We start from the raw sequence: 43191 nt of genomic DNA on the forward strand, positions 1-43191 counted from the left end.
TAGCCTCGATATTTCATGGGGTTCTGGCGTGTCTTCGGGTGCCGTGTTTTAGGTGGGTTTGACGGTTGGTGGCGTGGGTTTGGCCCGGCTGTCGCGTCGGGTGTGCGGGGGTCCGATGTCCTTGGGTGGTAGGGATGTGGGCCAGGGTTAGGTGGCTGGCCAGGGTGCGGTGCGGAGTCGGTCGAATGCGGCGGCGAGGTTGGGGGCCCAGGGCCAGTCGGTGTCGAGTCTGAGGTGCCGGCCGCGGGCGGTGCGGACGAGGACTGCGGCGGTGTGGAGGATCTGGTAGCGGAAGGTGGCTGGTTCGGTGCGGGCGAGGGTGTGGGTGAAGCAGACGGCCTGGGACCAGGTGATGAGGTCGGCGGCGGCCAGCGCGAGTTCGAGCCAGCAGGCGTTGGCTGTGTAGGCGTAGAACGGAAGGTTGCGCAGGCCGGTGTCTTTCCCGGTGCGGATCCGGTCCTCGACCCGGGCGTGGGCGCGGTGTTCCATCTCCAGGTCGGGGAGTTGACCACCGGGTGTGTCGGTGAGGAACGCGGTGAACCGGTGGCCGTCGATGTCGGTGAAGGTGAGCTGGGCGCCGGGGTGGGGGCGTTCTTTACGGACGATGACGCGGGACCCGGTTGGCCAGTTGTCGAGGTTGAGCAGGTCGGTGAGTTCGGCGACCCAGGCGCCGCGGCGGGGCTCACCGTCGGCGTTGTAGGCCTGTTGCCAGGCGTGTTTCGGGGTGGCCAGGATCGCTTGCTGCAGGTTCTCGTCGACGGAGAACCCGAGCGAGAACCCGATCCCGTGTTTGCGGAGCGCGGCGGCGAACACGTGGGTCGCACCGGCCGAATCAGCGCTGGCCATCACCTTGGGCGCGTCGACCGCCCCGGGCCGGGGCCGGACGTTCTCGGGCAGCGCGGCGATCGCCAGGTCCAGCACTGTCACGTGGTCGGCGGCGGTATTACTGCCGGCGTTGCCCGGCCGCAGCAGCCCGGCCAGCGCCTCTCCACCCGACATGTCGGGCCGGTCCAGGTAACACAGCAACGGGTGGAAGCCGTATCCCTTCTTCCAGGTGGGTGCGGCGTTCTCCTTGTCCGAGTGCGCGGTCAGCAGGGTCGCGTCGAAGAGCAGCCACAACTGCTCGGACAGGTCCGGGCCGGCACCGGCCGCCCAGGCCCGCTCCCGGGCTGTTGCGCGCGCGGCCCGCAACAGGTCCAGTTTGACCTCATCGACCTTGTCAACCACTCGCCACGCGGTCGGGTCGGATGCGACCGGCCCGAACAGTTTCGGCTGGTCCCGCAGTGTCCGCAGGTGCCGTAGCGCGTCGCCGCCGTCGGCGATCGTCACCGCCAAGTCCACCAGCACCTGGCCCGGTGCATGCAGCGGCGGCAACCGGTAGGTGTCGATCAGCGCTTCGGTCCACCCCTTCACCAGCCCGGTCTCGGCCGCCAACTCCCGCAACAGCGCGGTTCCGGCATGCGACACGATCCCCTTACCATCCGCCGACACCTTGAACCGACGCGCCGCCTTGCTAACCTTCACCTGAGAGTGCCTTCCTGCTCGGGATCCTTGGACCTTCGACAAGCCCAATTTTCCCTTACAGACAAGGCACTCTCGCCTTTTCAGCTCACGTGTCGCACCAATTTCTGTGAAACGCCGAGGTTAGTGGCGTCTGGCTTTGTTGGCTGCTTTGGCTCTGGCTCGGAGGGCTTTGGGGCGGCGGAGGAACAGGGCCAGCAGGAGGAACGGCGGGGCGGCGTACGCCCAGACCGGGACCTTGTAGACCGTCGACTGAACGATGGCGGTTGCGACCAGCGCGGCTCGGTTGCGCCGGGGTGGCAGGGCAGAGGCCTTCTTGGAGGTGTTCGGTCCGTTGCCCTCGGCGGTCTTGGGGCGAGCAGCGGCGACCGGCTTGACCAGCGTGCCCACCGGCGTCAGGGCGTCGTACGACTTGAAGGTCCAGTCGAGCAGGTTGGTGGCGTCCTCGGTGATGCCGTGCGGTGAGTTCATCAGCGTGACCACCAGCGTGTGCCCGTTGCGCCGGGCCGCTCCGATGAACGTGTTGCGGGCCAGCGTCGTGTAGCCGGTCTTCACGCCGAGCGCGCCGTCGTAGTTGAACAGCAGCTTGTTCTGGTTGGCGACCTGGTAGCTGCCCTTCTTCGCCAACGGGAAGTTCGTGTACTTCGTCGACGCGTACTTCGCGAAGTCCGGCCGCGCCAGCCCTGCCTGGGCGAACAACGCCAGGTCATACGCGCTGGAGTACTGCCCGTCCGCGTCCAGCCCGGTCGGGTCGGTCACGTTGGTGTCGCGCGCACCGAGTTCGCCCGCCAGCTTGTTCATCCGCTGGATGGTCGCCGGTACGCCGCCCTTGTCGTGCACCGCGAGTGCATGCACCGCATCGTTGCCAGACGCGAGGAACATCCCCTGGAACAGCAGGTCGACCGAGTACCGCAGCCCCGGGTACACCCCGACCTTGCTGCCCTCGATGCCCGCGTCCTGGTTGGTACCGATCACCTGGTCGGCCTTGTTGAGCCGCGGCAGCAGTACCAGCGCAGTGAGCGTCTTGAGCGTGCTGGCCGGCCGCAGCTTGGCATGCGGCGCCTTGGCCGCCAGTATGTCGCCCGTGTCGACGTCAGCCACCACGTACGCCGACGCCTGCACCGCCGGCGGCGTCGCCCCAGCGGCGACAACCGTCGACTCCGTGGTCAGCTGTGCGCCGCCGACCGGGGTACTAGCACCCTGGCTGGCGGCGGTCGCTGCAAGAGGACCGGTCACCACGAGAGCCGTGGAGGCTACCGCGGTGGCGCAGACCGTCAGGAGGACACGCATCGCGCCGACTCTAGACGGCCCACGGTCCACTAGTCACGCGCGGTAGGCCGTCCACATGTTGCTGATCCGGGTGCTCTGGCCAGGGGTGAACTGGTTGTAGCAGGAGTCGTACGAGTAGTCCATGTAGTTGTGGATCGGGTCCAGGCCGGGCAGCGAGCAGGAGTTGCGGCCGGTCGGGCAGCCGGAGCTGGCACTGCCTTGCGCCGGGGTGTCGGAGACGGAGTCGTTCGTGCTCGTGCAGCCACCCTGGAACGTGTGGTAGAGCCCGAACCAGTGGCCGGCCTCGTGCGTAGCGGTCTTGCCGAGGTTGAAGTTCGTGGCCGAACCGCCCGGCAGCGAGGTGTACTGCACGCGGATCCCGTCGATCTTCGGGTTGCTCGAGTAGTCCCACGGGAAGGTCGCGATCCCGAGGTACGAGAAGTTGACCAGCCAGATGTTGAGCGCGTTCTTGCCACCCTTGCGGGTCTGCGACCGGTACGTCGTACTCTGGCCGTCCGTGTGCCAGGTGCTGTTGTTGTACCGGTAGGTGCCGGCCAGGGTGAACGTGAAGCCGGTGTTCGCCGCGGACGACGACTCGCCACCGGCGAAGTTCTGGTTCAGCTCGGCGATCTGCTGGTTGATCTGGGTCGCGGTCACGTCGCCGGCGCCGGAACTGCTGCGCATGACGTGGATGTAGACCGGCACGTTGGCAGCGGCGAGCTTGCCGGGTGCAGGCGCGAGCCCACGGGCCTTCTTCGCGGCCAGCAACTGAGCGGTCTTGGCATCGATCGCCTTCTGCTCGGCCACCGACAGCTCACGATGGTCGGCACCGTGCCCACCACGCGCGGACGGCCCTTCGGCCGGGGCGAAACACGGGTTCACCTGGTCCACCGGCAACTGCGCGGTGGCCTGACCACTCAACGGACTGAAAGCAAGCGCCGAACCGGCCACCAGAACGGCCAGGGCGCGGGGGCGGGTGAAGAGAGATCGCATAAAGCGCTCCTCGAATCAATGGCCGCGGGGCGGGCGACCGGATCAGCCGATTTTGAGCGCCATCCCGCCAACTTCAAAGCCGTTCCCTGTCCGATACGTGCCACGGCAGTACTGCGCCGGAACCTGCCGGATCTCCAGGCCATCAAAGTCGGCCCGCGCTCGGTATCGGGCGGCGGAGGCGAGCGCGGCAGGCCGCTGGACCGGGAGGATTGATGGCGTGCGTGTCCGCGCACATTGACATCCGCGCTCGGGCTTGCGTCAATGGACTGACTGCAGACCAATAGAATTCGGGAGTGACCGTGGACTCTGGCACCGGCAAGCTGAGCGTGCAGGCCTTGCGTGACCTCGTCGGGTCCGGGCGGATCGACACCGTGCTGGTGGCGATCACCGACATGCAGGGGCGCTTGCAGGGTAAACGGTGTGGGGCGAGGTACTTCCTGGAGGAGGTACTGCGGCATGGCAGCGAAGGGTGCAACTACCTGCTCGCCGTCGACGTCGACATGAACACCGTCGAGGGCTACGAGATGTCCTCCTGGGAGCGCGGGTACGGCGATCTGCTGATGGCCCCCGACCTCGACACCCTGCGCCTGCTGCCCTGGCTCGAGGGCACCGCGCTCGTGCTCTGCGACGTCCAGTGGCTCGACGGTACGCCGATGCCCGTCTCGCCGCGGCAGGTGCTGAAGCGCCAGCTCGACCGGCTGGCCGAGCGTGGGCTGAAAGCGTACGTCGGTACCGAGCTCGAGTTCATCGTCTTCAACGACACATTCGAGTCCGCCTGGAGCAAGGCGTACAAGGATCTCGACCCGGCCAACCAGTACAACGTCGACTACTCGCTCCTCGGCACCGCCAGGATCGAGCCGCTGCTGCGTGACATCCGCAACTCGATGGAAGGCGCCGGCCTGTACGTCGAGTCCGCCAAGGGCGAGTGCAACCTCGGTCAGCACGAGATCGCTTTCCGGTACGACGAGGCGCTCGCGACCTGCGACAACCACTCGATCTACAAGACCGGGGCCAAGGAGATCGCCGTCAGGCACGGCAAGAGCCTGACCTTCATGGCCAAGTACGACGAACGCGAGGGCAACTCGTGTCACATCCACCTGAGCTTCCGGTCCGAGACCGGCGAGCCGGTGCTCGCGGGCGATCGCGAGCACGGCTTCTCCGAGCTGATGGAGCAGTTCATCGCCGGGCAGCTGGCCTGTCTGGAGGAGTTCACCTACCTGCTCGCGCCGAACATCAACTCCTACAAGCGATTCGTACCGGGCAGCTTCGCGCCGACTGCCGTTGCCTGGGGCATCGATAATCGCACCTGCTCGCTGCGCGTGGTGGGCCATGGCGAGTCCCTCCGGGTGGAGAACCGCCTGCCGGGTGGCGACGTGAACCCCTACCTCGCCGTCGCCGCGCTGATCGCGTCCGGCCTGCACGGCATCGAGAACGAGCTGGAGATGGAGCCGATGCTGGAAGGCAACGCCTACACCTCCGACAAGCCGCACGTCCCCACCACGTTGCGCGAGGCCGCCGCCTTCTTCGGTGGGTCGAAGATCGCCCGCGAAGCCTTCGGCGACGATGTCGTCGAGCACTACGTCAACGCGGCCCGCGTCGAGCTGGATGCCTACGACGCCGCCGTCACCGACTGGGAGCTGACCCGTGGCTTCGAGCGCCTCTAAACCCCGAATCGGCATCACCACGTACCTCGAACCGACGATCTGGGGAGTCTGGCAGCGCGAAGCCGCCATCCTGCCGCGCGTCTACCTCGACTCGGTGGTCGCGGCAGGCGGAGTACCGCTGCTGCTCCCACCCGTTGGCACTGACGCCTCAGTACTCGAGCTGCTCGACGGCCTGATCATCGCCGGCGGGTGCGATGTCGACCCCGGATCGTACGACGCCGCGCCACACCCCGAGACGGTCGACACCCGGCCGGGCCGTGACGAGCACGAGTCCATCCTGATCAAGGCAGCTCTCCAAAACGATCTCCCGCTGCTCGCGATCTGCCGGGGACTGCAGATGCTCAACGTCACGCTCGGCGGCACGCTGCAGCAGCACCTGCCCGACGCCGTCGCTCACGACGAACACCGCCCCAGCCCCGCCGTCTTCGGGCGAACCGAGGTGAAGATCGAGCCGGACACCCTGGCAGCCCGGCTGTTCGGCGAACAGACCAGCGTCCACTGCTATCACCACCAGGCGATCGACCTCGTCGCCGGCGAACTGCGGGTGACCGCACGCGCCGGCGACGGCACCGTGGAGGCCGCCGAGGTCGACGGCAAGCAGTTCGCCCTCGGTGTGCAGTGGCATCCCGAAGAGAACCCCGAAGACCTGCGGCTGTTCGCCGCACTCGTTGCTGAAGGCAAGAAGAGGAGCGCGCGCCGGTGACGCACGACGTGATCAACCCCGCGACCGAAAAGGTTGTCCGCAGCATCGAACTGGCCTCGGTCGAGGACACCGACGCCGCGATCGCCCGGGCCGCCGAGGCGTTCAAGACCTGGCGGGCGGTGGCGCCCGCCGATCGCGGCCGGCTGCTGCGCCGGTTCGCCGACGCGGTCGACGCGGACCTGGACAACCTGGCCCAGCTGGAAGTCGAGAACGCCGGGCACACGATCGGCAACGCCCGCTGGGAAGCCGGCAACGTGCGTGATGTGCTCACCTACTACTCGGCGGCGCCGGAGCGGTTGTTCGGCAGGCAGATACCAGTTGCCGGAGGCATCGATCTGACCTTCGCCGAGCCGCTCGGCGTGGTCGGCATCATCGTGCCCTGGAACTTCCCGATGCCGATCGCCGGCTGGGGTTTCGCGCCCGCGCTGGCAGCGGGCAACACCGTCGTACTGAAGCCGGCCGAGCTGACGCCGTTGACCGCGATCCGGTTGGGCGAGCTGGCGCTGGAGGCCGGGTTGCCGCCAGGCGTACTGGAGATCGTGCCCGGCGCGGGGACCGTGGTGGGACAGCGGTTCGTCACGCATCCGGCCGTGCGGAAGGTGGTCTTCACCGGGTCGACCGGGGTCGGCAAGCAGATCATGGCGGGCTGCGCGGACCAGGTGAAACGCGTGACGCTCGAGCTCGGCGGCAAGTCGGCGAACATCGTCTTCGCCGACTCCGATCTCGCCAAGGCGGCCGCGCAGGCGCCGTACGGGGTGTTCGACAACGCGGGGCAGGACTGTTGCGCGCGGTCGCGGATCCTGGTCGAGCGGTCGGCGTACGGGAAGTTCCTGGAGCTGCTGGAGCCGGCGGTGAAGGCGTTCAAGGTCGGCGACCCGAGCGATCCCGCGACTGAGATGGGTCCGCTGATCTCAGCGCAGCAGCGCGAGCGGGTGGCCGCCTACACGCAGCAGGACGTCGCATTCACCGGTACTGCGCCCGAAGGCCCCGGCTACTGGTTCCCGCCGACCGTGCTCACTCCGGCGCCTGACTCGGCTGCTCTCAAGGACGAGATCTTCGGCCCGGTGGTGGCCGTGGTCCCGTTCGAGGACGAGGCCGATGCGCTGCGGATCGCCAACGACTCGGAGTACGGGCTGTCCGGGTCGATCTGGACCCGGGACGTCGGCCGCGCGCTGCGGGTCGGCAGGGGTGTCGAGGCGGGCAACCTGTCGATCAACTCGCACTCGTCGGTGCGGTACTCGACGCCGTTCGGCGGCTACAAGCAATCCGGGCTCGGCCGCGAGCTCGGGCCGGACGCGCTGGACGCGTTCACCGAAACCAAGAACATCTTCATCTCCACGGAGGACTGATCAAATGACAGACGTGCAGGCGACAAGGCTGGTCGGACGAGTCGCCGTCGTCACCGGCGGTGCCAGCGGGATCGGTCTCGCCTCCGTACGGCGACTCGCGGCCGAGGGCGCCAAGGTGGTCATCGGCGACGTCGACCCGGCGGCCGGCAAGGCGACGGCCGACGAGGTCGGCGGCTTGTTCGTGCAGACCGACGTGACCAGCGACGCGGATGTCGCGAACCTGTTCAAGCAGGCCCACGACACCTTCGGCAGCGTCGACATCGCCTTCAACAACGCCGGGATCTCACCGCCCGAGGACGGCTCGATCCTGGAGACCGGCCTGGAGGCGTGGCGCAAGGTGCAGGAGGTCAACCTGACTTCTGTGTACCTGTGCTGCAAGCACGTCATCCCCTACATGCAGCGTCAGGGCAAGGGCTCCATCATCAACACCGCCTCCTTCGTCGCCGTGATGGGCGCCGCGACCTCACAGATCTCGTACTCCGCCTCGAAGGGCGGCGTACTCGCGATGAGCCGGGAGCTGGGCGTCGAGTTCGCCCGGCAAGGCATCCGGGTCAACGCGTTGTGCCCGGGACCGGTCAACACTCCGCTGCTGAAGGAGCTCTTCGCCGCGGACGCCGAGCGCGCCCAGCGCCGCCTGGTGCACGTGCCGATGGGCCGCTTCGGTGAACCCGAGGAGATCGCCGCCGCCGTCGCCTTCCTGGCCAGCGACGACTCGTCCTTCATCACCGCGAACACCTTCCTCGTCGACGGCGGCATCTCCGGGGCGTACGTCACCCCGGTGTAGCTACCCTGAGCCGAACCAACGGGGAAAGAGGGTGCCAGGGTGGCAGGTGCGGACGACGCGGTGTTCCGGCCGGTGCGGGCCGGCAACCCGTTCGAGGAGACGGTCGAACGGTTGCTGCAGGCAATCAAGCTCGGCGTGGTCGGGCCGGGTGAGCGGCTGCCCGCCGAACGCGACCTGGCCGCCCGGCTGAACGTCAGCCGGGTCACCCTGCGCGAGGCGATCCGGGCGCTCACCGACTCCGGGTACGTCGAGTCCCGCCGCGGCCGGTATGGCGGGACCTTCGTCAACGAGCGCCTGCCCAAGCCCCGGCGTACCAGCGCGAAGCAGCTCACCCGCGAGCTGGGCGCGGGAGTCGACGACGCCCTCGTACTCCGGTCCGCGCTGGAGACCGGAGCAGCCGAGGCCGCGGCGGCACGCGTGCTGACCGAGGCCGAGGTCGAGCACCTTCGGCGCTGCCTGGCCGAGACGTCGACGGCCAAGCTGGGCGACTATCGCAGGATGGACTCCCGCCTGCACCTGGCGATCGCAGAGGTCAGCGGCTCGCCGTCGCTGACCTCGGCCACGGCCGACGTCCGGATGCGGCTGAACGAGCTGCTCGACGCGATTCCCTTGCTGGCGGTCAATCTGGAGCACTCCAACGACCAGCACGACGCCATCGTCACCGCGATCCTGGCCGGCGATTCGGTCGCGGCCCGGCAGGCGATGCAGGAACACCTGTCCGGTACTGCCGCGTTGCTGCGGGGCTTCCTGACCTGATTCCTTGACAGCGGGTGTGGCAGATGTCTCAATGGTCCGCAAAGGTCTGTAGGAAGACCATTGGGAGGCATTCCGTGAGCACCGAACTGAGCGACGACGAAAAGCGGCTGCACCAGCTGGGCTACGCGCAGGAACTGTCCAGAACGATGTCGGGGTTCTCGAACTTCGCCGTCTCCTTCACCATCATCTCGATCCTGTCCGGCTGCCTGACCCTGTACGGCTTCGGGATGAACACCGGCGGACCGGTGATGATCGTCTGGGGCTGGCCGATCGTCGGCCTGATGACGCTGCTGGTCGGACTCGCGATGGCCGAGGTCTGCTCGAGCTTCCCGACCGCCGGCGGCCTGTACTACTGGTCGGCCAAGCTCGCGCCGTCGCACGGCCCGGCCTGGTCCTGGTTCACCGGCTGGTTCAACTTCCTCGGCCAGGTCGCCGTCACCGCCGGCATCGACTTCGGTGCCGCCTTCTTCCTGAACGCGCTGCTGGACCTGCAGTTCGGCTTCAGCGCGACGCCCGGGCACACGATCTTGCTGTTCGGGATCATCCTGCTCGTCCACGCGCTGCTGAACTCGGTCGGCGTCAAGCTGGTCGCGCGGCTCAACGACATCAGCGTCTGGTGGCACATCGTCGGCGTCGTCTTCATCGTCGCGATGCTGGCCTTCGTGCCCGACCGGCACCAGTCGGCCGACTTCGTCTTCACGGAGTTCGTCAACAACACCGGCTGGGGCTCGACCTTCTACGTCGCGCTGCTCGGCCTGCTGCTGGCGCAGTACACCTTCACCGGGTACGACGCGTCGGCGCACATGACCGAGGAGACCCACGACGCGGCCCGCTCGGGACCGCGCGGCATCGTGATGTCGATCCTGGTCTCGCTGGTGGCCGGCTGGGTGCTGCTGATCGGCCTGACCTTCGCGATCCAGAGCTACGACGGCGCGCTCGGCAGTGATACCGGCGTACCGCCCGCGCAGATCTTCATCGACGCGGTCGGGGTCTCGCTCGGCAAGGTGCTGCTGCTCGTGGTCGTCGGCGCCCAGCTGTTCTGCGGGATGTCGTCGATGACCGCCAACTCGCGGATGATCTACGCCTTCTCCCGCGACGGCGCGCTGCCGGCGTCGAAGTTCTGGCACAAGATCAACTCCAAGACCCGGACGCCCACCAACGCTATCTGGCTGGCCGGCGGCGGCGCCTTCCTGCTCGGCCTGCCGTACCTGTGGAACGCGACGGCGTACGCCGCGGTGACCTCGATCGCGGTCATCGGGCTCTACATCGCCTACGTGATGCCGACCTTCCTGCGGCTGCTGCAGGGCGACAAGTTCCAGCGCGGACCGTGGCACCTGGGCCGGTGGAGCCGGCCGATCGGCGTGATCGCGGTCATCTGGGTGCTCTTCATCACCGTGCTGTTCATGCTGCCGCAGGTCAGCCCGGTCGGGCCGAAGACCTTCAACTACACCCCGATCGCGGTCCTCGCCGTCCTCGGCTTCGCCGGCCTGTGGTGGCTCATCTCGGCCCGCCACTGGTTCACCGGCCCCAAGGTCCAGGGCTCCGAGGAGGAACTAGCCGCCATCGAACGCGACCTCGAATCCATCTGACCCCTGCGAGCCCACTTCTGATGGGCTTGAACACCAAACGGCGGGCTTGAACAGGGCAGACCCTGTCCCAGCCCGCCGCTTGCTGGCCAAGCCCACCACTGGTGGGCTTGGCACGTCGCAGCCGGGGGCGGGCGGGATTGGCGGGCTTGGGTGTCACAGGCGGGTCAGTGCGGTGTCGGGGCACTGGTGTGCCAGGGGAGGTTTTCGGCGAGTTTTGCCCGACACGCCGGGAGAATGCGCAATCGTGGGCTAACCGCCCGTTTGAACGGCTAGATGACGAGGTAGTGGCCAGGCGATCTCCATATGTGACACTCGCCGTGTCCATTGGCACTCGACTGTGATGTCGGCGAATGTAATCCTTCGGGGAGAATGTGGATCGATGACTGACGACGAGCTGGTCGGGCGCGCCGGACTGGTCGAGCGTGCCAAGAAGCAGCTCGAGACCAGCGGCAGCGTGCTGCTCTACGGCCCGACCGGGATCGGCAAGTCCGCCACCGGCCGGGCACTGGTCGCTGAACGCGCCCGGGCCGGGTGTCGCGTACTGAGCGCCGCACCCTCCCAGAGCGAGGCCGGCCTCCCGTATGTCACCCTCCTCGATCTCCTCTCCAACCAGCTCGAGCTCGCCTGGCAGGTGCTGCCCGACCACCTCCGCCAGCCTCTGGAAGTGGCACTGCTCAAAGCGAGCGCCCCCGACACCGTGCGCGACGAGCTGGCCGTGCGACTCGCAGTTCTGCACGTACTGCGTCGCCTGGCCGCCTCCGGCCCGGTGCTGCTGGTTGTGGACGACATCCAGTGGGTCGACCCGTCCAGTCTCGAAGTGCTGACCTTCTGTGCGCGGCGGCTGACCGAGGGTGTCCACATGCTCGCCACCGAGCAGGTAGCCGACGGCGACCTTCCGGTGATGGCTGAGGCCTGCCCGGAGCCGGTGCTGCAGCTGGAAGTGCCGCCGCTCACCGAGCCCGACGTACTGGCTCTACTCCGCAACAGACTCTCCAGCCCACTCCCGGTCCGTACTGCGCGCCGCATCTTCACCGCGAGCGCCGGCAACCCATTCATGGCGCTGGAGCTGGGCCGGGCCATCCTGCGTCACCCGCAGGGTGTCTCGCCGAACGACCCGCTGCCGGTGTCCAGCCGCCTGAAGACCCTGCTGGGAGACAGGCTCGCCGACGTCACCCCAGCGACGTACGAGCTGCTGTTGCACGCGGCCACCTCGCCGCGCCCGACGACCAACCAGCTGTCCCAGGCGCTCAAGCGACCCATCGATGCCGAGCTGGCCGAGGCGGAGGGGCTCGGGCTGGTCGACGTGTCGTCCGAGCGGCTGCGGTTCTCCCACCCGCTGCTCAGAGAGTTCGTGTACGCCGAAGCGACCTCTGCGGCCCGGCGTCAGGCGCACGCCCAGTTGGCGGCAGTGGTCGACGAGCCGGTGGAGAACGCCACACACAGAGCACTGGCGACGCAGGAGGCCAACACGGATCTCGCCGCGACGATAGAAGCCGCTGCGGTGGTGGCGGGCGGCCGTGGTGCACTCGGGGCGGCCGCGACCCTGTGGCGACTCGCTGCAGAGCGCACACCCGCTGGCGAGCAGGATGACCGGGCCAGGCGGCTGTCCAGCGCAGCAGACGCCGCAGCCGCGGCCGGGCACCTAGTGGAATCCGCTGAGATGGCGCGGCTCGCAGTACAGGCTGCTACTCGTCCAGACACCAAGGTGGCTGCTCTGCTGCTTCTGGTGGATGCGGCGTGGCCCGAGCGCGAGCAGCGGATCACCCTGCTGGCCGAGGCCTTCGAGGCGGCGGTCGGTAACCCGCAGCTCGAAGCACGGGTTCGGATCTTGCGCAGCAACAGCGCGTACTTCGATCGTCGGCTCGACGATGCCCAGGAGGACGCGCAGGTCGCCGAGAGGCTCGCACGCGAGTGCGGTGACGTCGAGGCGCTAGTCGATGCTCTGAGCGCGGCCAGCAGCGTGCAGATCGCCCGTGGCGGCGAGCAGACCTCCGACGGGCTGCTGGAGCAGGCTGCCGAGCTGTCGCGTGGCTTGCCGCTCACCAAGGCCGTGGTGGGTGCCCGGCAGATGGCGGCAATGCGTGAGCTGTTCCGCGGCCGGACAGGCGAGGCGATCGAGCAGATCAGCGCGCTGGTCGACGAAGTACGGGCTGGCGGCGCAGTCCGCTGGCTGGCGTCGGTCCTGGTCTCCGCGACGGCGATCTACGAGCGCAGCGGCCGCGGTGCCGATGCGCTTGCCGCAGGCCACGAGTGCTACCAGCTGATGCAGGACCTGGGCGACGAGCCAGAGGTCGGGCTGGTCGTCGCCTGTCGCGCGGAGTGGGCCGGCGGCACGGCGACGATGGGGCGCGAGCTGGCAGAGGCGGCGCTGGAAGGCTGCCGGCTGGTCGGCAACGAGGAGTGGACCGGCCCGGCGCTCACGGGCGTGGGCATGATCGGCGTACTGACCGGCGACCCGCAACGCGCAGTGGAGGCTTTCGACGCGATCGCCGAGTCTGGCGAGGCCGCGATGCCGTACGACCCGGCCGTGATCCCGTGGCACGCGGACTACGCGGAGGCGCTGGTCGCCGCCGGGCGGTTGGATGACGCCGCGGCCCTGATCGCCGAGATCCGGGGGCGGGCCGAGACGCTGGACAGGTCCGTCGTGATGGTCGGGCTGGCGCGATCCGAGGCGCTGCTGATCGCCAAGCAAGGCGACCCGGCCACGGCGCTGGAGCTGCTGGAGAAGACGATCAGTACCGCGGGGGATCGCATCTACCCGATGGATCTGGCCCGCTGCGAGCTGACTCGCGGCCGGGTGGCCCGGCAGGCTCGTCGCAGGTCGGTCGCACGGACTGCCTTCCTGGACGCGATCGAACAGTTCGAGGCGTACGCCGCGCCCGCGTGGCGCGAGGTGGCCGAGACGGAGCTCGCGCGTCTCGACGTACCGAGTCGCAGCCGGCAGCCGTCCGAGCTGACCGACAACGAGCTGCAGATCGTCGCGATGGTCCGCGACGGCTCCACCAACCGGGAGATCGCGGCGGCGCTCTACCTGAGCGTCAAGGCGGTCGAATCGCAGCTGACCAGGCTGTACCGCCGCTTCGGCGTCGCCAACCGCACCCAGTTGCTAAGAACGGTCGATCGCGGCCCATCTTGACACCCGGCCAAAGGTTAACCCTTGGTTTTACCCGCCAGTAGCCACAAAGGGTTGCCCGGTGGTTACTGACTGGACCAGCCTCGTACTCACGTAGAGAGCTCGCCCCTCGCTCGGGGCGGCCGAGTGAGGCGCGGCCGCCCCGCTACGCAAGACTGGTCGGGTGAAGCTAGAACGCAAGCATGCTCTCGTCCTGATCGGTATCGCCGTCTGGAACGTCGTCACCTACGTGACCTTCATCAAGAACCTGGCCGGCACCGAAGGCCGCCCGACCGGGTACTACGTGGCGCACACGGTCCTGATCGTCGTGAACCTGCTGATCGCCGTCCTGCTCGGCACCTGGGGCTACCGCGCCCTCAAGGCTGCACGAAACGCGACGGACTGACCCCGAGCATCCTGCGGAAGTGCCGGGTCAGATGCGACTGGTCGAAGAACCCGGCCAGTACTGCGACCTCCGCCGCCGGCCGGCCCTCGAGTAGATAGCGCCGGGCCAGGTCGATCCTGCGGCCGGTCAGATAGCGATGCGGCGGCATCCCGAACTCGCGGCTGAAGGCGCGAACCAGATGAGCCGGATGCGCATGCACCAACTCAGCGGCCTGGTTCAGCGTCAAGCCGGCTGGTAGATGGCCGTCGAGAACCTCCCGAAGTTTCACGGCCACCCCGGCGTCACGGCGATCCGGCGGAGCGACGACCTGCTTGCTCAGGTGCTGCTGGAGCCGCTCCTCGATCAGCGTGAGCCGGCTTTGCGCTTCGAGGTCTTCCCGGCCGTCGAGCAGCACGCCATGCAGTTGGTGCAGGCGGTGGCGCAGTACGGGGTCGACGTACTCCGGGTGGTCGACCGCCGCGCCGACCAGGCCTTCGCCGCCCAGGCGATCCGGCTCGAGGTAGAGCACCCGCTTGCGGAAGCCTTCGGGGTGGACCGACCGGCCGTCGTGCGGGACGTTCGGGGGGAGCAGCGACACCTGCGCCTGGGACAGGCCGTGCTCGCGGTGGTCCAGGTCGTAGCGGACCGCGCCCTCGTCCACGATCAGCACGGTCCACGCGTCGTGCGTGTGGCTCGGGTAGGCGTGCGACGGGAAGTGCGCGTGCAGCACCTCGACGACACCGTCCATCGCCGGCCGCCAGGCTCTCACCTGCGCGTCACTGCTCATAGCTCAGAACATACCCTCGGAGGACGACGATCCCGAGAGAGGCAGCGGCTTGAAGGTCTACATCAGCGCGGACATGGAAGGCATCACCGGACTGGTCGACGCGGAGGACGTCCAGCCGCCTGGGCGCGACTACGAGCGCGGCCGGGTGATGATGACCGAGGACGTCAACGCGGCCGTCCGCGGGGCCTTCGGGGGCGGGGCGTCGACGGTCCTGGTCAACGACGCCCATGGCCCGATGCGCAATCTGCTCCCCGATCTGCTCGACCCGCGGGTCACGCTGATCAAGGGCCGCCCGAAGCCGATGGGCATGATCGAGGGACTGACCCCGGAGTACGACGCGGTCGTCTGCGTCGGCTTCCACGCCCGCGCGGGCATCCTCGGCGTGCTCAGCCACAGCTTCATGGGCCACGAGATCGAGGACATCTGGCTCGACGACCGCCCGGTCGGCGAGATCGGGCTCCTGCACGCGACGGCCGCGGCGTACGGCGTACCGGTGGCTCTGCTCACCGGCGATGACACCGCCTGCGCCGAGATGACCGCGTGGGACTCGTCGGTCGCGACCGTCCCGGTCAAGTTCGCCAAGGACCGCTTCGCCGCCCAGCTCGTCCCGATCGCCGAAGCCCGCAGCGCCATCGAGACCACCACTCAGACAGCTCTGCGCGAACCAAGAGCAACCCCGACCGTGAGCCGAACCTCCCACCGCCTCACCGTCCGCTGGCAGAACGCCTCCGTCGCCTCCCACCTCCCAGCCATCCCCGGCGTCACCCGCACCGACGACCGCACCGTCATCGTCGACGCCCCGATGCCCGACCTCTACCGCCTCTTCTGCCTCTTCCTCCGAGTAGCCACCGCCATCACCAGCAACCACCCGTACTGCTGATCGCTACCGGTTGAGCAGCAGACGTACGGCCGAAGGCAGCGCGAGACCGAGGGCGAGGTGGTTCCAGGCTCTCTGGAAGTTGCCCTGGGTCTGGTTCGGGGCGGGGAAGTGAGTGCGCAGGCGGAACGCCAGGGACGTGATGACCGCCTGGCCGACGGCGAACAACACGACGCCGACGGTCATCGATGCCCCCGAGCCGCTGGTGGCCTGGTTGTACAACACCACGATGAGGCCGGCCAACCACAGCAGGAATCCCACCACGTACGCCGTCACGAGCAGGCGCGCCTTCGGTTCTGTCGACCAGTCCATGCGCGTCAGTATGAGGGCGATCGGTAGTTGTTAAGAACGTACAAGCCGGGGCGGCGTTTCAGCGGGCAGATTTGAGCCTGTGGACAACGTGACTGAGCCGGTTCGGTTCGATACCAAGATCGCTGTGTTGCTGCGGGAGGATCTGGTGAGTTGGCAGCGGCTGAACGTGACGGCGTTTCTGGTGAGTGGGATCGCGGGGACGAATCCGGAGCTGGTGGGCGAACCGTACGAGGACGCCGACGGGACGCAGTACCTGCCGATGTTCCGTCAGCCCGTGCTGGTGTTCGAGGGCGCCAAAGAGTTCATGGCGCTCGCCCATCAGCGCGCCCTCGGTCGCGGGCTCACGGTCTCCGTCTTCACCCAGGAACTCTTCACCACCGGGAACGACCGCGACAACCGCGCGGCCGTGAGAGCAGTCCAGCAGAGCCAGCTCGACCTGGTCGGGCTGGCCTTGCACGGACCGAAGAACGCCGTGGACAAGATCCTCAAGGGCGCGAGGATGCACCCTTAGCGGGGTTCGAAGTACTTCCAGGTGCGGCCGCGGTCGGTGCTGGTGAGAGCCTGGGTGTTCTTGCCGTCCACCGGATACCTGGACGCGTAGAGGATGCCGCCGACGCTGTCCAGGTCGTTCAGATCGACTGGTGGTGTGAAGACAGTCCCGGTCCCCAGCCGGAAGAGCTCGCGCTGCGAGCCGCGCTGGAGCAGCAGCGCCGTTCCGTCGGTTGCATCGCGCAACCCTCCGACTTTGGGCACCCGGCAGTCACCTACTCGCGAGTAGGACGACTGCCGGGTGCCCAAAGTGGAAGAGGTGACCGGACGTCGGCGGGGAGGGCGGGGGCGGGCGGGGAGGGCGGAGGGTCAGACGCGGCGGAAGATCAGCGCGCGCTTGACCTCCTGGATCGCCTTGGTGACCTCGATACCGCGGGGGCAGGCGTCGGTGCAGTTGAAGGTGGTCCGGCAGCGCCAGACGCCTTCCTTGTCGTTCAGGATCTCCAGCCGCTGCTCGGTACCCTCGTCGCGGCTGTCGAAGATGAACCGGTGCGCGCCGACGATCGCCTGCGGGCCGAAGTACTGGCCGTCGGACCAGAAGACCGGGCAGGACGTCGTACAGGCGGCGCAGAGGATGCACTTGGTGGTGTCGTCGAAGCGCTCCCGGTCGGCCTGCGACTGGATCCGCTCGCGGGTCGGCTCGTGGCCGCTGGTGACCAGGAACGGCATGATCGCGCGGTACGCGTCGAAGAACGGCTCCATGTCGACGACCAGGTCCTTGAGCACCGGCAGGCCCTTGATGGGCTCGACGGTGATCTCCTTGTCCGGGTTCAGGTCCTTGATCAGCGTCTTGCAGGCCAGCCGGTTGCGGCCGTTGATCCGCATCGCGTCCGAACCGCAGACGCCGTGCGCGCAGGACCGGCGGAACGTCAGCGTGCCGTCCTGCTCCCACTTGATCTTGTGCAGCGCGTCCAGCACCCGGTCGCCGGGCAGCAGGGTGACCGAGTACGTCTTCCACTCGGCCTCGTCGAGGACCTCGGGGTTGTACCGAAGGATCTTGACCTTGACGTCCATCAGTACTTCCGCTCCATCGGCTTGTAGCGGGTCTGCACGACCGGCTTGTAGTCCAGTCGGATGTTGACGTTGCCCTCGGCATCGATCGACCGGTAGGCCATCGTGTGCCGCATGAAGTTCACGTCGTCACGCTTGTCGTAGTCCTCGCGGAAGTGCCCGCCCCGCGACTCCTTGCGGGCCAGCGCGGAGACCACCAGTACTTCGGCCAGGTCGAGCAGGAAGCCCAGCTCGACGGCCTCCAGCAGGTCGGTGTTGAACCGCTTGCCCTTGTCCTGGACGGCGACGTTCGCGAAGCGGAGCTTGAGTGCCTCGATGTCGGTCAGCGCCTGCTTCAGCGAGCCCTCGGTCCGGTACACCTGCGCGTTGATGTCCATCGTGGCCTGCAGGTCGGCCCGGATCGCGGCTACCCGCTCCTCGCCGGTGGCGGTGCGCATGCCCTCGATCAGGTCGACCACGAAGGTCTCCGGCGCATCCGGCAACTCCTCGAAGTCCGCGGTCTCCGCGTACTCCGCGGCGGCGATCCCGGCCCGCCGGCCGAACACGTTGATGTCCAGCAACGAGTTCGTCCCGAGCCGGTTGGCGCCGTGGACGGAGACGCACGCGACCTCGCCCGCGGCGTACAGGCCGGGGATGACGTCGGTGTTGTTGGCCAGCGCCTCGCCCCGGATGTTGGTCGGGATGCCGCCCATCGCGTAGTGCGCGGTCGGGAACACCGGGATCTGCTCGGTGTACGGCTCGACGCCGAGATAGGTCCGGGCGAACTCGGTGATGTCCGGCAGCTTCGCGTCGATGTGCGCGGGCTCCAGGTGGGTCAGGTCGAGCATCACGTACGCGCCGTCCGGCCCACAACCACGGCCTTCCCGTACTTCGTTCGCCATCGCCCGGGCCACCATGTCGCGCGGCGCGAGGTCCTTCACGGTCGGCGCGTACCGCTCCATGAAGCGCTCGTTGTCCTTGTTCCGCAGGATTCCGCCCTCACCGCGGGCGGCCTCCGACAGCAGGACGCCGAGGCCGGCCAGGCCGGTCGGGTGGAACTGGAAGAACTCCATGTCTTCCAGCGGCAGGCCCTTACGCCAGACGATGCCCATCCCGTCGCCGGTCAGCGTGTGCGCGTTCGAGGTGGTCCGGAAGACCTTGCCGAAGCCGCCGGAGGCGAACACGATCGACTTGGCCGAGAAGATGTGCAGCTCGCCGGTGGCCAGTTCGTAGGCGACCACGCCGGTCGCCTTGCCGGCCACCATCAGCAGGTCGAGCACGTAGAACTCGTTGAAGAACTCGACGTTCTGCTTGATGCACTGCTGGTAGAGCGTCTGCAGGATCATGTGGCCGGTCCGGTCCGCGGCGAAGCAGGAACGGCGGACGACGGCCTCGCCGTGGTTGCGGGTGTGGCCGCCGAAGAAGCGCTGGTCGATCTTGCCCTCGGCCGTCCGGTTGAACGGCAGGCCCATCTTCTCCAGGTCGAGTACCGCGTCGACGGCCTCGCGGCACATCACCTCGGCCGCGTCCTGGTCGACCAGGAAGTCACCACCCTTGACCGTGTCGAAGGTGTGCCACTCCCAGTTGTCCTCCTCGACGTTGGCCAGCGCGGCGCACATGCCGCCCTGGGCCGCGCCGGTGTGCGACCGGGTCGGGTAGAGCTTGGTGAGCACCGCGGTCCGGGTCCGCTTGCTGGACTCCAGGGCCGCGCGCATACCCGCTCCACCCGCACCGACGATCACGACGTCGTACTGGTGCCGCTGCATCTGAAACTGTCCTTTACTTGCAGACCGACAGCGTGGAGCTGGGGTCGAGGCAGGGGTCGAAGGTGAAGATGACCAGGGTGCCGAGCACGACGATCACGATCGAGGCGGTGATCAGCAGGCTCTTCAGCCAGAACCTGGTCTGGTCCTTCTCGGCGTAGTCGTTGATGATCGTGCGCATCCCGTTGGTGCCGTGCAGCATCGCCAGCCACAGCATCAGCAGGTCCCAGACCTGCCACAGCGGGTTGGCCCACTTGCCGGCCACGAAGGCGAAGTCCAGCGCGGTGATGCCGCCGCCGAGCATCAGGTTGACGAACAGGTGGCCGAGCACGAGGACCACCAGGGCGAGCCCGGACAGCCGCATGAACAGCCAGCTGTAGAGCTCGAAGTTGGTCTGGCCGGACCGGTTCCGGCCGCCGCCCTTGAGCGAGCGGGACCGGGTGGACGAGCGCGGGGCTGCGATCTCGGACATGCTCACTCCCCGCCGAAGACGTGCATCAGGTGCCGGATCACGAACGGCACGAACAAGACGATCCAGACCACCCCGACGCCGATCATCAGCTTGCGCTGGTTGCGCGGGCCCTTGGCCCAGAAGTCCACCAGGATCAGCCGGATGCCGTTGAACGCGTGGAACAGGATGGCGCCGACCAGACCGACCTCCATCAGCCCGACGATCGGGTTCTTGTAGGTGCCGATCACCTCGTTGTAGGCCTCGGGGGAGACCCGGACCAGCGCGGTGTCGAGCACGTGCACGAGGAGGAAGAAGAAGATCCCGACGCCGGTGATCCTGTGCGCCACCCACGACCACATGCCCTCGTGACCGCGGTACAGCGTGCCGACTGGCTTGCTGGGCAAACCGATCCTCCGATCGGACGACGGACCAGAGCCGGTGAGCGCGGCGACTCCGGGGCGTCTGGTCAGCACGGTGTCGGTCTGACACGGCGGCCGCGATCGGCTCGGCCCGGAAAGGAACCAGGCCGTTCTTGATGCTATCGCTGCCCCGCACCCGTTCTGCGCAGCTCTCATGTGAGATCGCTCTCGGCGAGGTACGGCGGCGTGGCGGGGGATTAGCGTGGGACTGGCGACGAAAAAACGGCCCGGCCACGCCGGGTGGAGAGGGGACGACAGTGAGTTTCTGGATCTGTGAGACCTGTGCGGTGGAGCACTCCGAGCAGGTCGAGGTGTGCGCCATCTGCGCCGACGAGCGGCAGTGGGTGCCCGCCGACGGGCAGCACTGGACCACGCTCGAGCAGCTGTCCGCGTCGGGGACCGAGGTCACCATCGACGAGGTCGAGCCGGACCTGTACGGCGTACGGTCGAGGCCGCCGGTCGGGATCGGCCAGCAGTCGATGCTGCTGCGGACCGCCGAGGGCAACCTGCTCTGGGACCCGATCGGGTACCTGGACGACGACGCCGTACGGCGGGTCCGGGAGCTGGGGGAGGTCATCGCGATCATCGCGAGTCATCCGCACATGTACGGCGTACAGGTCGAGTGGAGCCACCGACTCGGCGGCGTGCCGGTGTACGTCTCCGAGGCTGACGCCGAATGGGTGGCTCGGCAGGACCCGGTGATCCAGACCTGGTCGGGCAAGCTCAACCCGTTGCCGGGTGTGACGGTGATCCAGCCGGGCGGGCACTTCCCGGGCAGCGCGGTGGTGCACTGGGCCGAAGCCGCGGACGGCAAGGGCGTGATCCTGTCCGGCGACACCATCTTCGCCAACCCGGACCGCACCTCGGTCAGCTTCATGCGCAGCTACCCGAACCGCATTCCCCTGTCCGGCGCGGTGGTGGACCGGGTCGCCCGGTCGCTCGACGTGTTCGAGTACGACCGCCTCTACAACAACTTCGGCTCCGTGATCCCGGTCGACGCCAAAGCCATAGTCCGCCGCTCCGCCGACCGCCACGCCGCCTGGACCCGCGGCGACTACGACCACCTGACCTAAGCGGGCAACGCAGGAGACCTGTTGCGGCGAGGTGAGGCACACGCCGCTACAGGTCCCGGAGCGATTCGTTCAGTTTGATCAGATCGGGCTGGAGCAGGTCTTCGTCCAGACCTTCGTGCCGGGGTTGTACTGCCGCCAGTTCATTGCCGAGCGGGTCTGCGGGCCATACACGCCGTCCGCCGTGAGCTTGTGCCTGGTCTGCACCCGCTTGACCACCGCGGCGGTGTTCGCGCCGTACTTGCCGTCGATCCGCAGCGTGGAGCCGTAGCAGAAGTTCAGGTTGCGCTGCAGGGTCTTGATGGCCGCGGTCGGGTTTCCGAAGGGGTTCTGTGGGTCCCGGTTCGGCAGGTCCCCCAGCTTCAGGTTGCAGGTGAAGTTGTAGTCCTCCCAAACGCCGGGAAGGGTGATCTGCCAGCCGCGCTGGAGCTTGATCGGGTAGGCATCGTCACACTGGCCGAGCTTGGCCGAGGCCTGGGCAGGCGCCGCGGAAGCAGGCAGCGCAACAGCCAACGGAGCCAGCGCCAGCCCGACAACGGCCATGGCTGCACGAATGGAAGGCATTTGTTTCTCCTAGCATCTGTCATTGGTTAGTTGCCAGAAGAGACGCCACCAGAGCGCATCTGGTTCGTGCTGTTACAAGACTTCGATACAGCTCTAACTATGCGGCCATCCGTTTGAGCGCCAATCGCTTGTGCAGGTTGAGCATGTGCTGGACGCAGGTGTGCCAGTCGTAGAGTTCGGCTCGTTGGCGGGCCGCAGTTCTGCGGTCTGGCTGGGTCATCAGGTCCAGTACTGCGTCCGCGAGTGCTGCTGGGGTTGGCTGGCCCCAGCGGCCGCAGGTTTCGTCGACTAGTTCGCGGGCTCCGCCGGTGTCGGCCGTTACTACCGGCGTACCGGCTGCTAGTGCTTCCAGTACTGCGAGGCCGAACGTTTCGCCTGGGCAGACCGAGAGGGCGATGTCGGCCTCGGCAAGGTGGCGGGCCAGGTTGATGCGGCCGTCGATGTAGCCGTGGAAGGTGACCGGGGCGCTGCCTGCGATGGCGATGAGCTCGTCGAGGTGTGGGCCGGAGCCGTAGACGTCCATTCGCAGGTTGATGCCGCGTCGGTGCAGCTCGGCCGCGGTGGCGACGGCGAGGTGTGGGCTCTTCTCACGGGACAAGCGGCCGGCGTGGACGAGCTTCAGTACGCCGTCGTCGAGCGGGGTCGCGAGCGAAGGGTGGAATGTCTCCAGGTCCACGCCCAAGGGGATCCGGACCAGCGGGGTCGTCACCTCGTCGAACTCGGCGGCGGCGTACCGGGACGTCACCACCACGGCGTCGTACGTGCGGCTCAGTAGGCGATAGAGCGCGCCGACACCCGCGGCGACACCGAGTTGGCGGCCCGTGCGCAATGACAGCATCGCGTCGAGACGTTCGTGGCTGAAGAGCACCGAGCCGATCTCGTTCCTGCGCGCCCACCTTGCCACCGGCAACAAAGTGGACTTGTCGGAGATCTCCACGGTGGTCGGCCGGAAGCGTTCCAGGGCGTCGATCACGCGCCAGGGGTCGGTGATCAGGCGATAGCCGCCGCCGACCTTCGGTGCCTTCATCCGGACGATCGTGCCGACCTCGGTCTCGATCACGCTGTCGCGCTCGCCGGGCGTGATCAGGATCCGCTCGGCGCCGGCTTCGCAGTACCCCTGGCCGAGGTGCTCGATCGCGGTCCGCATCCCGCCCGAGGTCGGACCGACGAAGTTGGCGAGCTGGGCGATGCGCAGGCTCATGCGGCGCGCCTTAGGCGCGCAGTACGGGTCTGTTGTGCGGCTTCTTCCAGTACTTCGGCGTAGTGGCGATTGACCAGGTCGTCCACGACAGCCGGCCAGGTCCTCGTCTGCACTCGGCGCTGGCCGGCCGCTGCCATCGTGGCTCGCTGGGGCGGGTTGTCGAGTAGGTGAGCTACTGCCTGGCGGAGCGAGCCCGCCTTGCCTGGTTCGAAGAGCAAGCCGTTCTCGCCCGGCCGGATCAGGTCGAGCGGGCCGCCCGCGGCCGGGCCGACCGTCACCACGCCGGATGCCTGCGCCTCCTGGATGGTCTGGCAGAAGGTCTCGTGTTCGCCGGTGTGCACGAAGATGTCCAGCCCGGCGAAGATCGCGGCCAGGTCGGCGCCGCGGCGCATGCCGAGAAAGGTTGCTCCTGGCAACGTGTTCTCCAAGGTGTGGCGGTCCGGGCCGTCGCCGACCACGACGACGTGGCAGTCGAGGTCGGCCAGCTCGGCCAGCCGCTTGACCTTCTTCTCCGCGGCCAGCCGGCCGACGTACCCGACGATCGGTTTGCCGTCCGGCGAGATCTCCCGGCGCCACTGCTCGTCGCGGTTGGCCGGGTCGAAGAGGTCGAGATTCACGCCGCGACCCCAGGTGTGTACCCGGGGGACGCCCGCCTGGACGAGCTGGGCGACCGAGGCCGACGACGGCGCGAGCGTGCGGTCCGCGCGGGAGTGGACCCGGCGGATCCAGGCCTGTACGCCGCGATCGGCCTTCGCGAACCACGGGTACTGGCGGGCGAAGGCGGCCAGGTCGGTCTGGAAGATCGCGACCGTCGGCAGCCCGAGCCGGCGCGCGCTGCGCAGGCCGTAGGCGCCGAGGATGAAGGGTGACGCCAGGTGCACGAGATCCGGCTTGAAGTCGGCCATCGCGCGTTCGATCGCGGGATCGGGCAACCCGACGGGGAACTCCTTGTAGCCAGGGATCCCGAAGCTGCGGGCCCGGATCACCCGGACGCCCTGGTAGCTGTCGGGACCGGGGCCGGCGGCGATGATCAGCAGCTGGTGCCCGTGGGCCAGCAGCCGGTCGGCGACGTGGCGAACCGTGTTCGCCACGCCATTGATCTGCGGCAGGAAGGACTCGGCGACCATCACTATGCGCACACTGCGAGGTTCCCGACCCCGCATGAACCCTCGGCGACACTCCCGTAACACGGCGTCGATCCCCAGTCGACACATCCCCAACCACCAAATGACCACCAGGCAACCACCCGGCACCACCCAGCAACCACCACACCAACACCGAGCTTCACCCCCGCCTGAATAAGCCCCACATCGCCCACTCGTACGGCGGGCCGACCGCCGGCTAGTTGGGGCTGATGAGTTTTACGGCGGGGAAGTAGCCGCGGTAGCGGGCGGTGTCGCGGGTGAGGAGGCGGTAGCCGGCGATGGCCGCGTGGGCGCCTATGTAGAAGTCGGCGAGGGGTGAACGACGGGTGCCGCCTCGCCGCCGGTAGTCGAGGTAGGCCTTGCCGGCGAGGAATCCAGCCTCGAACGGCAGTGGTTCGCGGCGGAGGCCGGCGTCGTCGATCAGCTCGTCGAGCTCCTCGATGGAGGTGAAGTCGACCGAGATCTCGGCGTAGATGATCGGGTTGATGACGAGCGGGCCCGCGTCCGCGGCCTCGGCGATGGCTTCAGCGGACCAGTCGGCCCACTTCGGGTCGTCTGTCGTGAGGTCGAGGATGACGCAGGCGTCGACCATGGTGGCCTGTGGCCGGACCAGAGAGAGCTCAGTCCTCGCCACGGAGCAGATCCATGATCTCGTCGGTGCTCATCCCGCTGGACCCGCGACCGCGGAGCCGGGCGGCCACCCGGCTGCCGTGGGAGTTGTTGTTCTTCGCGCGGACGATGTGCACGGTGTTGCCCTGGATGACGAACTCGACCTCGTCGCCCTCGTGCAGGCCGAGGTGTTCGCGCACCTCGACCGGCACCGTCAGCTGCCCCTTGGACCTGAGCCGCATGCTGCCTCCTTCTGGTAAGAATCCGACCAGTTGGATTCTACCCGAGACGCCGGTCACAGAGGGTGCTGGATGTCACCTGGGTGGTGCGTACCAGCGGTGGGGTGGTTCGGCCTACGGTTGAGGGATGAGTCATCAGACCGAGTCGGGATGGGACTTCGAGCCGGTCTATGGACCTGAGCGGCTCGAAGGGTTCGATGCTGGGCAGAAGCTGGGCGTGCCGGGGGAGTACCCGTTCACCCGGGGCGTCTACCCGACCATGTACACGCAGCGGCCGTGGACCATGCGCCAGTACGCCGGGTTCGGCACCGCGGCCGAGTCGAACCAGCGGTACCACCAGCTGATCGACGCCGGCACGATGGGGCTGTCGGTCGCGTTCGACCTGCCGACCCAGATGGGCTACGACTCCGACGCGGAGCTCGCGCACGGCGAGGTCGGCAAGGTCGGGGTGGCGATCGACTCGATCGACGACATGCGGGTGCTGTTCGACCGGATCCCGCTGGACCAGGTGTCCACCTCGATGACGATCAACGCGCCCGGCTCGGTGCTGTTGCTGCTCTACCAACTGGTCGCCGAGGAGCAGGGCGTGTCCGGTGACAAGCTCACCGGCACGATCCAGAACGACGTACTGAAGGAGTACATCGCCCGCGGCACCTACATCTACCCGCCGAAGGAGTCGCTGCGGCTGATCAGCGACATCTTCGCCTACTGCCAGACCGAGCTGCCGCGCTGGAACACGATCTCCATCTCCGGCTACCACATGGCCGAGGCCGGCGCGACGCCCGCGCAGGAGATCGCCTTCACGCTGGCCGACGGCATCGAATACGTCCGTACCGCGGTCGCGGCCGGCCTCGACGTGGACACCTTCGCGCCGCGGCTGTCGTTCTTCTTCGTCTCCCGGACGACCCTGCTCGAGGAGGTCGCCAAGTTCCGCGCGGCCCGGCGGATCTGGGCGCAGGTGATGCGGGACGAGTTCGGCGCGAAGAACCCCAAGTCGTTGATGTTGCGGTTCCACACCCAGACGGCCGGCGTCCAGCTGACCGCCCAGCAGCCCGAGGTCAACCTCGTCCGGGTCGCGATCCAGGGCCTTGCCGCAGTACTCGGTGGGACGCAGTCACTGCACACCAACTCGTACGACGAAGCGATCGCGCTGCCGACCGAGAAGGCGGCGCGGCTCGCGTTGCGCACGCAGCAGGTGCTCGCCTACGAGACCGACATCACCGCGACCGTGGATCCCTTCGCCGGCTCGTACGTGGTCGAGTCGCTCACCGACGAGGTGGAGGCGGCCGCGCGCGAGCTGATGGATCAGGTGGAGGAGTTCGGTGGCGCCGTCGCGGCCATCGAGAAGGGCTTCCAGAAGCAGGAGATCGAGCGGTCGGCGTACCGGATCGCGCAGCAGATCGACTCGGCCGAGCGCGTCGTCGTCGGGCTGAACAAGTACAAGGTCGCCGAGGAGGATCCGTACGAACCGCTCCGGGTCGACCCGGCGATCGAGGCGCAGCAGGTCGAGCGGCTCGCCAAGCTCCGCGCCGAACGCGATCAGGCGGCCGTCGACAAGGCGCTCACCGACCTGCAGAACGCTGCCCGGGGCAACGACAACTGCCTCTACCCGATGAAGGAAGCCCTGAAGGCCCGCGCCACGGTCGGCGAGGTCTGTAACGCCCTCCGCGCAGTCTGGGGCGGCTACGTCCCCGCCGACACTTTCTAGTTCTGTCCCGACCGACAGGACATAGTCGGTCGGGCGGCGGTGCGCCACGCTCAGTGGAGCGGTGGTCGGCCGCAGAACGGGGACTATGTCCTGTCGGTCGGGACGGATCAGTCCAGCACGGCGGTTGCGGTTAGTAGCGTGGTGCCGAGGGAGATGGCGTCTTCGGAGGGGTTGAAGCCGGGGGTGTGCAGGTCGGCGGCGGTCTCCACGCCGATCGGCCGTACGCCGAGGCGTGCCATCGCGCCCGGGACGTGCTCCAGGTACCACGCGAAGTCCTCGCCGCCCAGACTCTGATCGGTCTGGGCGAGCGCGCCCGAGCCCATCGTCTGGTCGACGGCCGAGCGGAACACGTCGATCGCGCCGGCGTCGTTCATCACCGGCGGGACGCCATGCGTGACCTCGGTGTCCACCTCCACGCCGTACGGCGCGACGAGTTGCTCCGCGAGCGTCGGGATCAGGTCGGCCGCGAAGCGCCAGGCGTTGACGTCCAGGCAGCGCAGCGTGCCCTCGGCCTCGCCGCGAGCCGGGATCGCGTTGGCCGCCGACCCGGACGTGATCCGGCCGAAGACCAGCGACATCCCCGCGCGCGGGTCGACCCTGCGTGACAGGGCGGCCGGCAGTTCGGTGACGAGAGATGCCAGCGCGTAGACGAGGTCGCCGGTCAAGTGCGGGCGCGACGTGTGCCCGCCCGGCCCGGTCAGCCGGATCAGGATCCGGTCGGCGGCGGCGGTCAAGGCGCCGGTCCGCAGGCCGACCTGGCCGACCTGCAGCCGGGGATCGCAGTGCAGCCCGTAGATCCGGCGCACGCCTTCGAGTCCACCAGCGGCGATCACGCCGAGCGCACCACCCGGCATGGCCTCCTCAGCCGGCTGGAAGATCAGCCGCACCCGACGGTCAAGCAGACCGTCCTTGGCCATCCCGGCCAGCACCAGACCCGCGCCGAGGAGAGCAGCAGTGTGTACGTCGTGCCCGCACGCGTGCGCCGCTCCGTCGATCGTCGAGCGCCAAGCGACGTCTACCGCATCCGGTACGGGCAACGCGTCGATGTCGGCGCGCAACGCCACGCAGGTGTCGCCGGAGCCGATATCGCAGATCAGCCCGGTCCCGGTCGGCAGCACGCGAGGCGAGAGCCCTGCCTCGGTGAGCCGCCGCGCGAGCAGTTCCGTCGTCCGGACCTCATGCCAGCCGAGCTCGGGATGGGCATGCAGATCACGGCGTACCGCGACCGTCTCCGCCCGCACCTCGTCGACGCGAGCCTTCACGTCGGAGAGCCGCAGGCTGTGCGAAGTCGTCATTCACTGATTCTCCATCACGCTCCCGGCCCGCTTGTCCGGGCCCTGCCGGGTGTCACGCTGTGTGATCACGGGGAGGCGGCCGGCAGATGTTTCGTTGCAATGCTTCTCGCGCCGATTACTTTCCGGTATCGAGGCCCTTGTACCGTTCAAAGAGGACAGGCTCGCACCTATAGTCTGCGGATGCGGCACCTGGGAAGGCTTGCCGATGACAGAACTTGGTCGACAAAGGAGACGTCCGGTGAAGAAGTACGTGCGGGGATTGGCGATCGTGGGCGTGCTGACGCTTGCCGTCGCCGCGTGTGGCAGCAAGCCGACTGACGACACGGCAGGCGGGGGCGCCAACAAGGACTTCAAGGCCTGCATGGTCTCCGACTCGGGCGGGTTCGACGACAAGTCGTTCAACCAGACCTCCTACGAGGGTTTCCAGGCCGCCGTCAAGGCGAAGGGCCTGACCGAGCAGAAGGTCGAGTCGAAGTCGGACAACGACTACCCGACCAACATGACCGCCATGATCAACGCCAAGTGCAAGGTGATCATCGCCGTCGGCTTCAAGCTGGAGGACGCCACCGACAAGGCGGCCGCGGCGAACCCGGAGGTCAAGTTCGCGATCGTCGACTCGGCCCCGCCGAAGCCGATCGCGAACGTCAAGCCGCTGGGCTTCAACACCGCCCAGTCCAGCTTCCAGGCCGGCTACCTGGCCGCCGCGATGTCCAAGAGCGGCAAGGTCGGCACCTTCGGTGGCATCAAGATCCCGCCGGTGACCATCTTCATGGACGGTTTCGCCGAGGGCGTGCGCTACTACAACAAGCAGAAGTCGAAGAACGTTCAGGTGCTCGGCTGGGACGACGCCAAGCAGGCCGGTCTGTTCACCGGTAGCTTCGAGGACAAGGCCAAGGGCCAGAACACCGGCCAGAACCTGATCACCCAGGGCGCCGACATCATCTTCCCGGTGGCCGGCCCGTCCGGTCTGGGCGGTCTGCAGGCGGCCAAGGCCAGCGCCGGCAAGGTCAACGCGATCTGGGTCGACACCGACGGCTGCGTCAGCGCCGCGGAGTACTGCTCGGTGCTGATCTCCAGCGTCAAGAAGGGCATGGACGTCGCCGTTCAGGACGCGGTCACCTCGGTGGTCGACAACAAGTTCGACAACAAGCAGTTCATCGGCACGCTGGAGAACGGCGGCACCGCGCTGGCGCCGTTCCACGAGTTCGACAGCAAGGTCCCGGCCGAGCTGAAGACCGAGCTGGACCAGATCAAGGCCGACATCATCGGCGGCAAGATCGTGCTGGAATCCAAGGCGCAGCCCAAGGCGTCCTGATCCACTCAGGCGCGTAGTACGGTGCGAGCCAGGCAGGCAGGGCCCTTCGGGGCACGGCCTTCCTGGCTCGCCGTCTGAAGGCTGTGTCTACGAAGGGGGCATGCCCGCATGCATCTAGAGCTCTCGGGGCTGACCAAGAGTTTCGGCTCCCTGGTCGCCAACGACCAGATCGACCTGGTGATCTCCCCGGGTGAGATCCACTGCCTGCTCGGCGAGAACGGGGCCGGCAAGTCCACCCTGATGAACATGCTCTATGGGCTGCTGCAGCCCGATTCCGGCGAGATCGTGATCGACGGCGAGAAGGTCGCGATCACCTCGCCGAGCGACGCGATCAAGCACCGCATCGGGATGGTGCACCAGCACTTCATGCTGGTGCCGGTCTTCACCGTCGCGGAGAACATCATGCTCGGCCGGGAGAACACCCACCCCGGCGGCGTGCTGGACCGCAAGAAGGCCAACGCGCTGGTCACCGAGCTGTCCGAGCGGTACGGGTTCGAGGTGAACCCCGAGGCGATGGTCGAGGACATCCCGGTCGGCGTCCAGCAGCGGGTGGAGATCATCAAGGCGCTCACCAACGACGCCCGGGTGCTGATCCTGGACGAGCCGACCGCGGTCCTGACGCCGGCCGAGATCGACGAGCTGATCGCGGTGATGCGGCAGCTGAAGGAGAACGGCACCTCGATCGTCTTCATCACCCACAAGCTCAAAGAGGTCAAGGCGATCGCGGACAAGATCACCGTGATCCGCCGTGGCAAGGTGGTCGGCCAGGCCGAGCCGTCCGCGTCCGAGGAAGAGCTCGCCGAGCTGATGGTCGGCCGCGCCGTCGACCTCGTCGTCGACAAGGAGCCCGCCCAGCCAGGCGAACCGGTACTGCGGATCGAAGGCCTGACCGTGATCGACGAGCGTGGGTTCACCGCCGTCGACGGGGTGGACCTGGAGGTCCGCGCGGGCGAGATCCTGGCCGTGGCCGGTGTCCAGGGCAACGGCCAGACCGAGCTCGCCGAGGCGCTGCTCGGGCTGACCCCGATCGCGGCCGGCCGGATCTCGCTGGACGGCAAGGACCTGACCGGGGTGACCACCCGGCAGCGGCTCGACGCCGGCATCGGTTACATCCCCGAGGACCGCGGACATGACGGTTTCGTCGGCTCGTTCAGCGTGGCTGAGAACCTGGTCCTCGACCTGTTCCGGCGGGAGCCGTTCGGCAAGGGCCTGAGGCTGCGTACCGACGAGATCGAGAAGAACGCGAACGAACGGATCGAGGAGTTCGACATCCGCACCCAGGGCGCGGACCTGCCGGTCTCGTCGCTGTCCGGCGGCAACCAGCAGAAAGTGGTGCTGGCTCGCGAGCTGTCCAGACCGGTGAAGCTGCTGGTCGCCTCGCAGCCCACCCGCGGTGTCGACGTCGGCTCGATCGAGTTCCTGCACACCCGGATCGTGAAGGAACGGGACCAGGGCACCGCCGTCTTGATCGTGTCCACCGAGCTGGACGAGATCGCCGCTTTGTCCGACCGGGTCGCGGTGATGTACCGCGGCAAGGTGGTCGGCGTCGTACCGTCCGACACGCCTCGCGACGAGCTCGGCCTGATGATGGCCGGCGTGCCCCGGACCGAGGCACACGAAGTCGCGATCGAGAACCCGACCACGTTGGGAACCATCTAGATGAGCACCGACACAACCACAGAGCCGGCGCAGGTACCGGCCGGGCCGGGCGACCAGTCAAGGCGTTCCGGGCTGCCCAGCTGGGCGGTCCAGGGGCTGGTCTCGCTGAGCGCGATCCTGCTGGCGCTGCTGGTCGGCGCCGTCTTGATCATCATCGGTGACGACCAGGTGAAGGCGGCGTTGGGCTACTTCGGCGCCGCGCCGATGGACACCTTCTCGGCCGCTTTCAGTGCCGTCGGCAACGCCTACAAGGCACTCGCCGTCGGCGCTCTCGGCGGGGTCACCCCGATCACGGAGTCGCTGACGGCGGCGACCCCGTTGATCTGTGGCGGTCTGGCCGTCTCGCTGGCGTTCCGTACCGGCCTGTTCAACATCGGTGCCCAGGGCCAGCTGATCGTCGGCGCGATCCTGGCCGCCTGGGTCGGGTTCGCCTGGCACCTGCCGCCCGGCATCCACCTGATCGCCGCGATCCTGGCCGGCCTGGTCGGCGGCGCGATCTGGGGCGGCGTGGTCGGTCTGCTGAAGGCGCGCACCGGCGCACACGAGGTGATCGTCACGATCATGCTCAACTACGTCGCTATCTACCTGCTCCAGTGGTTGCTGACGACAACGACCTTCAAGCGGCCCGGTCGCGAGGACCCGATCAGCCCGATCGTGGACGCGAACGCGCAGTACCCGCAGTTCGGCAGCACCCGGTTGCACGTGGGCTTCTTCCTCGCGCTGGCCGCGGCCGCCTTCGTCTGGTGGCTGCTGAACCGTTCGACCATCGGCTTCGAGCTGCGCGCGGTCGGCGCCAACGCCGATGCCTCCCGTACTGCGGGGATGTCGGTCGGCCGTGCGTACTTCATCGCGATGCTGGTGGCCGGAGCGCTGGCCGGGCTCGCGGGCAGTCAGCAGGTGCTCGGTACCGATCTGCCGCTGACTGATGGCGTCGCCGCCTCAGTCGGCTTTGACTCGATCACGGTGGCGCTGCTGGGCCGCGGTACGCCGCTCGGAACCGTCCTGGCCGGTCTGCTCTTCGGCGCCCTCAACGCGGGCGGCCTGCAGATGCAGCTGCAGACCCAGACGCCGCTGACCCTGACTACCGTGCTGCAGGCCGTGATCGTGCTGTTCGTCGCCGCCCCGGCGCTGGTGCGTTCGGTCTTCCGCTTCCTGCCGAAGGAACGCGGCGTAGGGGCGGTCCTCGCGAAAGGCTGGAACGGATGAGCGAGTCGATCAAGACCGCCGAAACGCGTCTCGCCCCGGCGCCGGCGAGTATCGAGGGGCCGGCCGAGCGAGTACGCCGGTTGCGCGTCGGCGGCCTGATGCTGGTCTTCGCCCTGATCGGGCTGGGCCTGGGGATCGGCACCAACGGTGGCAAGGCCACCTTCCAGTTGGTGTCCGGCGATCTGGAGAACAACCTGGTCGGCATACCGGCTCAGCCGGTGGCCATCCTGCTCGGCGCTCTCGGGCTACTGGCCGCGGTGGCCTACGTGATGCGCCGGGTTCCGACGAAGTACGCGGGCTGGCTGGCCGCAGTACTGGGGGTCTGCTTCATCGGTGCGTTCCTCTGCTGGGCCGCGGCGGGCAAGGTCTTCCCGCTGGCCAACCAGTTCCAGGGCACGCTGAACTTCGCCACTCCGCTGATCCTCGGCGCGCTGGCCGGTGTGCTGTGTGAGCGCGCGGGTGTCATCAACATCGCCATCGAGGGTCAGTTCCTGGTCGGCGCGTTCACGGCGGCCGTTGTCGCCAGTACTACGGGCAGCGCGGTCGCGGCGTTGATCGCCGCCGCTCTGACCGGTGTGCTGATGGCGTCGTTGCTGGCCGTGTTCTCCATCAAGTACCTGGTGAATCAGGTGGTCCTCGGCGTTGTGCTGGTGGTCTTTGCCTCCGGCATCACGGGGTATCTGTTCGACCAGTTCCTGCAGGAGGACTCCGCCAACCTGAACACGCTGGACGTGCTGTCCGCGGTGAAGATCCCGCTGCTGGGCGACATCCCGTTCTTCGGGCCGATCCTGTTCCAGCAGACGGTGCTCGTGTACCTGACCTACATCGCGGTCGCGTTGGTCACCTTCGTGCTGTTCCAGACCCGCTGGGGTCTGCGGGTCCGCGCGGTCGGCGAGCACCCGAAGGCGGCCGACACGGTCGGTATCAAGGTCAAGCGGGTCCGGTACTCCGCGGTGCTGTGGGCGGGCGTACTGGCCGGCCTGGGCGGCGCGTTCTTCACGGTCGGGTACGCCGGTTCGTTCAGCAAGGGGATGACCGCGGGCAACGGGTTCATCGCACTGGCCGCGCTGATCATGGGCCGCTGGCACCCGATCGGCGCGATGGTGGCGGCCCTGTTCTTCGGCTTCGCCACCCAGTTGCAGTCCCAGCTCCAGATCATCCAGACCCCGATCCCCGGCGAACTGTTGCTGATGGCCCCGTACCTGGCCACCATCATCGCCGTAGCCGGCCTGGTCGGCCGAGTAAGAGCCCCGAAGGCAGACGGTGAGCCCTACGTCACCGAGTAACGCTGTTGGTTCGATGGGGGATGCTGGTGTGATGGACGTAAACTGGGTTGAGCTGCGAGCGGCTGCAGTCGGGGCGATGCGCCGGGCTTACGCCCCGTACTCCGGATTCCCCGTGGGTGCTGCGGCGCTGGTGGACGATGGGCGGGTAGTTGCCGGGTGCAACGTGGAGAACGCGTCGTACGGGTTGACGTTGTGTGCTGAGTGCGGGCTGGTGTCCGAGTTGCATGCGAGCGGTGGTGGGCGGCTGGTCGCCTTCACCTGCGTCGACCACAACGAAGAGCTGCTCACGCCCTGCGGCCGCTGCCGTCAGCTGTTGCACGAACACGGTGGACCGACCCTGCTGATCGAGTCCGCCACCGGCAGCCGCCCCCTGCGCGAGCTGCTCCCCGACGCGTTCGGGCCCGAGAGAATGGAAGATCAGTGAGCTTCGACGCGGTCGACGTGATCCGTACCAAGCGGGACAAAGGCGAGCTGAGCGACGGTCAGATCGACTGGGTGATCGACGCCTATACCAAGGGCGCGGTCGCGGACGAGCAGATGTCCTCGCTGGCGATGGCGATCCTGCTGAACGGGATGAACCGGCGCGAGATCGCCCGCTGGACCGCGGCGATGATCGCCTCCGGTGAGCGGATGGACTTCGCCAAGCTGTCCCGGCCGACCGCGGACAAGCACTCGACCGGCGGCGTCGGCGACAAGATCACGTTGCCTTTGGCCCCCTTGGTGGCGGCGTGCGGCGTCGCCGTACCGCAGCTGTCCGGCCGCGGCCTCGGGCACACCGGCGGCACCCTCGACAAGCTCGAGTCGATCCCCGGCTGGCGGGCGGCGCTGTCGAACGACGAGATGATGCGGCAGCTCGAGGACGTCGGCGCGGTGATCTGCGCGGCCGGCGACGGGCTGGCGCCGGCCGACAAGAAGCTGTACGCATTGCGTGACGTAACCGGCACGGTCGAGGCGATCCCGCTGATCGCCAGCTCGATCATGAGCAAGAAGATTGCCGAGGGCACCGGTGCGCTGGTGCTGGACGTGAAGGTCGGCACCGGCGCGTTCATGAAGGACCTGGCCGACGCCCGCGAGCTGGCCGAGACGATGGTTGCGCTGGGCACCGATGCCGGCGTGAAGACCGTTGCCCTGCTCACCGAGATGTCAGTGCCGCTCGGCCTGACCGCCGGAAACGCCTTGGAGGTCAGGGAATCCGTCGAGGTACTGGCCGGTGGCGGCCCGGCCGACGTGATCGAACTGACCGTTGCCCTGGCCACCGAAATGCTCGCGGCCGCCGGTGTCACCGACATCGACCCGGCCACGAAACTGCAGGACGGTACGGCGATGGACGCCTGGCGCCGGATGATCGCGGCCCAAGGCGGCGACCCCGATGCCGAGCTCCCCGTGGCACCCGAACAACACGTCGTCAAGGCAACAGCCACAGGCGTCCTGTCCACCCTGGACGCTCTGGCGGTCGGAGTCGCGGCCTGGCGTCTCGGCGCCGGCCGTGCCCGCAAGGAAGACCCGGTCTCCCCAGTCGCGGGAGTCGAGTTGCACGCCAAGCCGGGTGACCAGGTCGCCGAAGGTCAGCCCTTGTTGACCCTCCACGCCGACGACGCCACCCGCTTCGACCGCGCCCTGGAGTCCCTGGCCAACGCGATCGAGATCTCCGACTCCTACACTCCAACCCCACTGGTGATCGATCGCATCACCGCCTGACCCGCAGTACGGCGGTCCCGGCGATGGCCAGCCACACCGGGACCCCGTACGCCGTCACGCGCTCCATCCCGCCGACGCCGGTCAGCCCGCGCGACCGTCAGCCGGACTTGGTGGTGAGCCGGGCTTTCTGCAGCTGGATCATGGTGGTGGCGAGTTTGATGTCGGGCACCGGTGTCTTCTCGAGCGTGCCGGCCTGGCTCACCGTGACTTCGGCGACCATCGCGCCGACGGTGATGCTCGCCACCGCGACCGCCTCGATCCGGCCGGTCACGCCGGCGACCTCGGTCCGAGCATCCGTCAGCGCCTCAGGCACACCCCGTACTGCGAACTGCCTGCTGTGCTCGTCCTGACTCCAGAAACCCTTCTGCAGGTCGACTGCCTTGGCCTTGGAGCCGGCCTTGAAGAGTTGCACGGTGACCCGCTTGCGCCGGTCAGGGCTGAGCCGGAACGTCTGGTAGCCGTCCTTGCAGCCCGCGTTGATCAGCAGGGCAAGATCCTCGGCGGGCGAACCGGACAGGTTGTCGACGAAGGTCTGCCGCGTGAACGGCCCGGTCACCTGCCGCGGGTCATCCGAAGAACCCTTCATGAACCCGCCCGGCACAACGGCCAACCCCGCCAGCCCGCTGGTCGGCACCGGAGCCACTGCAGGAACGTCGGCAGGCGCGGACGGCGTACTGAACCCCGTCTGGGTGGCGGCCCCGGCGTCGCTCCCACAGCCAGTCAGCCCAGCCAGCCCGACAAACACCAACGCGGCAACACCAGGCCCGGCTCGCCTCACAATTCCTCCGCAGGATCAGGGGATTACCCCCCAACCCCACCAGACCAAGGTGAACGCCAGGCAAATACCCCACGCCCCGCCGCCGCTCGCTCCTACGTCGCTCCCCGCTCTGAGGCTCCCACCCACCCGACCTTTGCCGCTCCTGCGTCGCGGTGACCGCTCTGACCCGGCCCCTTGCCGGAGGCGCCAAAGGCCAGGGTCGCATGGTCGAACGTAACCGGAGGCGAACTGCCTGACCCGCCATTGGCGCTATGGGCGCAAGGCGGGACTCGTGACCGACGGGTCGCGGCCTAACGGAGGAACCCGTGTCGCGGTATTCGTCCGCGGACCACTACGGCTGCCACGTTGGTGCAGCTGGGCGCAGGGCCCGTCCTGCATGCCTGGCCATCGCAAATACACCAGTTCTGACGCCTGACAGAGATGCTGGACGGCAGGGCCGGACATCAGCCCCCGACTCACGGGCAGAACGGATGCCCGGACGGGAGCGGCGCCTTCCGGTTCCTTCAGGCCCGTCCCCGGAACTCTGAATCCCTCGACCGCGGCGGTTCGTCCTCCCGGCGATCCGACTTGGCAATCGAGCGGCCGGAAGATGGACGGCGAGACCGGTTCGTGAATGGGTAATCGGCCAGGAGGTGGACCGAGGCGCCCCCGCACACCCCGGCCGGTGACGGGCTGCGTACGGTCTGCCCCGCGCCACAAGGTGTACTGGGACGTTCCGACCGGTCGTGCCTAGTCCCAGTCCCATTGCCAGACCGGCGCAACTTCGCAGGCCGTTCCGCTGGCGCACGCCCCGCCGCCGATAGTTCGGGGCTGAGGCGTTGGAGCAGGGGCGGCGTGAATTCTGGCCCCATATGTGCGAAACTCGCACATATGGGAGAGAGTGACGAGAGAGCCCTCGGCGTCAGAGTGCGGGAGGCGCGTGAGCGGGCAGGTTTGACCCAGGGCGAGCTAGCTGTTCGTGTGAGTCTGGACCGGACTGCCGTGAATAAGATCGAGAGCGGCATTCGGAAGGTCACTGCCCTCGAGTTGTCTGACATCGCGGCGGTCCTCAAGGTGCGGATGTCATCGTTCTTTGGCGAGCCAGTGCCGGCATTGGTGTCTCATCGCTCCAATCAAGGCTTGGATACTGCTGACTCGAAGATCGACTGGTTGCTAGCGACCATCGCTGCAGATGTCGAGTTCGTACAGACGCTGGCCGCTGCAGAACTCGGCCTCGCTGCAAGCGATAGCGAGGCATGGCCGCGGCCTACCACTTTGGCGGATGCAGACACGTTGGCGGTCAGGGCGCGAAACCTGCTCGGCGTTGATGATGCGGTGCCAATACATGACTTGGTGGAGAAGGTCGCCGCCATTGGACTCTTGGCGTTCCTGGTCAATTTGGGAGTGGACACAGCTGACGCAGGGACGATCCTGCTTCGCCAAGGAGCTGTGAGCTTGGTGAACAGCCATAACAAGATCGGACGTCGGCGACTCGCGCTGGCTCATGAGTTGGGTCATTTCCTCGTCGCAGACGAATACACGGTCGATTGGAGGGTCGCTGACCAGCAAGGCGGTGACATTGAGTCGCGCCTCGATCGGTTCGCTCGGTCGGTGCTACTGCCCGAGCCTGGTCTACGGGACGCCTGGACTCGTTATGAGAAGCGTGGGCTCCGTGATGCCTCGGTCCTTCTTGCGAGCGATTTCCGGGTTGATATGGCAACGCTCGCTAGACGACTGGAAGAGTTGGAACTGGTCGGGAGCAGTGAGGCCGCTGCTGTGCGCAGGGTCGCGACGACGCGCGCCGACATTGTGGAGTTCGGGCTTTACGTCCCTGGCGAGGTCGAGGAGACCCGCCTTCCCCTGCCATATCAGAAGGCAGTCCTTCGGGCGTTCCGTGACGAACGGATCAGTCGTGAACGAGCCCTCGAACTGCTCCACGGCACATTCGCCGACAGCGACCTGCCATCGCTCCGGGTGCGGCGAGAAGATGAGATCTGGAACTTCGTTTCGTGACGCAATTGCCGGACCCTCTGGTGTTCGATACCGGTCCTCTGCGGCACTTTGCCGAAAAAGGTTGGCTAGGGGTCCTGAAATTCCTGGCTGGCGACCGAGGCGTCCTCATCCCTGAAAGTGTGGAGCGAGAGTTAAAGCGTCAGATCCACCAGTTGCCTGCGCTGGACCAGGTGCTCAGCGCGGACTGGATCCACGTTGACCGTAGCGATGACGTTGCCTTCGTGATGGCCTTCGCGCGCTACGAGCAACGACTTGCTGTTGGTGAGCAGAACCTCGGAGAGTGTGGGGTGCTCGCGCTCGGCAACGTACGCGGGTTCGAGACTGTCCTCGACGACGGCGTTCCCCGCAATCTCGCCAAGGATGAGGGCATCCGCGTTACGGCGACACTCCCACTGCTTTGTCGTGCAATCCGCGAAGAACGTCTCACCGTCCCAATGGTGGAGGCGCTTGCAGACGACCTCCTTGCTAGCACTTACTACCTCCCGTTTGAGACCGGTTGTTTCAGGCAATGGGCTTTAGAACAAGGGCTCATCGAGTACAAATGACTTGTCATGCCGCGCTTGCTGCTCGCCTACCGCGGCCGCACAGCGGAGTTCCCTCTGCGCGGATGGGCTGTTGGGGCCGCGCAGAGGGAACTCACGATCAGTAGCGGGTGCTGATGGTGACGCCGTTGCAGGCTGTTGTGCCGTGCAGGCTGATGTAGTTGTAGCCGGCTGGCGGGTTGGCGACGGTGACCGATTCGGTGTTGCCGGTGGCGGTCGACCGTTGGGTGTAGGCGGTGGTAGTCGCCCATGTGGTCTTGTTGTAGTAGAGGTCGCAGTTGCCGGCGCCGCCGGTGCTGACGATCTGCAGTTGGGCCGTGCCGGACGGTAGGTAGATGTAGAGGTAGTCGTAGTTGCCGGTGGTGGTGCTGCGGTTGCTGCGCTGGCAATTCTTGCCGAGAACGCGGACGTCGCTGCCGGTGCATTCGGGGAGCGTGGTGCCGCCACCGCTGGTGACCGTGAACTGCTGGCTGGTGGTGCCGGTGGCACCTTGGTTGTCGGTGACGGTGAGTTGGATGGTGTAGGTGCCTGCGGTGGTGTAGGTCTTGGTGGGGTTGGTGGCGGTTGAGCTGGTGCCGTCTCCGAAGTTCCAGGCCCTGGAGGCGATGGTTCCGTCAGAGTCGGTTGATCGGTCGGTGAGCGCGATGCTCAGGCCGCTGGCCGCGGCGGTGAAGCTTGCGGCCGGTGCTTGGTTGCCGCCGCCGCCACCGCAACTGCCCGCCGCGCAGGCTGACAGCCAGCTGTACCAGTCGGCGTCGTACCGGCTGCCGATCGTGGATCGGAGGTAGGTGGCGGCAGCGTTCCAGTTCCCTGACCTGTAGTAGTTCAAGACAGTGGTCATGTCGCTGCGGTGCGATTGCAGCATGTAGCGCACCGCCAGGTAGCCCCAGCGGTAGATCCGGGTGGTGTCGTGGCTGTAGGTGGTGCCGAACAGTGTGCTGAGCGCGTAGGTACGCCGGGCAGCCTCGCTGATCGCCGCCGAGTAGGTCTCGTTGCGGTAGGAGTACGACACGTACTCGGCGAATCCCTCGATCCACCAGATCGTCGGGGTGCTGACGTTCGAGTTGAAGTCGCCGTGCATGTTGAAGCGACCATCGAGGTAGTGGGTGTACTCGTGGTTGAGGTTCCAGACCGCGAAGATCGGGCGCAGCCACTCGGCCTCGTAGGCGATGAACCTTGCCTGGTTGCCGGCCGCGGCTGGGTTGCCCTCCAGATACATACCGCCGTTGTTGGTGTCGATGCCCCACATCGCCCCGGCGTAGGTCTGGTAGTCGGTGCTGGAGTTGTAGACCACCACCTCCAGGCTGGTGTTGTGGTCGTTGGCGACGGGGCCCGGGTCGGCGACGATGCCGTGGAAGTAGGCATCCTGGTTCGCCAGGCTGCTGCAGCTCGACGACAGCTGGGCAGCGGTCATCTCCTGGGCCCGGATGCGCAAGGTGGAACTGCAGGTGTGGTTGATCGGCAGCACCTCGGCTGCCAGCCTGGCCTGCAGGTTGCAGGTGTCGTAGTACGCGCAGTTGGCTTTGTCGTAGTAGTCGGTCATCTCGGCCACACCGACCCACAGTGGCGCGGTGGGGCCCTGCAACGAGGTCTGCCCGAGCAGGCCCTTCACGAGCGGCCGAACCTTGGCCAGCAGCGCGGAGTGCTGCAGGAACCGGCTCATTTCACGGCCGGCGTTCGATGTCAGGTAGCTCTGGTCGCCTGACAACAGGTCCTTGTGGTTGGACGCGAAGCTATACAGGGTGTCGATCACGCTCGGGTCGGACTGGACCGCCGACACGAACTCCGGCACCTGATGGCCGCGGAACAACACGATGTACACATTGTTGACCGCGTTCAGCATCCACCACGACGTGTTGTAGGAGCTGTTGTAGCTGGTCAGCATCCGCTTGACGACGTACAGGTAGCGGGCGTTCTGTTCTGAGCTGTCGATCAGGGTGATCGCCTCGGCGAGAGTCTCCCCGTTGGCATCGCTGACCTCGAAGGCGCGCGAGTTGCCGAAGAAGCTGTCCAGGCCCGACTGGATAGCGGTACGCAGCGTCGGGCCGTAGGTGCCGACCGTGGACGGGTTATACCACTGGACGTAGTACCCGGCTCGTAGGTACAAGGTCAGTTGGGCGGTACCAGTGGAATTGTTGCCCGGGTAGCTGGCGCTGTTGTCTCGCAGCCCGTAGGCAACGCTGGCCATCTGCGCCTCGCGGAACGCGGAGTGCGCATCCGTCCCGGTCAGGCTGAACAGTGTGTTCACACAGTCCGTCGTCGATGCCTTGATTTGGTCTACCAGTGCCCAGCCAGTCCGGCTGGTGAAGTCCGCAATGTTGCACGGCGCCGCAGCGGTCTTGCGATTCTGCATCGAGGGCCGGGGCTTGGCGGATGTCTGTCCAGGTCCGTCGTAGTCGCGACGCAGTTCGTGCTTTGACGCTGGCAAGGGAGGGCGCTGGCTGAGTGGCAACCTGGCATCGGTGACGTGCGCAGGTTCGTTGTCTGCCGGCCCCGGTCCGTTCGGGCCAGTGCCCAGCGGTGTGGTAGCCGCACCGGACGTCTTGGCGACTGTGGCGGCCTGACCTGGAGCGGCGCTGAGGCCGAACCCTGTCAGGGCGACGATCGCAGCGAGGCAGAACGCTGAGGTCTGTCGTCGGAATTGCCGGAATCGTTGAGGCCGTTTAGGAATCATCAGTTTGTCCTCCGGGGGCGGGGCACGCGCGCGGCGTGGCTGCGGTGGGCTAGTGGTGGATCCGCAACGTTTCGGAGCGTGCCACGTCGAGCAGTTCCGCGGTCATCCCAACGGCGATAGCCTCACGTTATGGACCCGGAGATCCGCCATCTGCGGGCGATTTGCGCGATCGCCGACGCGGGCAGCGTGACCAGGGCGGCCGCGCGGCTCGGGATCTCACAACCAGCACTGACCGGGCTCCTGCAACGCTTCGAACGCTCGCTCGGGGGACAGTTGTTCGAGCGCGCCCGGACCGGTGTCCGGCCTACCCCGCTCGGAGAACGTGCACTGCAACGTGCCCGGCTGGTGCTGGCCGACATGGACTCCTTCGCCGGCGATCTCACCCTGGCCGCCGGCGCGGGGCCGGCCGAGTTGCACATGGGAACAGCGCACATGGAATGCGTCGGCACCATGGTGGAGCGGGTCCAGGCGGCGCTGTCCCCGGTGGAGCTCACCGTCCAGGTCGACCCCTCCGCCATCAGCCTCGCGCACGGGCTCGCACACCATCGGTCCGACTTCGCGGTGATCGGCATGAGCGACGACAGCGACGTACCGCTGGCTCCTGACCTGGCTCAGCGCACTGTCCTGCCCCGGTTGCCTTTCTTCATCGCCTTGACTTCCAGCCACCCGCTGGCCGGCTGCGAGGAGATCAACCTCGCCGATCTCGCCGACGAAGCCTGGATCAGCCCTCCTGGCGCCGACGACGGCTCGCTGGCGTCGCTCCGCGCCGCGTGCCGCCGGGCCGGCTTCAGCCCGAGAATCCGGTACGAGGCGCCCAGCGGCGGCGGGCGTCAACTCATCCAGACCGGCCGCGCCGTGCAGTTGGTCGAACCCACTTCCGCAGGCGCAGGCGGCATGGCGGTACGGCGCCTGACGGGTGATCCTCTGCGCGGCCGCCTCATCCTCGCCTGGCGCCGCAGCCGGGTCACCGACGACCAGATCGAGGCCAGCTATCTCGCCATCGCCAGTGCCTATACCGAGCACGCGATCCACAGCCCGGCGTACGGTCCGTGGTGGGCCGCTCATCCCGAGGTCCACCCACGTACGAGCTAGTCCGTCCGACCAGTGGCGAGAGTGGTCAGCCTGTGGTGGTGGCGAGGAGGCCGGTGATGCGGCGGCGGGCGGCCTTGGGGTGCAGGGGTTCGCAGCCGGCATCGACGCAGCGCTTCACCACTCGTGGATCGTCCTTCAGCAGCAGGAGTCCCCGTCGCAGCAGGGTGAACGGTGGCTTGCGATGCTCGCGCAGGTCGCGCTGGAACCGGCGTACGAAGGTGACGATCCGGTGATGCCGCACACAGATCGCCGCCGCCAGCAATCCACGCTCCCGCAACGCCCCGACGATCTGGTCCGCGAAGATGCCCTCGGCAACCACCAACGGCGATCCGCCTGTCTCCACAGGCCGATGCCCGACGGTGCCATCCGCCGAGATGTCATAAACCGGCATGTCCGCGACCCCTGTGGCGCACAAGATCTCCAACGCAGCCACGGCCCGCTCCCCATCCCAGGACCCCGGATCATCCCAATCCACGATCCCCAACGGCGACCGGGGCATCGCCGCGTCATCCCCGTCCCGGTAGAAGTCGTCCAGCCGCACCACCGGCAACCCCACAACCTCCGCCAGCCGCGACTTCCCAGCCCCCGACGGCCCCGCCAGCAAAACCACCCGTGCACTCACCCCGCGCATTCTTCCCTACCAGCCCATCCACCCCTCACCGCCAGCCGTCCCGATCACCGGCCAGCCCACCTCCTGCCGCCACCTTGAGCACCGCGTAGGCATACGGCGGCGAAAAACGTGACTAGCCCGTGCCCAAAGCGGCGCCTCGTTCCGGCGGGCGGTGGCTCGGGCGTCACCTTGAGCACCGGGTGGGCATGCGGCGGCGGGAAGCGTGACTGGCCCG

At 67.5% G+C, this 43191-nt stretch carries 40 protein-coding genes; 21 read left to right on the forward strand and 19 right to left on the reverse strand.

The window, feature by feature from the left end; translation table 11 throughout:
• Positions 1–147: 147 nt before the first annotated feature.
• The 3 genes from A3ES_RS0140070 to A3ES_RS0140080 all read right to left on the reverse strand — a co-directional run bounded on the left by A3ES_RS0140070 (position 148) and on the right by A3ES_RS0140080 (position 3783).
• Positions 148–1524, reverse strand: coding sequence for an IS1380 family transposase (locus A3ES_RS0140070; RefSeq protein WP_020388679.1), 1377 nt, complete (start codon positions 1522–1524; stop codon positions 148–150).
• Positions 1525–1644: 120 nt separating this feature from the next.
• Positions 1645–2811, reverse strand: a complete 1167-nt coding sequence (locus tag A3ES_RS0140075; protein ID WP_020392479.1) for a D-alanyl-D-alanine carboxypeptidase family protein — start codon at positions 2809–2811, stop codon at positions 1645–1647.
• A 33-nt stretch (positions 2812–2844) separates the two neighbouring features.
• A complete protein-coding gene (locus A3ES_RS0140080) occupies positions 2845–3783 on the reverse strand; it encodes a zinc metalloprotease (protein ID WP_020392480.1) in 939 nt (312 codons plus the stop codon).
• A gap of 293 nt (positions 3784–4076) precedes the next feature.
• Here A3ES_RS0140080 and A3ES_RS0140085 point away from each other — a divergent pair, with 293 nt between their 5' ends.
• From A3ES_RS0140085 to A3ES_RS0140120, 8 genes are all read left to right on the forward strand, one after another.
• Entirely contained in the window at positions 4077–5447 is a 1371-nt protein-coding gene (locus A3ES_RS0140085; RefSeq protein ID WP_020392481.1) for a glutamine synthetase family protein, read from the forward strand.
• Positions 5428–6150 carry a gamma-glutamyl-gamma-aminobutyrate hydrolase family protein gene (locus A3ES_RS0140090; RefSeq protein ID WP_020392482.1) on the forward strand — a complete coding sequence of 241 codons (723 nt, stop codon included), beginning with the start codon at positions 5428–5430 and terminating at the stop codon, positions 6148–6150. The genes A3ES_RS0140085 and A3ES_RS0140090 overlap by 20 nt, the downstream gene beginning before the upstream one ends.
• Positions 6147–7499, forward strand: a complete 1353-nt coding sequence (locus tag A3ES_RS0140095) for an aldehyde dehydrogenase family protein (RefSeq protein WP_020392483.1) — start codon at positions 6147–6149, stop codon at positions 7497–7499. The genes A3ES_RS0140090 and A3ES_RS0140095 overlap by 4 nt, the downstream gene beginning before the upstream one ends.
• Positions 7500–7503: 4 nt before the next feature.
• Positions 7504–8283, forward strand: coding sequence for a 3-oxoacyl-ACP reductase (locus A3ES_RS0140100; protein ID WP_020392484.1), 780 nt, complete (start codon positions 7504–7506; stop codon positions 8281–8283).
• Between the two features lie 39 nt (positions 8284–8322).
• A complete protein-coding gene (locus tag A3ES_RS0140105) occupies positions 8323–9039 on the forward strand; it encodes a FadR/GntR family transcriptional regulator (protein WP_020392485.1) in 717 nt (238 codons plus the stop codon).
• A gap of 74 nt (positions 9040–9113) precedes the next feature.
• Positions 9114–10628 (forward strand): amino acid permease, encoded by a 1515-nt coding sequence (locus tag A3ES_RS0140110; RefSeq protein ID WP_020392486.1) that lies wholly within the window; start codon positions 9114–9116, stop codon positions 10626–10628.
• Positions 10629–11007: 379 nt separating this feature from the next.
• A complete protein-coding gene (locus tag A3ES_RS0140115) occupies positions 11008–13764 on the forward strand; it encodes a helix-turn-helix transcriptional regulator (RefSeq protein ID WP_020392487.1) in 2757 nt (918 codons plus the stop codon).
• 160 nt (positions 13765–13924) lie between these two features.
• The gene (locus tag A3ES_RS0140120) at positions 13925–14146 is read left to right on the forward strand and encodes an SCO4848 family membrane protein (RefSeq protein WP_020392488.1); all 222 of its coding nucleotides are present in this window, start codon (positions 13925–13927) and stop codon (positions 14144–14146) included.
• On the opposite strand, the gene A3ES_RS0140125 is transcribed toward A3ES_RS0140120, so the two are convergent.
• Entirely contained in the window at positions 14118–14912 is a 795-nt protein-coding gene (locus A3ES_RS0140125; protein WP_026163637.1) for a helix-turn-helix transcriptional regulator, read from the reverse strand. The genes A3ES_RS0140120 and A3ES_RS0140125 overlap by 29 nt on opposite strands.
• 49 nt (positions 14913–14961) lie before the next feature.
• Between A3ES_RS0140125 and A3ES_RS0140130 the strand changes: the two genes are divergently transcribed.
• Positions 14962–15792: a M55 family metallopeptidase gene (locus A3ES_RS0140130; protein ID WP_020392490.1), complete on the forward strand. Its 831-nt coding sequence runs from the start codon at positions 14962–14964 to the stop codon at positions 15790–15792.
• A 3-nt stretch (positions 15793–15795) separates the two neighbouring features.
• Here the strand turns inward: A3ES_RS0140130 and A3ES_RS0140135 are convergent, their stop codons facing one another.
• Complete coding sequence (locus A3ES_RS0140135; RefSeq protein WP_020392491.1) at positions 15796–16101, reverse strand: hypothetical protein; 306 nt, start codon at positions 16099–16101, stop codon at positions 15796–15798.
• Between the two features lie 79 nt (positions 16102–16180).
• On the opposite strand from A3ES_RS0140135, the gene A3ES_RS0140140 reads away from it, so the two are divergent.
• Positions 16181–16612 carry a DUF2000 domain-containing protein gene (locus tag A3ES_RS0140140; RefSeq protein ID WP_020392492.1) on the forward strand — a complete coding sequence of 144 codons (432 nt, stop codon included), beginning with the start codon at positions 16181–16183 and terminating at the stop codon, positions 16610–16612.
• On the opposite strand, the gene A3ES_RS0140145 is transcribed toward A3ES_RS0140140, so the two are convergent.
• From A3ES_RS0140145 to sdhC, 5 genes are all read right to left on the reverse strand, one after another.
• A complete protein-coding gene (locus A3ES_RS0140145; RefSeq protein ID WP_020392493.1) occupies positions 16609–16854 on the reverse strand; it encodes a hypothetical protein in 246 nt (81 codons plus the stop codon). The genes A3ES_RS0140140 and A3ES_RS0140145 overlap by 4 nt on opposite strands.
• Positions 16855–16959: 105 nt before the next feature.
• Positions 16960–17664 (reverse strand): succinate dehydrogenase iron-sulfur subunit, encoded by a 705-nt coding sequence (locus A3ES_RS0140150; RefSeq protein ID WP_020392494.1) that lies wholly within the window; start codon positions 17662–17664, stop codon positions 16960–16962.
• Positions 17664–19406 carry a succinate dehydrogenase flavoprotein subunit gene (gene sdhA, locus A3ES_RS0140155; RefSeq protein ID WP_020392495.1) on the reverse strand — a complete coding sequence of 581 codons (1743 nt, stop codon included), beginning with the start codon at positions 19404–19406 and terminating at the stop codon, positions 17664–17666. The genes A3ES_RS0140150 and sdhA overlap by 1 nt, the downstream gene beginning before the upstream one ends.
• Positions 19407–19419: 13 nt before the next feature.
• Positions 19420–19875 carry a succinate dehydrogenase hydrophobic membrane anchor subunit gene (locus A3ES_RS0140160; protein ID WP_020392496.1) on the reverse strand — a complete coding sequence of 152 codons (456 nt, stop codon included), beginning with the start codon at positions 19873–19875 and terminating at the stop codon, positions 19420–19422.
• 2 nt (positions 19876–19877) lie between these two features.
• Positions 19878–20258: a succinate dehydrogenase, cytochrome b556 subunit gene (gene sdhC, locus A3ES_RS0140165; RefSeq protein ID WP_020392497.1), complete on the reverse strand. Its 381-nt coding sequence runs from the start codon at positions 20256–20258 to the stop codon at positions 19878–19880.
• A 272-nt stretch (positions 20259–20530) separates the two neighbouring features.
• Between sdhC and A3ES_RS0140170 the strand changes: the two genes are divergently transcribed.
• Positions 20531–21346, forward strand: coding sequence for an MBL fold metallo-hydrolase (locus A3ES_RS0140170; protein ID WP_020392498.1), 816 nt, complete (start codon positions 20531–20533; stop codon positions 21344–21346).
• Positions 21347–21424: 78 nt separating this feature from the next.
• On the opposite strand, the gene A3ES_RS0140175 is transcribed toward A3ES_RS0140170, so the two are convergent.
• The 5 genes from A3ES_RS0140175 to A3ES_RS0140195 form a co-directional block, all read right to left on the reverse strand.
• Positions 21425–21907 (reverse strand): peptidoglycan-binding domain-containing protein, encoded by a 483-nt coding sequence (locus tag A3ES_RS0140175; protein WP_026163640.1) that lies wholly within the window; start codon positions 21905–21907, stop codon positions 21425–21427.
• A gap of 97 nt (positions 21908–22004) precedes the next feature.
• Positions 22005–23108, reverse strand: coding sequence for a glycosyltransferase (locus A3ES_RS0140180; protein ID WP_020392500.1), 1104 nt, complete (start codon positions 23106–23108; stop codon positions 22005–22007).
• On the reverse strand, positions 23105–24247 hold the full coding sequence (locus A3ES_RS0140185; protein ID WP_026163641.1) for a glycosyltransferase family 4 protein: 1143 nt from the start codon (positions 24245–24247) through the stop codon (positions 23105–23107). The genes A3ES_RS0140180 and A3ES_RS0140185 overlap by 4 nt, the downstream gene beginning before the upstream one ends.
• Positions 24248–24449: 202 nt before the next feature.
• Entirely contained in the window at positions 24450–24887 is a 438-nt protein-coding gene (locus tag A3ES_RS0140190) for a type II toxin-antitoxin system VapC family toxin (RefSeq protein WP_020392502.1), read from the reverse strand.
• Complete coding sequence (locus tag A3ES_RS0140195; RefSeq protein WP_020392503.1) at positions 24874–25104, reverse strand: AbrB/MazE/SpoVT family DNA-binding domain-containing protein; 231 nt, start codon at positions 25102–25104, stop codon at positions 24874–24876. The genes A3ES_RS0140190 and A3ES_RS0140195 overlap by 14 nt, the downstream gene beginning before the upstream one ends.
• 124 nt (positions 25105–25228) lie before the next feature.
• Here A3ES_RS0140195 and A3ES_RS0140200 point away from each other — a divergent pair, with 124 nt between their 5' ends.
• Positions 25229–26809 carry an acyl-CoA mutase large subunit family protein gene (locus A3ES_RS0140200; RefSeq protein ID WP_020392504.1) on the forward strand — a complete coding sequence of 527 codons (1581 nt, stop codon included), beginning with the start codon at positions 25229–25231 and terminating at the stop codon, positions 26807–26809.
• A gap of 107 nt (positions 26810–26916) precedes the next feature.
• Here the strand turns inward: A3ES_RS0140200 and A3ES_RS0140205 are convergent, their stop codons facing one another.
• On the reverse strand, positions 26917–28104 hold the full coding sequence (locus tag A3ES_RS0140205) for an amidohydrolase (protein WP_020392505.1): 1188 nt from the start codon (positions 28102–28104) through the stop codon (positions 26917–26919).
• Positions 28105–28309: 205 nt separating this feature from the next.
• Between A3ES_RS0140205 and A3ES_RS0140210 the strand changes: the two genes are divergently transcribed.
• The 6 genes from A3ES_RS0140210 (at position 28310) to A3ES_RS0140235 (ending at position 35268) form a co-directional block, all read left to right on the forward strand.
• Entirely contained in the window at positions 28310–29419 is a 1110-nt protein-coding gene (locus tag A3ES_RS0140210) for a BMP family lipoprotein (protein ID WP_202806697.1), read from the forward strand.
• A 108-nt stretch (positions 29420–29527) separates the two neighbouring features.
• Complete coding sequence (locus A3ES_RS0140215) at positions 29528–31078, forward strand: ABC transporter ATP-binding protein (RefSeq protein ID WP_020392507.1); 1551 nt, start codon at positions 29528–29530, stop codon at positions 31076–31078.
• Positions 31079–32284, forward strand: coding sequence for an ABC transporter permease (locus A3ES_RS0140220; protein WP_020392508.1), 1206 nt, complete (start codon positions 31079–31081; stop codon positions 32282–32284).
• The gene (locus A3ES_RS0140225; RefSeq protein ID WP_020392509.1) at positions 32281–33570 is read left to right on the forward strand and encodes an ABC transporter permease; all 1290 of its coding nucleotides are present in this window, start codon (positions 32281–32283) and stop codon (positions 33568–33570) included. Before A3ES_RS0140220 ends, A3ES_RS0140225 begins: the two co-directional genes overlap by 4 nt.
• 31 nt (positions 33571–33601) lie before the next feature.
• Positions 33602–33994: a cytidine deaminase gene (locus A3ES_RS0140230; protein WP_202806698.1), complete on the forward strand. Its 393-nt coding sequence runs from the start codon at positions 33602–33604 to the stop codon at positions 33992–33994.
• Positions 33991–35268: a thymidine phosphorylase gene (locus A3ES_RS0140235; RefSeq protein WP_020392511.1), complete on the forward strand. Its 1278-nt coding sequence runs from the start codon at positions 33991–33993 to the stop codon at positions 35266–35268. The genes A3ES_RS0140230 and A3ES_RS0140235 overlap by 4 nt, the downstream gene beginning before the upstream one ends.
• 97 nt (positions 35269–35365) lie before the next feature.
• Here the strand turns inward: A3ES_RS0140235 and A3ES_RS0140240 are convergent, their stop codons facing one another.
• On the reverse strand, positions 35366–36046 hold the full coding sequence (locus A3ES_RS0140240) for a hypothetical protein (RefSeq protein ID WP_157631012.1): 681 nt from the start codon (positions 36044–36046) through the stop codon (positions 35366–35368).
• A gap of 870 nt (positions 36047–36916) precedes the next feature.
• On the opposite strand from A3ES_RS0140240, the gene A3ES_RS0140245 reads away from it, so the two are divergent.
• Positions 36917–38038 carry a helix-turn-helix domain-containing protein gene (locus A3ES_RS0140245; protein WP_020392513.1) on the forward strand — a complete coding sequence of 374 codons (1122 nt, stop codon included), beginning with the start codon at positions 36917–36919 and terminating at the stop codon, positions 38036–38038.
• Entirely contained in the window at positions 38035–38583 is a 549-nt protein-coding gene (locus tag A3ES_RS0140250) for a PIN domain-containing protein (RefSeq protein WP_020392514.1), read from the forward strand. The genes A3ES_RS0140245 and A3ES_RS0140250 overlap by 4 nt, the downstream gene beginning before the upstream one ends.
• Positions 38584–38680: 97 nt before the next feature.
• Here A3ES_RS0140250 and A3ES_RS0140255 read toward each other — a convergent pair whose 3' ends face one another.
• Complete coding sequence (locus A3ES_RS0140255; RefSeq protein WP_020392515.1) at positions 38681–40933, reverse strand: collagenase; 2253 nt, start codon at positions 40931–40933, stop codon at positions 38681–38683.
• Between the two features lie 450 nt (positions 40934–41383).
• On the opposite strand from A3ES_RS0140255, the gene A3ES_RS0140260 reads away from it, so the two are divergent.
• Positions 41384–42346 carry a LysR family transcriptional regulator gene (locus A3ES_RS0140260; protein ID WP_020392516.1) on the forward strand — a complete coding sequence of 321 codons (963 nt, stop codon included), beginning with the start codon at positions 41384–41386 and terminating at the stop codon, positions 42344–42346.
• Between the two features lie 25 nt (positions 42347–42371).
• On the opposite strand, the gene A3ES_RS0140265 is transcribed toward A3ES_RS0140260, so the two are convergent.
• A complete protein-coding gene (locus A3ES_RS0140265; protein ID WP_026163646.1) occupies positions 42372–42968 on the reverse strand; it encodes a uridine kinase family protein in 597 nt (198 codons plus the stop codon).
• Between the last annotated feature and the right edge of the window lie 223 nt (positions 42969–43191).

Origin of the sequence: Kribbella catacumbae DSM 19601, assembly GCF_000372465.1 — a bacterium.
Taxonomy (GTDB): domain Bacteria; phylum Actinomycetota; class Actinomycetes; order Propionibacteriales; family Kribbellaceae; genus Kribbella; species Kribbella catacumbae.

Coding starts and splice junctions, on each gene's coding strand:
- A3ES_RS0140125 (WP_026163637.1), bottom strand. CDS start 14,912: ATGAGCAGTGACGCGCAGGTGAGAGCCTGGCGGCCGGCGATGGACGGT.
- A3ES_RS0140080 (WP_020392480.1), bottom strand. CDS start 3,783: ATGCGATCTCTCTTCACCCGCCCCCGCGCCCTGGCCGTTCTGGTGGCC.
- A3ES_RS0140180 (WP_020392500.1), bottom strand. CDS start 23,108: ATGAGCCTGCGCATCGCCCAGCTCGCCAACTTCGTCGGTCCGACCTCG.
- A3ES_RS0140210 (WP_202806697.1), top strand. CDS start 28,310: ATGACAGAACTTGGTCGACAAAGGAGACGTCCGGTGAAGAAGTACGTG.
- A3ES_RS0140220 (WP_020392508.1), top strand. CDS start 31,079: ATGAGCACCGACACAACCACAGAGCCGGCGCAGGTACCGGCCGGGCCG.
- A3ES_RS0140160 (WP_020392496.1), bottom strand. CDS start 19,875: ATGTCCGAGATCGCAGCCCCGCGCTCGTCCACCCGGTCCCGCTCGCTC.
- A3ES_RS0140195 (WP_020392503.1), bottom strand. CDS start 25,104: ATGCGGCTCAGGTCCAAGGGGCAGCTGACGGTGCCGGTCGAGGTGCGC.
- A3ES_RS0140215 (WP_020392507.1), top strand. CDS start 29,528: ATGCATCTAGAGCTCTCGGGGCTGACCAAGAGTTTCGGCTCCCTGGTC.
- sdhA (WP_020392495.1), bottom strand. CDS start 19,406: ATGCAGCGGCACCAGTACGACGTCGTGATCGTCGGTGCGGGTGGAGCG.
- A3ES_RS0140115 (WP_020392487.1), top strand. CDS start 11,008: ATGACTGACGACGAGCTGGTCGGGCGCGCCGGACTGGTCGAGCGTGCC.
- A3ES_RS0140075 (WP_020392479.1), bottom strand. CDS start 2,811: ATGCGTGTCCTCCTGACGGTCTGCGCCACCGCGGTAGCCTCCACGGCT.
- A3ES_RS0140245 (WP_020392513.1), top strand. CDS start 36,917: ATGGGAGAGAGTGACGAGAGAGCCCTCGGCGTCAGAGTGCGGGAGGCG.
- A3ES_RS0140175 (WP_026163640.1), bottom strand. CDS start 21,907: ATGCCTTCCATTCGTGCAGCCATGGCCGTTGTCGGGCTGGCGCTGGCT.
- A3ES_RS0140200 (WP_020392504.1), top strand. CDS start 25,229: ATGAGTCATCAGACCGAGTCGGGATGGGACTTCGAGCCGGTCTATGGA.
- A3ES_RS0140205 (WP_020392505.1), bottom strand. CDS start 28,104: ATGACGACTTCGCACAGCCTGCGGCTCTCCGACGTGAAGGCTCGCGTC.
- A3ES_RS0140225 (WP_020392509.1), top strand. CDS start 32,281: ATGAGCGAGTCGATCAAGACCGCCGAAACGCGTCTCGCCCCGGCGCCG.
- A3ES_RS0140135 (WP_020392491.1), bottom strand. CDS start 16,101: ATGGACTGGTCGACAGAACCGAAGGCGCGCCTGCTCGTGACGGCGTAC.
- A3ES_RS0140230 (WP_202806698.1), top strand. CDS start 33,602: ATGGACGTAAACTGGGTTGAGCTGCGAGCGGCTGCAGTCGGGGCGATG.
- A3ES_RS0140150 (WP_020392494.1), bottom strand. CDS start 17,664: ATGGACGTCAAGGTCAAGATCCTTCGGTACAACCCCGAGGTCCTCGAC.
- A3ES_RS0140100 (WP_020392484.1), top strand. CDS start 7,504: ATGACAGACGTGCAGGCGACAAGGCTGGTCGGACGAGTCGCCGTCGTC.
- A3ES_RS0140260 (WP_020392516.1), top strand. CDS start 41,384: ATGGACCCGGAGATCCGCCATCTGCGGGCGATTTGCGCGATCGCCGAC.
- A3ES_RS0140255 (WP_020392515.1), bottom strand. CDS start 40,933: ATGCAGAATCGCAAGACCGCTGCGGCGCCGTGCAACATTGCGGACTTC.